Here is a 57,357-nt window from a genome sequence, read left to right on the forward strand (position 1 = left end):
TGTCGTGCAGCAGCAGGATGCCGCCGGGGTGGACTGCGGCGGCGGCCCGGGTGGCGATGGTCGGGGCGGGGTCGTCCTGCCAGTCCGCGGCCCAGCCGGACCAGAGGATCACGTCCAGGCCGAGCCGTCGCCAGCCGCCCAGCAGGGCGGGGGTGTGCGCACCGTAGGGCGGCCGGAAGAGTCGCAGCGGCGCGCCGGACAGCTGCTCGACGGTGCGCTGCGCGGCGGCGGTCTGCGCGAGGGCCTGTCGAGTGGGGACCCGAGTGAGTCGGCGGTGGTCCTGGCCGTGCAGACCGAGTTCGTGCCCCTCGTTGATGATCCGGTGCAGCAGATCCGGGTGGGCCGCGGCGGCATCGGCGAGCACGAAGAAGGTAGCGTGGACCCCGCGGTCGGCCAGCAGGTCCAGTAGGGCGGGGGTGTGCGCGGGGTCGGGGCCGTCGTCGTAGGTGAGCGCGAACTCCCGGGCGGGGGTGTCGACGCAGACGGTGGCCGCGAGCGGGGCGAGGACGCCCAGTCCGCGGCGCTGCGGGAGCGGTCGGGGCGCGGGCCGGTCGAAGCCACCGAGGTCGCGCCGCAGTACAACGCGGAGCCGGGTGCGCGCGCGAGGGCGCACGATCGGATCGGGTGCAGTCAGGGGTCGACGCTCACTCATCCCCCACCTCCTGTGACCTCGGCTGCGCGGTCAGTCTGGTCCGCGACACCCGGAGCCTTGTCCGTTTTGCGAGGTTTTCACCCGAACGGCAGCCGACGACGCACCCCAGGACAACCCGCCGCCGCACCGCGACTCAGCCCGCCTGACCTGCGCGGGGACCACTGGCAACCCTGCCCGATCTGCCCTCATTGTCCGTTTTCACCCGTTAGAACCTGTTTGCGATGAAATGCCCGGGCTAGCCTCCTGGCTGACCGCCTCGCCGTCGCCACCGAGGAGCAGCCATGACCACCCTCACTCCCACCGACATCCCGGTGGTGATCCTGTGCGGCGGCATGGGGACCCGGCTGCGCGAGGCCTCGGAGAAGCTGCCCAAGCCGCTGGTGGACATCGGCGGACGCCCGATCCTCTGGCACATCATGAAGACCTACGGGCAACACGGGTTCCGGCGCTTCGTGCTGGCGTTGGGGTACAAAAGCGACCTGATCAAGCAGTACTTCTTGGACTACCGGCACCTGACCAGCGACTTCACCCTGCACCTGGGTGGTGATGAGCAGCCGGTCTTCCACCAGACCTCCGGCACCGAGGACTGGGAGATCACCTTTGTCGAGACCGGACTGACCACCGCCACCGCCGCACGCGTCCGGCGGGTGGCCGAGCACCTGGACGCCGATCGCTTCGCGCTGACCTATGGCGACGGGATCGGCGATGTGGACATCACCGCGGCACTCGCGCACCACCAGCGGCACGGGCTGCTGGGCACGCTGACTGGCGTGCACCCGTCCAGCCGCTACGGCGAGATGCGGGTGGACGGCGACACGGTGGTCGAGTTCAACGAGAAGCCGACCCTGGCGGACGGCTGGGTGAACGGCGGGTTCTTCGTCTTCGAGCGGGAGTTCGTGGACAAGTACCTGGACGATGACCCGGCGGTGATGTTGGAGAGCGTGCCGCTGCAGCAGCTCGCCCGGGACCGCCAGCTGTCGGTCTTCGAGCACGAGGGCTTCTGGATGGGGATGGACACCTTCCGGGATTGGACCGAGCTGAACGGCCTGTGGGACGCCGGCCGGGCACCGTGGAAGATCTGGGAGGACTGAGATGCGGATCTTGGTCACCGGCACCGGGGGCTACCTCGGCAGCTTGCTCGCCCCGACTCTGATGGCCGACGGCCACGATGTCACCGGGTTGGACACCGGCTACTACGCGGAGGGCTGGCTGTACCACGGGGTGAATGCGCTGCCCCGGACGATCGTGCAGGACATCCGCGAGGTCACCGCCGCCGACCTGCTCGGCTACGACGCGGTGGTGCACATGGCGGAGCTGAGCAATGACCCGATCGGCGATCTGCTGGGCGAGGTGACCTACCGGATCAACCACGAGGGGTCGGTCGCCCTGGCCGCCGCAGCGAAGGCCGCCGGGGTGCAGCGGTTCGTGTACATGTCCTCATGCTCGGTCTACGGGGTCGCCGACGGGACGGTGGACGAGTCGAGCCCAGTGGACCCGCAGACCGCCTACGCCCGATGCAAGGCACTGGTGGAGCGGGATGTGACCGCGCTGGCCGATGACGAGTTCTCCCCCACCTTCCTGCGGAACGCCACCGCCTTCGGTGCCTCGCCCCGGCAGCGCTTCGACATCGTGCTGAACAATCTGGCCGGTCTGGCCTGGACCACACACCGGATCGCGATGACCTCCGACGGCACCCCGTGGCGTCCGCTGGTGCACGGGTTGGACATCGCCACGGCCATCCGGGCGGTGCTGGCCGCGCCCCGGGAGTCGGTGCACACCCAGGTGTTGAACGTCGGCTCGGATGCGAATAACTACACGGTGCGGCAGATCGCCGAGACGGTGGGCGCGGAGTTCCCGGCCTGCGAGGTCAGCTTCGGGGAGCCCAGCGCGGACAACCGGTCCTACCGGGTGTCCTTCGCCAAGATCCGCCGGGTCCTGCCCGGCTTCGACACCGACTGGGACGCCGCCGCTGGCGCGAGGCAGTTGCACAGCGTTTTCCAGCAGATCCAGTTGGACGACGCCACCTTCACCGGCCGCGGGCACACCCGGTTGGCGCAGATCGAGCACTTGCTCAAGACCGGGCAGCTCGACCCCGACCTGTTCTGGACGGTGACCCCATGAGATTCACCCCGACCGCCGTGTCCGGCGTGCAGATCGTCGACCTGGAGCTGCGCGAGGACGAGCGCGGGTTCTTCGCCCGGACCTTCGATGTCACCGAGTTCGCCGCACACGGACTGGACACCGCCGTGGCGCAGGGCAATCTGTCCTTCAACCACCGGGCCGGCACCCTGCGCGGGCTGCACCGTCAGATCCCGCCCTACGCGGAGGGCAAGCTGGTCCACTGCACCCGCGGTGCCATCGTGGATGTGGCGGTGGATGTCCGGCCGGAGTCGCCGACCTATGGCGCGCATGTGCTGGTGGAGCTGACCGCGGAGAACCACCGGGCGCTGTTCATCCCGCCCTATGTCGCACACGGCTACCAGACCCTGGTGGACGACACCGAGGTGGCGTACCAGGTCAGTGGGCCCTACGCCCCGGAGGGTGAGCAGTCGTTCCGCTGGGACGACCCGGCGTTCGGGATCGCCTGGCCACTGCCGGTGTCGGTGATCTCCGCCAAAGACGCCTCGGCGGTGCTGCGGTGATCGTCGTCGACTCCCTGCTGGCCGAGCGGCAGCGCTCCGGACGACCGATCCGGGTGGCGCTGATCGGTGCCGGGTTCATGGGCCGCGGGCTGGTCAACCAGCTCGTGCACTCCACGCCCGGGATGGAGGTGACGGTGATCGTCGCCCGTCGTCCGGAACAGGGGGTGCGGGCCTTCGCCGAGGCCGGGATCGAGCGGGTCGTGCAGGTCGACTCCGCGGCTGCGCTGAACCGGGCCACCGAACCCGCCGTCACCGAGGACCACCGCGTCGCTGTGGGGTCGGATCGGGTGGATGTGGTGGTCGACGTGACCGGCGCGGTGGAGTACGGCGCGCGGGTGGCGCTGGACTGCTTTGAGTACGGCAAGCACCTGGTGCTGATGAATGCCGAGGTGGACGCCACCGTCGGTCCGGAGCTGGCCCGGCTGGCCGACAAGGCGGGGGTGATCTACACCGGCTGCGACGGTGACCAGCCCGGGGTGCAGATGAACCTGCACCGGTTCGTCACCGGCCTGGGACTGACCCCGCTGGTGGCCGGGAACATCAAGGGGCTCCAGGACGAGCATCGGACACCGACCACGCAGCGCGCCTTCGCCGAGCGCTGGGGTCAGGACCCGCACATGGTGACCTCCTTCGCGGACGGCACCAAGGTGTCGGTGGAGCAGGCACTGGTGGCGAATGCGACCGGGATGTCCGTGCACCGGCGCGGGATGCTCGGCCGGGACCACGACGGGCACGTCGACGAGCTGACCGGTCGCTACGACCTGGACGAACTGCGCGCACTGGGCGGCGCGGTGGACTACGTGGTGGGGGCCAAGCCCGGCCCCGGGGTCTACCTCCTGGCCAGCCACGACGACCCGAAGCAGCGGCACTACCTGGAGCTGTACAAGCTCGGCACCGGGCCGCTCTACTCCTTCTACCAGCCGTACCACCTGTGCCACTTCGAGGTGCCGACCACCATCGCCCGGGCCGCTCTGCTCGACGACGCCACCATCCGGCCGTTGGGCGCACCGAGCGTGGAGGTGGTCACCACCGCCAAGACCGACCTGACCGCGGGGACCGTGCTGGACGCGCTGGGCGGCTACCACTACTACGGCCAGGCCGAGCGCGCCGATGTCACCCGGACCGAACGACTGCTGCCGGTGGGGGTGGCCGAGGGCTGCCGACTGCGCCACGACGTGCCGAGGGACACCACCCTGACCTACGACGACATCGAGCTACCCACCGGACGGCTGGTGGACCGGCTGCGCGAGGACCAGGCGGCGATCGCATGACCCGGGCGCTCGCGTTCTACCTGCCGCAGTTCCACCCGGTGCCGGAGAACGACCTGTGGTGGGGACCCGGCTTCACGGAGTGGACCAACACCGCCAAGGCCCGGCCGCTGTTCCGCGGTCACGTCCAGCCCCATCTGCCCGCCGACCTGGGGTTCTACGACCTGCGCGTGCCGGAGACCCGCCAGGCGCAGGGCGAGTTAGCCCGCGAATACGGGATCGAGGCCTTCGTCTACTGGCACTACTGGTTCGGGCACGGCCGTCGGATCCTGGAGCGACCGTTCACCGAGGTGCTGGCGACCCGGGAACCGGCGATGGGCTTCGCGCTGGCCTGGGCGAACCAGACCTGGTCCGGCATCTGGCACGGGGCGGCGGACCGGGTGCTGCTGGAACAGACCTACCCGGGGCCCGAGGACGACCGGGCGCACTTCGCCACCGTGCTGCCCGCCTTCGCCGACGACCGGTACCTGCGGGTGGACGACCGACCGGTGTTCTACGTGTTCCGGCCCGAGGATCTGCCCAACCCCGCCGCATTCGTGGACCGTTGGCAGGCGATGGCCCGTGCCGCCGGGCTGCCCGGGCTGTACCTGGTGGCGGAGGTCTCGGACCTGCTCGGCACCGGACCGCGATTCGTGGACGTGGACGCGGCGGGGTTCGACGCCGGGGCATACATGCGGTTGCCCGCCCGGCGGTCCCGGCTGGACGTGCTGCGGATGCGGGCCGGTCGCAAGCTGCTGCACCGCCCGGAGGTGTACCCGCATGCCGCCGACTTCCCCGGCCTGCCCACCGGGGTCAGCGAGCGCCTGCAACCGGTGGTCTACCCCAACTGGGACAACACCCCCCGGTCCGGACGGGGCGGTCTGGCGCTGACCGGGTCGTCGCCGGAGGTCTTCGCCCGGCAGGTGGAGCAGGCGGCCGACACCCTGGTCGACAGGCCAGCATCCGAGCGGCTGCTGTGGGTGAAGTCGTGGAACGAGTGGGCCGAGGGCAACTATCTGGAGCCGGATCAGGAGCACGGGCTGCGGTGGCTGTCGGCGCTGCGCGACGGGCTGCGGGTGGCCCGCCCGGATCTGGCGGTGACCGGATGAAGATCGCCATGATCAGCTACTACCTGCCGTCCGGTTCCAAAATCGGCGTCGGGTTCCAGGTGCACGAGCTGGCCGGTGAGCTGGTGCGGCGCGGGCACACCGTGGATGTGTTCTCCGACTGCCCACCGGTGCCCGGGGCGCTCTACGGGCACCGGCACCTGCGGATGACCGGCAGCCTGCGCACCTTCCGGTTCGCCACCGCCCTGCGCCGGGAGGACTTCAGCGGCTACGACGTGCTGCACGCCCACGGCGACGACTACTGGCTGTGGCGTCGGCGCACCCGGGCGCACCTGCGCACCGTGCACGGCAGTTGCTTTGAGGAGGCCCGGCGCATCCACGGGGCGAAAGAGAAGCTGCGGATGGGGTTGCTCGGCGTCTCCGAGGTGCTGGCCGCACTGGTGGCCGACCGGGTGGTCGTCGTCTCACCGCAGACCCGGCGGTGGGTGCCGCGCGCGCATGCGGTGGTGCCGAATGGGGTGGACACCCGACGGTTCGAGCCGGGTGACGACCGGGCGGACCACCCGGTGATCCTCTTTGTCGGGACCTGGCACGGGCGCAAGCGCGGGGCCGATCTGGCCGAGCAGTTCCGGACCGTGATCCGCCCCGCCCTCCCGGATGCCGAGCTGTGGATGGTCAGCCGTGACGTGCCTGCCGGGGTCGAGGGTGACGGCATCCGGGTGCTCGGCCGGCTCTCCGACACCGAGCTGGCCGACGCCTACCGCCGCGCCTGGGTGTTCTGCCTGCCGTCGTCCTATGAGGGTTTCGGCATCCCCTACGCCGAGGCGATGGCCAGCGGGCTGCCGGTGGTCGCCACCCCCAATGTCGGCGCGCGGTATGTCTCCGACGACGGGCGGGCCGCTGTGCTGGCCGAGCTGCCCGATCTGGGTGCGGCACTGACCGCTGTGCTCACCGACCCGGCGCGACGCGCTCAGCTGACCGCTGCCGGGTTGGACCGGTCCCGCGCCTTCGCCCTGAGCGCGGTGGCCGACGCCTACGAGCGGCTCTACGCCGACACCCTGGAGGCCCACCGATGACCGCCATCCGCGCCGCCGGGGTGAGCAAGCACTACAAGATCGCCACCACCGACGACCGTCCGTCCACCGCCGCCGAGGCACTGCTGCACCGGGTGCGACACCCCCTGACCCGCACCCACTACGAGGAGTTCCGGGCGCTGGACGGCCTGGACTTCGAGATCCCGTGGGGCTCCGCGGTGGGCATCCTGGGGCGCAACGGGGCGGGCAAGTCGACGCTGCTCAAACTGCTCACCCGGGTGGCCGCGCCGACCACGGGCCGGATCGAGCTCGGTGGCCGGGTCGGCTCCCTGTTGGAGGTCGGCACCGGATTCCATCCCGAGCTGACCGGTCGGGAGAACGTCTACCTCAACGGCACCCTGCTCGGCATGCGCAAGGCGGAGATCCAGCGCCGATTCGATGAGATCGTGGCGTTCTCCGGGGTGGAGAAGTTCCTGGACACCCCGGTCAAGCGCTACTCCTCCGGGATGTATGTCCGGTTGGCCTTTGCGGTGGCGGCGCATCTGGACACCGAGATCCTGGCCATCGATGAGGTGCTGGCGGTCGGCGATGCGGAGTTCCAAGCCAAATGCCTGGAGCGGATGCGGGCAGTCGCCGCCGAGGGCCGGACGGTGCTCTACGTCTCGCACCAGATCCAGACCGTGAAGGCACTGTGCGACTCGGCGCTGTACCTGGAGCACGGTCGGCTCATGCTGCACGGGGCGGTGGACGACGCCATCGAGCTGTACCAGACCAGCCGGGATCGGTCCGCGCTGAGCCCCACCGACATCGACCGTCGCCCCGGCACCGGTGAGCTGCGGATCACCTCGGTGGAGGTCTCCTCCCCGCTCTACCGGACCGTGGAGCCCAAGACCATCGAGTTCACCGTCTCCGCCAATCCGGACTACATCGGCTCGTACTTTGTCTCGGCCCACGTCAACGACCGGAACGGGTCGACCCTCCTACAGTGCGACTCCCGGGTGGCCGGATTGTGGTTGGACCCGAGCACCGAGCAGAAGATCGCCCTGACGATCAAAGAGCCCTGGCTCAAACCCGGCGAGTACTCGGTGGACCTGTTCGTGTGCAGCTCCGGGGTGCTGGACTCCTTCGAGGGGGCGGGCCGGTTCGAGATCCACCCGGTGCTGCCCTACCCGGCCGCGGTCTCCGATGAGGGACTGGACGCCGGACTGGTGCTCGCCGACTTCGACTACGAGAGGCGGTGACCGCACGTGTCATCCCGCACCCTCGTCATCACGCCCCCGGGTCGCCTCCCGCTGCCCCGATGGCGCGAACTGTGGGAGGCCCGCGAGGTCTTCACCCGGTTCGGCGTCCGCGACCTCAAGCTGCGCTACCGGCAGACCGCCCTCGGCGTGATCTGGGTGGTGCTGCAACCGCTGCTGAGCGCCGGGATCTTCTCCATCGTGTTCGGGCAGATCGCGGACCTGTCCAGCGACGGGGTGCCGTACTTCGTGTTCTCCTTTGCCGGGATGCTGGCCTGGACACTGTTCAACGGGATCGTGACCCGGGCCGCACCGTCGCTGGTGAACAACCAGGCGTTGGTCTCCAAGGTGTTCTTCCCGCGGATGCTGGTGCCGCTGTCCGCAGTGCTGAGTGTGCTGGTGGACTTTCTGGTGGCGGCGGTGCTGATGGTGGTGCTGCTGGTCGCCTACGGGATCAACCCCGGCTGGGCGGTGCTGGCGCTACCGGGCTGGATTGTGCTGGTGATCCTGCTGGGATCGGGGATCGGGCTGCTCTGCTCGGCGCTGATGGTGCAGTTCCGCGATGTGGCCTATGTGGTGCCCTTCGCGATGCAGACGCTGCTGTACGCGAGCCCGCTGGCGTACTCGCTCAGCGCGGTGGGTGACAACATCCGCTGGCTCTTCGACCTGAACCCGCTGACCTGGATCCTGGAGGGCTTCCGCTGGTCGCTGCTGGGTCTGGCACAGCCGGCAGCCTGGCAGATGATCGCGGCGGTGGTGGTCTCACTCGGAGTGTTCACGACCGGGACGCTGGTGTTCTCGACGATGGAACGCGGCTTCGCGGATGTGATCTGAGATGGGGGCCACGGGGGCGACGCCACCGAGCGGTGACCCGGGGCGGGCACAGGACGCGGCCGAGCCCGGTCGACGGTGGGGCGCGGTCACCGGAGCGGTGCTGTTGACGGCGGTGCTCCTGATCGGCACCGGAGCCGTGCGATGGAGCGGCTCCGACCCCGGGGACGGGGCCACCGTCGTCGAGCCACCACCCGCCGGGGAATTCACCGCCCCGGTGTGCGGGGTGGCCGACCCGGATCGCTACGCCGCGCTGGCCACCGACTCCCCCGTGGCGCGGGTCGAGGCGCTGGTGCCGGATCTGGCCCGGGACACCGGCTGGGGCGATGACGTGCCGCTGGCGCTCGCGGCGGTCGGTGGTCGGGTGGCGACGCTCGGTGGTGAGGAGGGTGCCCGCATGGTCGCCCGTTGGACCGCTGCTGGGGCACCGTTGACCACGGCGCAAGTCGGGGCGGCGGGCAGCTTCGCGCTCACCGAGGACGGCACGGTGCTCGCCCCGGTCGGATCGGACACCGTGGGGGCCTGGCCGGTGGACGAGGCCGACCCCACCGCCACCTGGCAGCTGCCCGGGGAGGTCACCGCCGTCGTCGGCTGGTCCGCCGGAACCGACGCGCTGGCCGCAGTGGTCCTGGCCGACACCGACCGCGTGGTCCTGCTGCGCGCCGACGGCACGGTCGACACCGGCGGCCCGGAGTTGGACCTCGGCTGGTATCCCCGGTTCTTCCCGCTGGACGACGGCGGACTGGCGGTGCTCAGCGACGCCGACGAGCGGTCGACCTCCATCACGCTGACCCGCTACGCCCCGGACGGCACCCCGGGCCTGACCATCACCGGGCCACTGAGTACCGAGTCCACCAACGGCAGGGCCGCTGCGCTGGACCACCCCACCGGCGTCGTCACCGCGCCGGACGGTGGTCTGCTGTTGTCCGGGCCGACCTGGCGACTGCTCGAGGTCGACGAGGACGGGGTATGGTGGCGGATCGCACTGTCCGGGCAAGGGCAGGGGTCGACCTTCACGCTGGCCGATCTGAGCCCGATGGTCCGCGACGACGCGGGGCTGCTCTTCGTCTCCCCCACCGACGACGGGTGGCAGCTCAGCCAGGTCGCCGACGATCAGGTGGACCTTCTGCTGGACGCGCCCCTGGTCTGGGATCTGAACCACTCCGCGAGCACCGACCGGCTCGGCTTCGGCCTCGGGCTGAGCACCCCGGCGGTGGACGACTACTTTCCCGACGGGATGCCGCCGGTGGTGACGGTCGATGTGGACCCGGAGTGGGGACGATTGGCCGGGGAGTACCGACTGCGCTACCGGGTAAGCGGGGACCCGACGCTGGCAGCCGCTGCGACACCGGCGGCCGGGGCTGGGGCTGGGTACGAGGCCGGAGCTGGGACCACTCTCATCGAGCCCGCGACCGCCCCCACGGAACCCGGGTCCGGGCCCGCACCCGCGACCGCAGACCCCGGGACCACGCCTGCACCCGCCGCGGAACTCGGGACCGAGGATGTCACCGGCACCGTGGACCTTCCCGCCGGTGGCGGCTCCGTCCCACTGGATCTGCCCACCGCCCGCCCCGGTGGCTATGAGGTGCACGCCGAGCTGATCGACGCCGACGGCACCGTCCGCACCGCCACCTGCCTGCGCTACGCCGTAGGTGCCCCCGGAGCCGCCCTCGACCCCGCCGGACTGGCCGACGGTGCGGACTGGGGCGGCCCCGGTCCGCTGCGCGGTGTGCAGCTGGCCGATCAGCTCGGCATCGGCAGTCACCGGGTGCAACTGGACTTCGGTGCCCTCGTGTCCGATCCCTCCGGCCCCGCGAGCGCCGAGCACCTCGACCTGAGCGCTCTGCCCGGTGCCACCGAGGACGATCCGCTCTCCGGGCTGGTCGCCGCCGCGAGCGCCGCCACCGCCTCGGGGGTGCAGCTGATCATCCAGGTGGGGCAGGGCGGCGAGGCGGAACACGCGGCGGTGGTGGCCGGGACCTGGGGCGATTGGGTGGCGGTGATTGTGCGTGCCCTGCGTGCCGCCGCTCCGGAGCTGGGCCTGTGGGCACCGTGGAACGAGCCGAACAACACCGGCTTCGGGGACGGGGGTGACTACGCGCGCCAGGTGCTCGCCCCGTTCGCCGCGGGGGTACGCACCGCCGATCCGGCGAGCCGGGTGGTCGGTGGCAATGCGTTGAACGTCGTCGTCGACTGGTACCGCCAGCTGATCGAGGCCGGAGGCTGCGCGGATCTGGACGTGATCGGCATCCACCCCTACACCGGCTTCAACCGGTCCTGGCAGGAGGAGGGGACGCAGGGGCCACTGGGGCAGATCGCCGAGCTGCGCACCGCACTGGCCGCCGAGCCGGAGTGCGCGGGGCTGTCGATCTGGGGCACCGAGTCCGGGTGGTGGTCGGACGGCCCGGCCAACACCTGGCAGCAGGCGGCGGATGTGGCGCGCACCCGTCTGCTGATGACCACCCTGGGTGTGGACGAGTGGACGTACTTCTTCAGCGAGGGCGGCTGGGGCGAAGGCGGGTTCAGTTGGTCGCTGATCCAGGTGGGCGCGTTCGTGAAACCCGCGGCGCTGGCGATGTCCACTGTGGACCGGATGCTGGCCGGTCGTGGCGCCCCCGAGGCCGTGGACACCGGCGACGGGGCCGTCACGGCGCTGGCCTACCCCGGATTGCTTGCGCTGTGGACCGCCGACGCGCACACCACCGTCACGGTCACCACGGATCGACCGACCAGTGCCACCCTCATCGACGTCTACGGCGGTAGCCGGGCCCTTGACCTCGGTCCGGCGGGCACCGATCTGCCGGTGAGCGGATCGCCGACATACCTCAGCACCGAGGCCACCGTGACGGTCTCCACCGCGCAACCGTTGTTGGCGCCGGTGAACCTGCTGACCGGGGGCACCGTCACCGCCTCCTCCGGTGACGACCCGACCGTTCTGGTTTCCGCCGACGGCGCGCAGGCCGAGCCCTGGCAGGCCGGGGCGCGCACCGCACAGGGCCCGGATGTCACCCCATGGGTGCAGGTGGAGCTGGCCGCCCCCACCGAGCTGCGCCGGGTCACCGTCGTCTCCGCCGGCATCCGGTGCTGCACCGCGGGCGTACGCAGCTACCGGGTGGAGGTGCGCACACCCGAGGGCGATTGGCAGGAGGTCGGCGGAGTCTCCGGCGCGTTCTGGGACCGGATCACCGCCGTGGACTTCGCACCGGTCACCGCCACCGCGATCCGGGTCCGGGTGCCCAGCACCGTGCTGCGCGGCGTCACCGTCCCCGACCTCGTCTACTCCGGTCAGTACGGCGGGCTACTCCCCGCCTGGGAGCCGGTCTCCCCCACGCCCACCTGGCCCCTGGCCCTGCTTCAGCTGTCCGCGACATAACGCCCCGAGGGAAGGACGACCGATGACACCCCGTGCCACCGTGGGCATCCCGGTCTACAACGGCGAGCGCTACCTGGCTGCTGCCCTGGACTCAGTGCGCGCTCAAGACGAGCCGGACATCGAGATCCTGATCTCCGACAACGGTTCCACCGACCGCACCGGCGATATCTGCCGGGCCGCCGCCGCACAGGATTCGCGCATTCGTTATCACCGTCAGGAGGCGAACCGTGGTGGGGCGTGGAACTTCAACCACCTGGTCGACCTGGCGAGCGCCCCGTTCTTCACCTGGGCGGCGGCGGATGACATCCGCCGACCGGAGTTCATCCGGCGCTGCCTGGAGGTCTTCGCCGAGGCGGACCCGAGCACGGTGCTGGTCACCCCGCGCACCCGGATCATCGATGCCACCGGCCGGATCATCGAGGATCTGCATGACACCGACCTGGCGTGTGATGAGCCGACCCCGCACGAGCGGATGCGGCACTTTCTGTCCGCCCAGGCCGCGCACCTGTTTTATGGACTGCACCGCACCGAGGTCCTGCGCAGCACCCGTGGCATCCGACCCGTCGTCGGCAATGATCTGGTGCTGTTGGCCGAGCTGGCCTGCCGTGGTCCGTTCGCTCTGGTGCCGGAGCAGCTGTTCTGGCAGCGCCGCCATGCCGAGCAGTTCTCCGCGCAGGGGCAGGCACAGGTGGCGTGGCACGCGCCCCGGGCCTCGGTCCGCTTCGCCTTCCCGCACACCAGAGTCAGCGTGGAGCTGCTGCGTGCGGTGACCTCCTCCGGAATGCCGCTCGGTGAGCGCCTCCGGGCCCTGGCGACCGTGCCGATGGCGTGGACGGTGCCCCGGTGGCGCGGCCCGGCCGCGGATGTCTGGGCAGCGCTCGGCCTGCACCCGCGACACCTCCGGGCGGGTCGGGGTGCACCCCGTGCCGACAGCGCCGATCATGCCGACAGTGCCGATGCTGCCGCCGGTGCCAGTGCTGCCCGTGCCACCGGGGCTGCCGGGGCTGCCGGGGCTGCCGATCGTGCCGACGACGGCGGGGCGGTCCGGACATGACCGCGGCACCGCGCCCCCCGGAGCTGCATGTCCTCACTCCGGGCGATCACTTCTCCCCGCGGACCGGCTCGGCGATCCCCACCGTGGTGGACGGACTGTGCGGGGCCGTCGACCCCGCTGACGGTCGTCCGTTGGTCGCCGTCGCCCGTGGCACCTACCCCGACCGCTACCCCAGCGCCGTCGCGGTGGAGTACGACCTGCCGGGCACAAGCCCCGTCGACCGCTATCTGGACGCCGCGGCCGGACGACTGGGCCTACCCCGCCCCGGAGCCCGACGCGCCCTGCGGGCAGCACTGACCGCGCAAGACGCCATGGCGGACGGGGTGGTGCTGGTGCACAACGCGCCGCAGGCGGTGCCGCTGGTCGCCCGCCGCCACACCCCGGTGCTCTACGCCCACAACCTGCTGCTGCGCAGCTACTCGCGCAGCGAGGCCGGTCGGGTGCTGGACCGGGCTGCCGCCATCGTCTGCGTCAGCGCCGCTCTGGCCGAGCAGACCGCCGACCGGCTGCCCGCCCCGCTGCACAGCCGACTGCGGGTGGTGCCGAACGGGGTAGACACCGACCGCTTCGCTCCGCGTCCCGACCCCACCCGGGCCGAGCGGCTGCGGGTGCTGTTCGTCGGCCGGATGATCCCGGACAAGGGCGCGGATGTGCTGGTCGAGGCGGTGCGGCGACTGGACCGCGCCGACATCACACTGACTCTGGTCGGCAGCCGGAACTTCGACGCCGGGGCCGCTCCCCGTGGCTTCGAGCAGGATCTGAGGCAGCGGGCCGCCGCGCTCGGTGACCGGGTTCAGTTCCGGTCTTTCACCCCCCGGACCGAGGTGGCGACGGTGATCCGGTCCGCCGATGTGCTGGTGGTGCCCTCACGCTGGGCCGAGCCCTTCGCCCTGACCGTGTTGGAGGGGATGGCCAGCGGGGTGCCGGTGGTGGCCTGCGCAGTCGGCGGTATCCCGGAGGCGATGGACGGCGCGGGGGTCTCGGTGCCACCGGACGACCCTGGCGCACTGGCCGAAGTGCTGGCCACGCTGGCCGATGACGAGGGTTTCCGGCAGCGGATCGGTCGCGAGGGCCGGGTGCGGGCCCTCGCCGGGGACTGGCATGCGGCCCGGCACCGACTCGACCGCGCGGTTTCACCCACACCAGTCGGGTGAACGATTGTCCGAATTGTCCCGGATGAGGGGTTTGCCCGGCACGATGGCTGGCATGCGGGTCCTGCGGATTTCCCACAGCGCGGTCGTCACGGCCTGGCGTCGACGGGAGCACGCCCTGCGCGCGAGCGGCACCGAGGTCCGTTTGCTCACCGCCCGGCGCTGGCCCGAAGGCGGGCGACCGGTCCGACTGGAGCCCGACCCCGGGGAAGACGTGCTCGGTCTGCGCACCCTCGGCCGTCACCCTCAGCTGTTCCTCTATGACCCTCGTCCGCTCTGGCGCGCGCTGGGCGAACACTGGGACGTGATCGATCTGCACGAGGAACCCTCCGCCCTGGCCACCGCGGAGATCTTGGCGCTGCGTGCCCTGCGCCGGGTCCGCACCCCCTACGTGCTGTACTCCGCGCAGAACCTGACCAAGCGGTACCCGCCGCCCTTCCGCTGGTGGGAGCGCCGGGCGCTGCGGTGCGCGGCGGCGGTCAGTGTGTGCAACACCGAGGCCGGACGGGTGCTGCGCGCCAAGGGACTCACCGCCCCGGTCCGGGTGATCGGACTCGGCGTCGACCTTCCTTCCATGCCCGATCCCGCACTCGCGTCCGACGACGCCGCCCGAGTCGACCCCCGGGCACCCCGCTCACACCCGGACCGACCCCCCGTGGACGGTTCCCGGTTCCGAGTCGGCTACGCCGGACGGTTCCTCGCCCCGCACAAGGGCATCGCCGTCCTGATGTCCGCGGTCGCCGCCGACCCTCGGATGGACCTGATCCTGGCCGGGGACGGACCACAGGCCGCACAGCTGCACGCACGGGCGAGGCAGCCCGATCTGGCCGGGCGGGTGGAGTTCCGCGGGCCGCTCTCCGGCGACGATCTGGCCGCGTTCTACCGCTCCCTGGACGTGCTGGCGGTGCCCTCGGTGCCGACACCCGGCTGGCTGGAACAGTTCGGTCGGGTGGCGGTGGAGGCGATGGCGGCCGGTGTCCCGGTGGTGGTCTCGGACAGCGGGGCCCTGCCCGAGGTGGTCGCCGATGCCGGGCTGATCGTGCCACCGGGCGACCCCGAGGCGCTCACTGCCGCACTCGCCCGGGTCCGGGACGAACCCGGGCTGGCAGGGTGGCTATCCAATGCGGGCCGGGTCCGAGCGGAGCGGTACACCTGGCACGCCATCGCGGAGCAGTACCAGGAGCTGTACGCAGCGACCCGGGGCGAGCGGCCCACCCCAGCACCGCACCGTGACGACAGCCCGCACAGGCCTGCCACGGCGCACACCGGTCCACACCATTCACCCAGCCCCATCCGGACCCCGGAGGTCGTCGTCGTGGCCTACGGTGCCGCCGATGCCCTCGCCGCCGCGCTTGCGCCCCTGACCGGTCGGCTGCCGATCACGGTGGTGGACAACTCCGGTGACCCCGCCGTGCGCGCGGTCGCTGCGGCCGCCGGTGCGCGCTACCTAGACCCCGGCGCGAACCTCGGCTTCGGTGCAGCGGTCAACCGGGCATGGGCCGACCCGCTGCACCCCGGTGCCGACCTGCTGCTGCTGAACCCGGATGCCCGGATCGACCTGGCCGGGGTCCATGCACTGTCCGCGCGCCTGCATGCCGACGCCCAGACCGCCGCGGTCGGTGCGCGGCAGGTGGACGACCACGGGCACCCGTCCCGCGTCCGGTGGCCGTTCCCGTCACCGTCCGGGGTCTGGCGTCAGGCGGTCGGACTCGGTCTGCCCGCCACCGACGACGGATTCGTCATCGGATCGGTGCTGCTGCTGCGCGCCGCGGCACTGGCGGAAGTGGGCGGGTTCGACGAGGCCTTCTTCCTCTACGCCGAGGAGACCGACTGGCAACGCCGGGCCCGGTCCGCCGGGTGGGCGCTCGCGGTCGCGGACGACGCACGGGCCCAGCACACCGGCGGCGGCACCAGCACCGACCCTCGACGCCGGGAGACGCACTTCCACGCGGGGCAGGAACGGTACCTGCGCACCCACCACGGGGCGCTCGGATGGCAGCTGGCCCGCCTGGGGGTGATCGCCGGAGCACTGGTCCGTGCGCCGCTGCCCGGACCGACCGGGGCCTCCGCGCGCCGTCGACTGCTCCTGCATCTGCGCGGTCCGGTGCGCGCCGAGGCGACACTCGGCGATCTGCGCCGTCCCCGACCGAGCACGCTGGCCCCACTACCGGCCACCGCACGCGCGCCCGCGATGCCCGTGGCAGAGCCGACGTCCACGCACCAGGGGGCAGCATGACCACGCGCGGCTTTCCCGCCCGGATCGCGGTCACCGCCGCCGTCGCCCTGCTCGCGGTCACCCTGGTGCTGACCACCTCGCTGAACCCCTGGTACACCCTGGGCATCGGCGCCCTACTGCTGGTGGTCGCGCTGACCTTCCGCGAGCCGATCGCCCTGCCGGTGCTGGCCATGCCCGCGCTGCTGCTGGTGAACCGGGTCGGTGGGGCCCTGTCGGTGTCCGACTTTGTGCTGTTCGCGGCGTTCTGGCCCGCGCTGCTGTTCTGCCGTCGTCCGCTGAGCCGGTCGATGCGGCACCTGTTGTGGGCGAATGCCGCCTATCAGGCCAGCGTGCTGTTCACCGTGATCGCCAATCCGTACCTGGCCAATGCGGTGGAGTGGCTGCACTCCTGGCTGCTGGTCGGCGGTGCGCTGCTGGTGGGATGGGCCATCGGGGCGGCGGGACTGGCTCGGGTCGGGGTCGGGCTGTACCTGGCGGGCAGCGCGGTGGTGACCGTGGCGGCGCTGGCGCAGTTCGCGATCAACCTGGCCGCAGGAACCGTCGGCCCGGTGTACCTGAACGAGCCGTTCTTGATGCACAAGAACTTCATCGGGTGCGTGCTCGCATTCGCCGCGGTGGTGGTCTACGCCCGACCGCGGTGGCTGCGGATGAACGACCTGCTCTGCCTCGGTCTGTTCGGCTTCTTCCTGGCCGGAGTGCTGGTGTCGCAGTCCCGGCAGGCGCTGATCGGGCTAGCGGTGGCCATCGCGGTGATCGCGCTACGCCCGGACCCGACCCGGCGTCGTTCCAAGCTGGTGCTGCTGGCGGTGGCGGTGGCTGCCGTGGTGGTGGGCGTCCTGGTGCAGGATCAGTTGGAGTCCGGTGACCAGGCGAACTCGGCGTATCAGCGGCTGATCTGGTTCGGTGAGTCCCTGCGGATCTGGGAGCAGTACCCGGTGTTCGGGGCGGGGCTGCGCTGGTGGTACACCGACCGGTTCAGCCAGCAGTTCCAACCGCCCAATGCCGAGTTCGAGATGCTGTCCTCCGGGGGGCTAGTCGGGCTGGTCGGCTTCCTCGGGATGTTCCTGGTGATGCTGGTGGTGCTGTGGCGGGTGGACCGCCGGTTCGGGACGCTGGCCTTCGTCCTGGTGCTGATGCGATTCGTCCAGGGACAGTTCGACCTGTTCTGGGTGGCGGCGCAGGTGTCCATCCCGTTCGTGCTCGCCGGGATCTGCCTGGGCGCGCAGGAGCACGTCCGGCAGCGGCACGAGGACGACGAGTCGGCCCACCGCGGCTTCGCCCTGACCGCCCGGGCGGCATCATGAACACCCCCGATGTGGTGCATGTGGTCTGCACCGACTCCTTCGCCGGGGTAGAGCGGTACGTGAGCACCCTCGCGCGTTGGCAGGACCGAATGGGCTCGCAGGTGCTGGTGGTGGGCGGGGCCGCTGATCGCATGCCCACTGAACTGGCCGGGACCAATGTCAGCTGGCAGCCCGGTCCAGGCTGGCGGGAGGCCGCCCGGGCGCTGCGAGGTCTCACCCCCGGGGTGGTGCACGCGCATATGACCGCCGCTGAGCTCGCCGCGGTGCTGACTGCCCGCGCCCCCGTGGTCGCCACCCGTCACTTTGCCCAGCGCCGCGGGAACTCTCCGGTGGCGCGGGCTGTCGGTCGGGTGCTCACCGCGCGGATCGCGGCCCAGGTGGCCATCAGCGGGTTTGTCGCGGATCGGGTCGAGGGCCGCAGTGTGATTGCGCACCCGGGTGTCCCCCCTGCCCCAGAACCGCCGACCGACGACCGCCGCCCCGTGGTGCTGATCGCGCAACGACTGGAGCCGGAGAAGCGCACCGACCTGGGCCTGCGGATCTGGGCGGAGTCCGGCCTGGCGGGGCGGGGGTGGCAGCTATGGATCGCTGGGGACGGCGCCCTCCGCACCGAGCTGCCGTCACTGGCTCGACGGCTGGGGGTGGCCGAATCGGTGCGGTTCCTCGGCCCACGGGGCGACATCGATCATCTGCTATCGACGGTGGGCATCCTGCTCGCCCCGCGGCCCGATGAGCCCTACGGCCTGTCCGTGGTCGAGGCGATGGCCCACGGCCTCCCGGTGGCGGCTGGCGCGGGCGGCGGTCATGACGAGACAGTCGGCACCGTGCCGGGCGCAGTGCTGCTGCCCACCAGGGACACCCGTGCCGCCGGGCGACTGCTGGCCGGGCTGGCCGCTGACCCGGCGCGCCGAGTGCGGTACGGAGCCGCCCTGCGGGACGCCCAGCACCACCGGTTCGATCTGGCGTCTCATGCAGCCGCGGTGGCCGCCGTCTACGCGGAGGTCCGACGATGAGCCTGCTGACCACCCCGGTGCGCCAGGACCTGGTGGTGCTCTCGCTGGAGCCGTGGGACGACGTGTGGCGCCGCAACCAACACCTCATCGCCGGGCTGCTGGCCGACGACCCCGGTCTGCACGTGCTGTTCGTCGAACCACCGGTGGACCACCTGCACGACCTACGCCGGGGCGCCCCGCTCACCCTGGGCCGGCGTCTGCGCCGACTGACCGCCGACGACGGGGTGCCCGAGGGCCGGGCTTGGGCGCTGCGACCGACCAAATGGCTCCCCCGCCGACTGGCACCCGGGGCCGACCGGCGACGTGCGGGGCGGATCGCCCGGGTGGCGCGGCGGCTCGGCATGCCGGACCCGGTGCTCTGGGTGAACGACCCGGATGGTGCCGCCGTATTGCGCGCCACCGGTTGGCGCGCCCTGTACGACGTGACCGACGACTGGCTGCGCGCCGACCGACCCGCCGCCGAGCTGGACCGGATCCGCAGCAACGAGGATCTGCTGCTGGCCGACTGTGCGGAGGTGGTGGTCTGCTCCCCGGCGCTGGCGCGAAGCAAGGGCGAAGCATCCGGCCGCCCGGTGACGGTGGTGACCAACGGCGTCGACCTGGCCGCCTACCGTCGGCCCGTCCCACGCCCACACGACCTGCCCGATGGTGCCTACGCGCTCTACGTCGGCACCCTGCACCCGGACCGATTGGACACGACTGCCTGCCTCCGCCTGGCCACCACGCTGCGCGCAGCGGGCACTCCGCTGGTGCTGGTGGGCCCAGCACTGATGGACCCGCTGGATCTGACCCGGTTGGAGGCCGCCGGGGCGCTGTTGCTCGGCCCCCGTCCCGCCGCGGAGGTGCCGGGGTACTTGCAGCACGCCGCCGCCCTGGTGGTGCCGCACCGGGTGGACGACTTCACCGACTCATTGGACCCGATCAAGCTCTACGAGTACCTGGCGGTCGGCCGCCCCATCGTCAGCACCCCGGTGGCCGGATTCCGGGACCAGCCCGCCGACCGGGTGGCGATCGCCTCACCCCAGCGACTGCCCGAGGCGGTACTCCGCGCGATCAGTGCACCGGCGGCTCCCCCGTCGGCACTGTCGGGCTCGTCGGCACCGACCGAGGTGCCGAGGTGGTCCGACCAGGTGCGCCGGATGGACCGGGTACTGACCCGCGTGCGCGCTGCCAGACCGCGGTGAGCACCGCCGCGGTCCGCTCGATCGGGTAGTCCCGGCGCACCTGCGACCAGGCTGTCCGGGCGCGATCCGCCGCCGCGACCGGGTCGGACAACAGACGTTCCACCGCCGCTGCCAAACCCGCCACGTCCCCGGCCGGCACCAGCTCCCCGCGTACGGGTCCGCCCCCCGGCCGCACGATCTCGTCCATCCCCCCGCCCGCGGTGGCGACCACCGGCACGCCTCGCGCCATCGCCTCCGCCACCACCTGGCCGAAGGGCTCGGGGGTCGGCGAGGCATGCACCAGCACCGTCAGCCGATCCAATTCCGCCCCGGTGTCCGCCACCCAGCCGGTGAACTCCACCCGACCGGACAGCGCCCCCTCCTTGGCCCGTCGTCGCACAGTGTCGGCATAGTCCTGTTCGGAGAACAGCGCATCCCCCACCACCCGGAACCGGAGCTCCGGATGCTGCCGAGCCAGCAGCTGCGCCGCCGCGATGAACTCCCGCTGCCCCTTGGTCGGGCTGATCCGCCCCACAATCCCGACCACCGGCGGCTGTGGCACCGCTCGGGCGAGGGGGTCCGGTCCGATCTGGTCGGCGGCCAGCCCCGGGTAAGCCACCGTCGACCGCACTCGGGGCAGGGTCCGCCCGGTCGCCCGGGAGTTCACCACCACCGCGGTCACCGCCCTGCGGGCCAGCACCCGGAACAGGCGGACCACCGGTGCGGGCAGGTAGTCCGCCGCGATCCGGTCGTGCACATGCCAGACCACGGGGCGCCGGATCGACCGCCCCGCCACCAACCCGATCAGATCGGCCTTGAGCGAGGTCGTGTGCACCACGTCAGGGTCGAGCAGACGCAGCTCCCGCCGCAGCCGGAGCACGAACGGCAGCGCGCGGCCCAGCGAGCGCACCGCTGCCCACCCCGTCGCGGCTTGCCGGTCGCTGGTGCCGACCCGGGGATCGAGTCGTCGCACCCGAACCCGCACCCCCCGGTCGGTGAGCATGCCGACCAGCGGCCCGTCGTCGAACAGCAGCACCGTGAGGTCGACCTCCACCGGGTTCAGCGCCGTGGCGAGCCGGAGGAGGGCGAGTTCGGCACCACCGGTCTGGGCGGTGTGGTCCAGCACCACCACCCGGATCGGTGTCATGTCCTCGGGGCGAAGAACAGCGCGGGACGGCCCCGACCTCGACGCGCCCCGGCCGGTTCCGGCACCGCACCACTAGCCTGCTCGACCCTGGCCCCGGCGGGATCGTCCGACTCCGACGGCGCGACATCCTCCAGGTCGTCGGACCCATCGGCCACCGAATCGCCCGGCCCATCAGAACCCGTCGCCGTCGCCCCGTCACCCACCGGTGTCCCCGCGAAGGCGTAGCTGGCCTCGTATCCGACCTCGCGCCCGGCCCCTCCGTCCAGGCTCAGCCCGAGCAGCCGCGCATGGGCCGCGCGTAGCCGATCCGCGGACTCCTCGACCGATCCGATCCGGGTGTGCCCGATGGTCGCGGCCAACAGCACCCCGTCGGCCAGCCCACCCAGGATCGTCGCGTCGGCGGCGACCAGCATCGGCGGGGCATCGATGATCACCACATCCGCCGCTGCCCGCAGGGCGACGATCAGATCTCGCACCCGGTCGCTGGCCAAGAAGTCCGCCGGGTCCAGCTCGGTGCGCAGCTCCGGGTGTACCGCCAGGTGCGGGATGGAGGTGGGCTGGGCACCGGCATCGGCCACCGCAGACGCCACCGTTCCCTGTTCGGCTACCGGCAACAGAGCGTTCAACCGGGGCTGGCGCAGATCACCGGAGAGCACCACCACGCTGCGCCCGGACAGTGCCCACGACGCTGCGAGGTTCGCCGCGACAAAGGACCGTGGTGTCTCCAGATCCGCCGATGTCACCACGATCACCGCGCTGCCCGACTCGTTGTCCGCCGCCGCTTGTAAGGCGGTGCGCAGCTCACGCACCGAGCGGGTGTAGGCGGTCGCCTCCCGGGTGGCCACCGGCAGCACCGATTCCGCCTCCCAGGTCTTCACCGCAGCGGCGGTGCCGGACAGGCGGGCCAGCACCGGTGCGGAGGCCGCCCGGCGGGCCGCCCCGGTGGTGCGCACCCGGGTGTCCAATCCGCGCCGCAGCACCGCCAGCGCGACGCCGACCAGCAGACCGGCCAATGCCGCGATCGCGTACACCAGCGACGTCGGCATACTCACCAGCTGCGCGGAAACCGCGTTCTGTAACACCACCGCCGGGTTGGCCAGCACCTGGGCCTGGGCCTGCTGCGCGGCAAGGGTCTGGTACTGGTCCATGCTCGCCGAATACTGCGCCTCCAGCAGGCCACCAACCGGGTCGACGCCCGTGCCCGCGGTCGCCGCCGAGGCCGCACGGGCCGCGGTGATCGCCTTCTGTTGCTGGTCGATGGCGTCGGCCAGGGCATCCAGGCGCTGCCGCATCCCGGTCAGGTCCTCGTCGAACTGTCCCTGCAACGCCCCGACATACGCCGCCGCCATCGCATTGGCCGCGCGGACGGTGTCGTCCGGGTCGGTGCCGGTGGCGTCCACCAGCACGTCGTTCGGACTATCCACCTCGTACTGCGCGGTGGTCGATGCGGCCAGGGCATCGGCGTCGACCCCACCGCCCAGCACGGTCGCGGCCGCTGCGGCCACCGCATCGGAGGTCACCAGGCTCGGGTCGGCCTCCACCCGCACACCCGCCGTCGCCAGCGTCTCCGCGTCGACGATCTGCACCGTCGCCTCCGCGGCGTACTGCGGTTCCTGGCCGGACAGGTAGGACCAGGCACCACCCAACGCGGCGACCAGCGAGACCAGGACCAGCCATTTGCCGAACCAGATCGTCCGGAACATCTCCTGCAGGGTCATCGGGTCTCCTCGGGGGACGTGGGTGCCGCTGCGGCGACGACCGGAGCCGACGCGTGGCCGAGCTCCCGGTCGACTACCGCGCGCAAGCGGTCGATGAAGCGGTCAAGCCCGAAGGACTCCGCGTGTGCGCGCAGCAGGCCGCGATCCCAGGTCCGGGCCAGCCCCCGGTCAATGGCGGCGGCGATGGACTCGGCCTCGGGTCGGTCGAAGAACTCGCCGGTCACCCCGTCCCGCACCGTGTCCAGGTACCCGCCGTCCCGCAGCACCACCGAGGGACGTCCGAAGGCGGCTGCCTCCAGCGGGGACAGTCCGTAGTCCTCGTACGAGGCCGCGACCAGCGCCGCGCAGTGCCGGTACAGCCAACGCAGCCGCGCGTCGTCCACCCGCCCGGCCAGCACCACCCGGGGCAGGTCGGCCACCCGCTGACGCAGGACTGCTCGCTGCGGACCGTCGCCGACCACCACCAGCCGCACCCCGGGGCTCCGGCGCACCGCCTCAATCACCCGGTCGACGTTCTTGTAGGGCAGCAGCCGCGCCACGCAGAGCAGGAACCCCGGTTCGACGCCGGGCAGTGGCGTCTGCGGTCCCTCCGGCAGCAGCGCGGGCGGCGGGGCCAGCACCTCCGCCTCGATCCCGTAGACCTCCCGCACCGCGCGGGCGGTCACCGTGGAGTTGGCCAGGTACCGGTCCGCTCCGGCAGCCGCGCGTTGATCCCACGACCGCAGCCCGGGGGCCAGCACGTCCAGCGCCCCCGCTCGGACCCAGTGCCCGACCCCGCCGCCGTCCCGCCCCAGATAGCGCTGCCCCTGGTAGAGCCAACGCGCGGGGGCGTGGCAGTACACGATCTTGCGTCCGGTCACCGGGAAGCCGTGCGCCCATCCGGTGGAGGACGCCAGCAGCAGGTCAGCGTCGATCGGCATCCGGTCGACCGCGCGGGCCAGCAGCGGCAGCGCCAGCCGGTGCGAACGACGCAGCAGCCCGACCCGGTTCACGGTGCTGGTGCGCAGATCCAATGCGCCGAACTCCGGGAAGGTGCCCGCCGCGTGGTGCAGCGTGGTGTACATCGGTGCACCGGGAAAGGCCTGAGCCAGCATCAGCGCGACCCGCTCGGCACCACCGCGCTGGGTGGCGTAGTCATGCGCCAGCGCGACCTCAACGCCCGCCATGTCCACTCACCACCACACCGAGCGTCCGCCACAGGATCATCAGGTCGAAGGCGATGGACCAGTTCTCCACGTAGCGCAGGTCCAACTTCACCGCCTCGTCCCAGGGCAGATCCGCCCGGCCACTGATCTGCCACAGTCCGGTGATTCCCGGCTTGACCAGCAGCCGTCGGCGGGCGGACTCGCGGTACTGCACCACCTCATTGGGCAGCGGTGGGCGGGGCCCGACCAGCGCCATCTCCCCGCGGACCACGTTGATCAACTGGGGCAGCTCGTCCAGCGAGTGTCGCCGCAGGAAGTGCCCGATCCGGGTGATCCGCGGGTCGCGGTCCAGTTTGAACAGCGGACCGTCCGCCTGATTCCCCGCCCGCAGCTGCGCCAGCTGTGCCTCGGCGTCGACCACCATGCTGCGGAACTTCAGCATGGAGAACTCGTCACCCTCCTTGCCCACCCGGGTCTGCCGGAAGAGGACCGGTCCAGCGCTGGTCAGCTTCACCGCCGCGGCGATCACCAGCAGCAGCGGTGCCAGCGCCAGCAGCCCGCTGAGCGCCACCGCCGAATCGAAGACCCGCTTGGCCACGATCCTCGACCGCCGGGACTCGGCGGCGTTCACGTGGATCAACGACAGCCCCGCCGTCGGTTCCAGGCTGACCCGCGGCCCGAATACCTCGACGATCCCCGGCGCCACCACCAGCTCGACCCGCGTGCGCTGCAATGCCCAGGACAACCGACGCAGCGCCTGCCCGGACAGTTCCGAGCCGGTCACGATCACCACGTCGAATCGCCCGTCCACCGCCACCTGCACCACATCGGAGACCGTGCCCAGCACCGGCACCCTGAGCCCGGGCAGCGGCCCGACGAACGACGGCACGCACACCCCGGCGATCTGGTAGCCGTACTGGGGCAGCCCACGCAGGTCCTGCACCACCCCGGTGATCGAGGCAGCATCGCCGACCACCAGTGTCCGCCGCATTGATTTGCCCGCCGCGCGGCGCTTGTGCAGCGAGCGTCGGGCGGCGTGCCTGGCCATGATCAGCACCAGCACCACCAGGGGCAGCGCGGCGAAGACGATGGTCCGGGGCACGTCGACATCCGCACCCACCGCCAGCAGCGCGAGTCCGGCGGCGGTGAGCACCCCGCCGCGGATCACCGCCTCGAACTCCAGGTGCCCGTCGCCGATCACCTGCCGGTCGTAGCCGCGCTCCACGGTGGTCATGGTGATGAACAGCAGCCCGATCAGCAGCCCCCAGCCGAGCTGGAGCAGGCTCACCCCGTGCATCACGAACAGCAGGAGGGTCGGGATTCCAGTGGCCAGCACCACGTCTCGGGCCAGCGTGGCGACCTGGTAGTGCGCGTGATCGCCGCGCCAGTCGGAGGGTGCCGATGCAGTCAACGGCGCGTGGAAGGGCGTGTCCGAGGCCCAGGACAGTCGGGGCCCGGTGGTGGCGCGGCGCCGGTCCCCGACAGCGCGCTCGGTGTGCGGTGTGTCCTGATCGTCGATCAGACTCATGGGATCCCCTGGCCTCGGTGTGCCGCGAGGCTATATCAGTAGGTTTGTCCCGGTCCGCCCTATCTGTCCGTTTTCACCCTGTTCGCACCCGTTTGGATCAGCCCTTGGTGTGGAACCGCAGCTGCGCCTTCTCCAGCCCCTCGGTGACGAGCAGTTCGACCGCGTCAGCGGCATCGTCCAGCAGGAACGGCAGCTCCTTGCGCTCGCCCGCACCGAAGTCCCTCAGCACGAAGTCCGCCGGGTCCTGCCGCCCGGGTGGCCGCCCCACACCAACCCGCACCCGCAGGTAGTCCTTGGTCCCGAGCGCCTTGCTGGTGTCGCGCAACCCGTTGTGCCCGCCCTCACCACCGCCGCGCTTGAGCCGCACCTGCCCGAAGGGGATGTCCATCTCATCGTGGACCATCACCACACGCTCAGCCGGAATGTCGTAGTAGCGGGCCAGCGCCGACACCGGGCCGCCCGAGGTGTTCATGAACGTGCCTGGCTTGGCCAGCACCGCCCGCGGCCCCGGCATCCCTCCGGGAAGGGTGCCGATCCGTAGCTCCGCAGTGGCCGCTTGCGGACGACGGGACAACAGGCCACCACCCCGGGTGGAGAACGTCGTCGACCCCCGCCGGGCCAACTCGTCCAGCACCATCTGCCCGACGTTGTGCCGGTTCCCGGCGTACTGCGGCCCGGGGTTGCCCAGGCCCACCACCAGCCAGCGGCCCTCGCTCATCATGCTCCTGTCGTGTTGGTCCGGACACGCCGGACGCCCGGCACCTGAACGGTACCGGGCGTCCCAGCGTCGTCGGCGTGCTCAGCGCACACCAGGGCGGATCACTCCGCGGCGGCCTCAGCGGCGGCGTCAGCCTCGTCGTCAGCAGCGGAGGAGCGCGGCACGGCGATGGCGACCATCACGATCTCGGCGTCGGTGACCAGCGAGGCACCGGTGGGCAGCTTCAGGTCGGCGGCGGTCACCTGGGCACCGGCCTCCAGACCGGCGATGTCCACCTCCAGCGACTGCGGCAGGTGTGCGGCGTCAGCCTCGAGCTCCACATTCTGGGTCTCGACGATGTGGATGGTGCCGGGGGCGGACTCACCAACGATGGTCACCGGGACCTCGACCGAGACCTTCTCGCCCTTGGCGACGATCAGCAGGTCGACGTGCTCGATGATCTGGCGCACCGGGTCGCGCTGCACATCCTTGGCGATGGCCAGGGTGTCCTTGCCGTCCAGCTCGATGGTGAACAGCGCGTTGGCCTTCTTCAGCGACATCATGGTCGCGTGGCCCGGCAGCGAGACGTGCACCGGATCGGTGCCGTGGCCGTAGAGCACGGCGGGGATCTGGTTGGCCCGACGCAGACGGCGGGCAGCGCCCTTGCCGAACTCGGTACGGGTGGTGGCGACGAGCTTGACCTCAGACACGATGACTCCTGTGCAGAACGCTGGTGGCGGGGCGACGACGGTGGCCTCGACGCGGCGCGACACAGCGCACGCGGAGGCGGGCGCCCTGTCGATCACGGAGCGGAGTGTCCGGGCCCGAAGACCGTTTCCCACCGCATCCCTCGCCGAGGCAACTTGCCGAGCTTACCCGGTCCGACCCCGTGCAGGGAAACTCAGCGGGACATGACGACGCCCCGCCCCGGAACTCTCCGGTGGCGGGGCGTCAGATACGAACTCAGGCCCGGCCGTCGAACAGCGAGGTCACCGACCCGTCGTCGAAGACCTCGCGGATCGCACGAGCCAGCAGCGGAGCGATGGACAGCACGGTCAGCCCCGGGAAGCGGTGCTCCTCCGGGATCGGCAGCGTGTCGGTGACGATCACCTCGCGGGCACCGCACTGCTGCAGCCGGTCCGCCGCCGGGTCGGAGAGCACGCCGTGGGTCGCCGCGACGATGACGTCCTTGGCCCCGGCCTCCATCAGCACCCGGACCGCACCGGTGATCGTGCCCGCGGTGTCGATCAGGTCGTCGACCAGCACGCAGGTGCGGCCCTCGACGTCACCAACCACCCGATTGGCCACCGTCTTGTTGGGCTGGTTGATGTCCCGGGACTTGTGCACGAAGGCCAACGGGCCGCCACCAAGCTTCTGAGCCCACAGCTCGGCCACCCGGATCCGCCCGGCGTCCGGGGACACCACAGTGACGTTCTGGACGTCCACCCGGGTCCGCACGTACTCGGTGAGGATCGGCATCGCCCACAGGTGGTCCACCGGCCCGTCGAAGAAGCCCTGGATCTGCGCGGCATGCAGGTCGACGCTCATCAGCCGGTCGGCACCGGCGGTCTTGAACAGGTCCGCCATCAGTCGGGCCGAGATCGGCTCCCGTCCGCGGTGCTTCTTGTCCTGCCGCGCGTAGCCGTAGAACGGTGCGATCACGGTGATGGTCTTGGCTGAGGCCCGCTTGAGTGCGTCCACCATCAGCAGGTGTTCCATCACCCACTGGTTGATGCCAGCCGCGTGGCTCTGCAGCACGAAGACATCCGCACCGCGCACCGACTCCGCGAACCGCACGTAGATCTCGCCATTGGCGAAGTCGTAGGCGGTGGTGGGCAGCAGCTCGGTGTCCAGGCTCTCGGCCACGGCGGTGGCCAGCTCCATGTGCGCCCGTCCGGAGACCAGGACGAGGCGCTTCTCCTCGTTCTGCTCGATCGACCCAGTCATCGTGCGGTGTCCTCCGTGGCGGTGTTCGTGGGGCTAGTGGGGCGCTGCGGCAGGTCAGGGGGCGGCGTCGGCGCCTGGGTGCTGGCGGCCTGTCCGGCCCGCTCCCGCTCGGCGCGTGCTTGGGGGGACAGCCCGGCATCCGGACCGTCGACGGCGGAGGCGGCCTCGGCGGCGGGGGTGCCGGCCCGGTTGCGGACCACCCACCCCTCGATGTTCCGCTGCGCACCGGCGCTGACCGCCAGCGCGCCGGAGGGCACGTCGTGGCGGATGACCGACCCGGCACCGGTGTACGCACCGTCGCCGACGGTCACCGGCGCGACGAACATGTTGTCCGAGCCGGTCCGGGCGTAGGAGCCGATGGTGGTGCGGTGCTTGCGGACGCCGTCGTAGTTCACGAACACGCTGGCCGCGCCGATATTCGTCTCCACGCCGATGGTGGCATCGCCCACGTAGGACAGGTGCGGCACCTTGGAGCCCGCACCGATCTCCGCGTTCTTGGTCTCCACGAAGGTGCCGATCTTCCCCCGCTCACCGAGCACAGTGCCCGGGCGCAGGTAAGCGAAGGGGCCGACCAGTGCGTCCTCACCGATCACGGCCAGTGACCCGTGGGTGCGGATGACGGTGGCGCGGGCCTGCACCTCGACGTCGGTCAGGGTGGTGTCCGGGCCGATGGTGGCGCCCTCGCCGATGCTGGTGGCGCCGTGCAACTGGGTGCCGGGCAGCAGGGTGACATCCCGCGCCAGCTCCACATCCACGTCGACCCAGGTGGTCGCCGGGTCGATGACGGTGACGCCCTCGCGCATCCAGTCGTCCAGGATGCGGCGGTTCAGCTCGGCACGCAGCACCGCCAGCTGAGCGCGGTCGTTCACTCCCTCGACCAGCACCGGGTCGTCCGTGCGCAGCGCCCGGACCCGGCCGCCGTCGCCCCGGGCGATCCCGATCACGTCGGTCAGGTACACCTCGCCCTGCGCGTTGTCCCGGCTCAGCCGTCCGAACGCCCCGCGCAGCACGCCTGCGTCAAAGACGTACACCGAGGAGTTGATCTCGGCGATGGTGCGCTGCTGCGGGCTGGCGTCCTTCTCCTCCACGATGGACTCGACGTCGCCGTCGGGACCGCGGACGATCCGGCCGTACCCGGTGGGCTCCGGCACCTCGGTGGTCAGCACCGTGACCGCGTTGCCGTCGGCGGCATGCGCGGCCAGCAGCTCGGCCAGGGTCTCGCCGTCCAGCAGCGGGATGTCCCCGGCCAGCACCACGACCGGGCCCTCGACCAGCACCCCGGCGGCGGAGCCGGGCTCACCCGGGCCCTCGCTCCGGGCGACGGCCTCGGCTTGCGCGGCGGCATCCAGCACCGAGAGCGCGCACTGCACGGCGCGCCCGGTGCCGGGAATGTTGTCCTGGTCGGCGATCAGCACCGCCGAGTCCAGCGACATCGCGTGCGCTGCCACCCGGTCGCGCTCGTGCCGCACGACGACGGCGGTGCGCACCGGGTCCAGCGACGAAGCCGCGGCCAATGCATGGCCGAGCATGCTCCGGCCCGCAAGCGTGTGCAGGACCTTGGGGGTGGACGACTTCATCCGGGTGCCCTCGCCTGCGGCGAGGACCACGACCGCGGCGGGGCGGGGGGTGGTCACCTGTGGGTGCTCCCGTCGGTTCTGCCCGCGAACCGGCAAGGTCAACGGGAGTGGGATGGCGTGCGTTCACGCACTCTACCGCCGCGATCGGTGCGTTCGGCGCGGACCGGTCCTACTCCCCCGCGCCGCGACGGTGCATCTGGGCGACCATGACGATCTCGACCCCGTCCACCGTCGCGCGGGGCCCGACGACGGAGGCACAGGTCATGACCGGTTCGGCATACCCCCGGGTGGTGCAGACCGTCCTGGACACCACCGATCCGCGCGCCCTGGCCGAGTTCTATCGGCACCTGCTCGGCCTGCACTACCGACCTGGCGACGAGCCGCCCGCCGCCGGGGAACCCGACCCGAAGGGTGAGGACTGGCTGGTGCTCACCGGAGACGCACACCTGGCCTTCCAGTACGTCCCGGAGCTGCCCGCCTCCACCTGGCCCGCCGCCGAGGTTCCGCAGCAGCTGCATCTGGACATCACGGTCACCTCCGCCGAGGAACTGGATCGGCATGGGCAGCGGGCCGTCGACCTCGGCGCGCGGCTGCTCCTCGACCGTTCGCACGACCCGCTGGAACCGTTGCGGGTGTACGCAGACCCGACGGGACATCCGTTTTGCCTCTTCGTGGGGTGAGATGTCTGACACATCACGCACCGTGTCCGATCAGGACGTTTTGCCCGTTTAGGGGGTGACGCATACCTGCAACAGGCATACGGTCGAGGCAGACGGAGGGCCTTACCACATTGTGAATCCCCGCACATGGGACCTTCCGCCACTCGAAGAGGAGTGATCGAACATGCGTGCCCTGCAATACCGACAGATCGGCGCTGCTCCGGAGGTCGTCGAGGTCGATACCCCTGAGCCCGGGCCGGGTCAGGTGCTGTTGAAGGTGACCGCGGCTGGAGCCTGCCACTCGGACGAGTTCGTGATGAGCCTGCCCGCCGAGCAGTACGTCTACGGCCTGCCGCTCACGCTCGGACATGAGGGTGTGGGCACCGTCGCCGCGCTCGGTGACGGAGTGGACGGACTCTCGGTCGGTGAGTCGGTGGCGGTCTACGGCCCGTGGGGCTGCGGGACCTGCGCCGCCTGCGCCCGCGGTGCCGAGAACTACTGCACCAGGGCCGCCGAGTTGGGCATCCGCCCGCCGGGACTGGGTGCGCCCGGCTCGATGGCCGAGTACATGCTCGTCGACGACGCCCGTCACCTGGTGCCGCTGGGCGACCTGGACCCGGTGGCGAGCGTGTCACTGACCGACGCCGGCCTGACGCCGTACCACGCGATCAAGACTTCCCTGCCGAAGCTCGGCGCGGGCAGCACCGCCGTGGTGATCGGCACGGGCGGGCTCGGCCACGTCGGCATCCAGGTACTCAAGGCCATCACCGGTGCCACCGTCGTCGCACTGGACGTCAACGAGGAGAAGCTGGCGCTCGCCCGCGAGGTGGGCGCGGACCATGCGTTCTTGTCGAATGACGACGCCGTCGCCTCGGTCAAGGAGCTCACCGGCGGACTGGGCGCGAACGCGGTCTTCGACTTCGTCGATGCCCAGCCCACCGTCGACCTGGGCGCGAAGATGCTGGCCACCGAGGCGGACTGGAGCATCGTCGGCATTGGCCGCGGCGTGGCCTCCTACCCGGCGATGGGCCTGCCCTTCGACGTGGCGGTCCGCCGCCCGTACTGGGGCACCCGGGCCGAGCTGATCGAGGTGCTCGACCTGGCTCGGGCCGGGAAGGTGTCCGTGGAGTATGAGACCTTCTCGCTGGACGAGGGTCCGTTGGTGTACGAGCGGATGCACGCCGGGACGATCCGCGGGCGCGGGGTCGTGGTACCGAACGCCTGAGTGCGCGACTGGTGGCCGGCGGGAACGTCGGCCACCAGCTCCGCCCCCAGGATTCGAACCCGGACCTCAAGGCACCAAAGGCCTGTGTGCTGCCATTACACCAGGGCGGACCGCACGACCCACCAGCGTGGACGTGCAGTGCCTAGTGTGCCAGGCCCGCGCACCGTCGAAGCCTGACAAGATGTCCCGATGGCCACCCAGACCCGCCGCAGCGCCCGTGCAACCAAAGCGCGGATGACCGCGGCCGAGCGTCGGCAGCAGTTGCTGGACGTCAGCCGCAAGCTGTTCGCGGAGAAGGGCTTCGACGGGACCTCCGTGGAGGAGATCGCCGCCCGGGCCGAGGTGTCCAAGCCGGTGGTGTACGAGCACTTCAAGGGCAAGGAGGGCATCTACGCGGTCGTCGTCGACCGGGAGATCCGTGCCCTGACGGACGCGCTGAACAGGGCGTTGGAGAAGGGCCACCACCCGCGGGTGCTGGTCGAGCGCTCCGCGCTGGCGCTGCTGGGGTACATCGAGGACAACGAGGACGGCTTCCGGATTCTGGTTCGCGATTCACCGGTCGCCCAGGCCACCGGGACGTTCTCCAGCCTGATCGGCGATGTGGCCACACAGGTGGAGCATCTGCTGGCCGACCAGTTCACCAAATCGCACCTGGACCCCCGCACCGCTCCGATCTACGCGCAGATGCTGGTCGGCATGGTGGCATTGACCGGGCAGCACTGGTTGGACTCGCGCTCGCTGGAGAAGACCGATGTGGCAGCGAACCTGGTGAACCTGGCGTGGAACGGATTGTCCGGGCTGGAGCGTCGCCCCCAGCTCTCCGACCAGCACGGGTAACCTCCACCGCATGCCCGAGCAGCAGCCGGTGGACGAGGTCGATCGGATCGTCGACGCCTGGGCTCGTGAGCGCCCGGATCTGGATGTCACCCCGCTGACTGTGCTGTCCCGGGTGACCCGACTGTCCCGGCACCTGGATCTGGCCCGGCGGCGCGCCTTCGCGCTGCACCGGCTGGAGCCGTGGGAGTTCGACGTGCTGTCCGCGCTGCGCCGCGCGGGGGCGCCCTATCGGCTGTCCCCGGGTGCGCTGCTCACCCAGACTCTGGTGACCAGCGGCACGATGACCAATCGGATCGACCGGCTGGCGGCCCGCTCCCTGGTGGAACGTCTGCCGTCACCGGAGGACCGTCGCGGTGTGCTGGTCAGTCTCACCGAGGACGGCCTGGCCCGGGTGGATGCGGCGATGACCAGTCTGCTCGACATCGAGCGCGACCTGCTGGCGGATCTGCCGGATGCCGACCGTGAGCGACTCGCGGATCTGCTGCGCACCCTGGTCCTGCCCTTCGACGCCTGAGCACGGACAGCGGCCGGCCGCCCCCACCCTCCTGGGGACGACCGGCCGCGGTTCGCAGCAGCTGACGGTGTTCAGCCCTTGAGCGCCTCGCTCAACTTCACCCGGCGACCGGTGCGCAGCACGGACCGCTCGTAGATCCGGGCACCGATCGCGGTTACGCCCCAGGCGGACAGGCCCAGGATCACCAGCGACAGCAGCGGCTCCCACCAGGCCGCAGTGCCGAGGAACAACCGGACCGGCATGCCCACCGGGGCGCTGAACGGCACGTAGCTCATGATCGCCAGCACCAGCTCGTTGGAGTTGAAGAAGATCACCAGGAAGTACGGGATCATCACCAGGTACATCACGGGCATCAGCACTGCTCCGGTGTCCTCTGTGCGGGAGACCAGCGACGCAGCGGCGGCGAACATCGCAGCCAGCAACACGAACCCGACGACGAAGAACAGCACGAACCAGGCCACGGGTGCGCCGATCAGACTGAGCACGTCGTCCTGCCCGGTGACGACCAGGCCGATCACCGCCGTCGCGGCGATGGCCGCGGTCTGACCGAAGGCCAGGATGCTGTTGCCGATCACCTTTCCGGCTAGCAGCGCACGGGGCGGCACCGCGGACAGCAGGATCTCCACGATCCGGGACTGCTTCTCCTGCACGGTGTTCTGCGCGATGGTGCTGCCGAAGGTCAGCGAGGCGAACATGAACACGATGCCGAAGGCCAGGGAGATCAGGTAACGCAGGCCCTCACTGGTGGTCGGCTCGTCCAGCAGCTCGACCTCCGGGGTGACCATCAGCGCGTTGATCACCGAGTCCGGCACCGACTCCTTGCCGACCACCAGGATTCCGAGCGGGTTGTCCGCGGCGTCATCGGCCAGGATCGCGGCGGACACCTCCTCGTCCTCGACCAGCTGACGGGCGGCCGCCTCGTCGGCGGCGGACATCGACTCGATCCCGTCGACACCCTCGACCAGCTCCGCAGTGGCGGGGACGACAGCGACCTTGGTATCCGAGGAGAAGGTGTCACCCAGCACGCTGGACAGCACGATCCCGGCCAGGATCACGATCAGCATCACCGCGGTGGAGATGATGAACGACTTGCTGCGGACCTGGGTGGTGACCTCACGCTCGGCCACCAGCATCGTGCTCTGCAGCATTGACGGGCTGGCCGGACGCTGCGGGGTGGGGGTGCTCATCGGGCGGCCTCCTCGTCGTGGCGCACCTCGTCGGTGACGATGTCGCGGAAGATCTCGGCCAGGCGCGGACGCACCGGGCTGAAGGACTGCACGGGGGCGGCATCCATCGCGGTCCGCAGCACCTGCTGGGCCGTCAGCTCGTCGGCGTCGAACAGCGCGTACCCGCTGTCAAACTCGAGCACCTGCACCCCGGGCTGGCTGCGCAGCCAGCCCATGTCGCCCCCGGAATGGATCTCGAACCGGGACTCGGCGTACTGCTCGCGCAGTTCCTCACGACCACCGGCGGCGCGGATCTTGCCCCCGGCGATCACGACCACGTCATCGCACAGACGCTCGACCACATCCAGCTGGTGCGAGCTGAACAGCACGGGCACCCCCTGCGCGGCGTACTCACTCAGCACCCCCAGCACCGTGTCCACTGCCATCGGGTCCAGCCCGGAGAACGGCTCGTCCAGGATCAGCACCGCAGGGTCGTGCACCAGCGCCGCGGCGATCTGCGCGCGCTGCTGGTTGCCCAGCGACAGGTCGTCCACCGGGTCGTGCAGCCGCTCCCCCAACCCCAACCGAGTCAGCAGATCAGTGGCCTTGGCGGTGGCGGTCCGCTTGTCGAAACCGTGCAACCGCGCGAGGTAGGCGATCTGGTCGACGATCTTCATCTTCGGGTAGAGCCCGCGCTCCTCCGGCATGTAGCCGAACCCGCGGCGCTGCTCGTCACCGAGCGGCTTGCCATCCAGTGTGACGGTGCCCGAGTCGGCCGACAGCACCCCCAGGATGATCCGCATGGTGGTGGTCTTGCCGGCGCCGTTGCCGCCGACGAATCCGGTGAGCTTGCCGCGCTGCACGGTGAAGCCCACGTCGTCGAGGACCAGTCGGTCGCCGAAGGACCGATGGATCCCGCTCAGCTGAAGCACGCTGAACTCCTGTCGTCGTGGTGGAGTGGTGATGACACGACGCTAGGCGGACGAGGGTGGCGGGCACCTCCGGCGCGGGGCGGATTTGTGTGACTCCGTCCCGGGGCGGAGGTCCGTCGCGAGGTGGAGGGCGGTCAGCGCGCGGTCGAAGGCACCTGGCACCTGATCCGCGCACTCGTCACCCCGCTCCACCAGCGCCTCCGGGGCGGCCGCTCCGGTGTCACCCTCAGACGACATCGCCGCGATGTCGTCGTACCGCGACACCGGTCAGCTCCCCAACCCGTTCCGGTACGCGAACACCACCGCCTGCACCCGGTCCCGTAGCCCCAGTTTGGTCAGCAGGTTCGACACGTGCGTCTTCACCGTCGCCCTGCCCAGCACCAGCTCCGCGGCGATCTCGTCGTTGCTCAGCCCCTGGGCGACCAGCCGGAGCACCTCGGTCTCCCGGTCGGTGAGCTGGCCGACCTGCGCGGTCCCCGGGCACGGCTCGGGGCCGGTCGGCTCGGCGCTGGCCGATCCCATCGCGCGGGCGATCACGGCGCGGGTCACCTCCGGGGACAGCAGCGCGTCCCCCGCAGCCACCGCGCGTACCGCATCCGCAAGTTGCTCGGGTCGGGAGTTCTTCAGCAGGAACCCGGCCGCACCGGCGTTGAGCGCCTCGACCAGGTAGTCCTCCCGGTTGAAGGTGGTCAGCACCAGCACCGCACAGTCCAACTCGGAGCGGATCTGCCGGGTGGCCTCGATGCCGTCGAGTTCCGGCATCTGAACGTCCATGCAGATCACGTCGGGGCGCAGCTCACGGGCGAGGGCGACCGCCTCGCGCCCGGTGCCGGCTTGCCCGACCACCGTGAGGTCGGGGGCAGCGTCGAGGATGGTGGCCAGTGCGGACCGGAGCAGCGCCTGATCGTCGGCGAGCAGCACTCGTGTCTCGGTGGTCATCGGTGGGTGGCCTCCCGCATCGTGGCGAGCGGAACCCGCGCCCGCACCAGGTAGCCCCCGCGGCCGCGCGGTCCGGCCTCCAGCGAGCCACCGTCGGCGGCGACCCGTTCCTGCATCCCGATCTGACCCAGCCCACTGCCAGAGGGTCGGTGCCGCCGAGTGACCCCGCCGCCGTCGTCGGTGATCTCCAGCTCGACGGCGTCGTCGCCGTACCGCAGTCGGACGTCGGCATGTGCACCCTCGCCCGCGTGCTTGCGGGTATTGGTCAAAGCCTCCTGCGCGATCCGGTACAGGTTCAGCGACAGCAGCGGTGGCAGCGTGCGTGGCTGCCCAACGACCTGGTAGGTGGTGTCGACCCCGGCCTCAGTGGACTGGGCGGCCAGAGCGGGCAACTGCTCGACAGACATGGAGGTGACGGCCTGCCCGGGATGCACCGGCTGCCCGGCCTCGCGCAGTGTCCCGAGCACCCCCTGCAGCTCCCGGATGGCCTCCCGCGCGGACTCCTCGACCTGTTCCAACGACGCAGCGGCCTTCTCGGGGTCAGCCGCCAGCACAACCCGCGCCGCCCCCGCCTGCACGCCCATCATCGACACATGGTGAGCGACAGCGTCGTGCAACTCCCGGGCCAGACGGAGGCGTTCAAGGGAGACCGCCTGCTCCTCGACCGTCCGACGCTCGGCAACCAGCAGCGCCCCCCGCCACTCGGTGCGGGCCCGCTCCCGGGCGGAGTTCCAGGCGTGATCCCCGAAGTACCAGGCCCCGGCGAAGTACAGGATGTTGGTCAGCACCTGGCTCATCAGGTAGGCCGCCATCGGGGAGAAAGCCCCGGCCCGGGACAGGCCCGGGATCGCCTCGGGGTCGGTGACCGACTGGAAGATCGACGTCAACAACCACCCGAACATCGCGACGATGATCACCGTGCGCACCCAGAACGCTCGCGTGCGGGACGACTCCCAGGCACCCACTGTGTACAGCGACATGAACAGGGCGATGTTGACGAACAACGTCTCGCTGACCTGAAAACTCACCGTGACGATGAACATCGCCGCGCAGATCCCCGCAACCACCGAGGGATAGCGTCGACGCAGGCGCAGGGGCGCGATCATCGCGATCAGGCAGGCCACCGCAACCGGACCTGAGGCGGGGTCGTCATACAGCCCGACCACCTGCCACAGCGCCAGGTCGAGCACCGCACCGATCAGCAACACCACGGCGACCCAGGCGTCAGCGCGCTGCTGGGCGGGAGTCGCAGGGGCGCGGCACCAGCGCGGATCGTCGGGGTCGGTAGTGGGCAGCGGGTCCAGCTCGGCGGGGGCTCGCACGAGGGCCAGGCTAGTCGGCACCACCGACGCGAAGTCGGGATCCACCACGCCAAACGCTGCGCCGGGTGACGCGGGCCACCGCCAGCACCCGCACCGTGCCCCCAGCAACACATCGCCTCAACGCAGCGGGGTGGTCGGGGGGCACAGTCCGCATCGTCCCATCCCCAGTCCGTACCCTTGGCGGAATGGCCCACCTGCTCGGCGGCGAGAACCTCCGTCTGTCCTTCCCGACCAAGACCGTCTTCGACCAGATCACCGTCGGGCTGAACGAGGGCGACCGGGTGGGCATCGTCGGCCGCAACGGCGATGGCAAGTCCTCCCTGCTGGCCATGCTCTCCGGACGGTTGGAACCGCACGGCGGTCGGGTCACGATCCGTGGCGGCACCCGGATCGGTGTGCTCGACCAGCAGGACACCCTCGACCCGGAGCAGACCGTCGGGCAGGCCATCGCCGACGGCCGCGCGGAACACGAGTGGGCGGGCGACCCGAAGATCCGCGATGTGGTGGCCGGGCTGGCCGCCGATCTGCCCTGGGACAAGAAGATCGGCGAGCTGTCCGGTGGTCAGCGTCGACGCACCGCGCTGGCCGCGCTGCTCGCCGGGGACGACGACGTGCTCATGCTGGACGAGCCGACCAACCACCTGGATGTGCAGGCGGTCACCTGGCTGGCCGGGCATCTGAACCGCCGTTGGTCCGCGAATGCCGGCGGTCTGCTGGTGGTCACCCACGACCGCTGGTTCCTGGACGAGGTCTGCACCGCCACCTGGGAGGTGCACGACGGCATCGTCGAGCCCTTCGAGGGTGGCTACGCGGCCTATGTGCTCCAGCGCGTCGAGCGGGACCGGATGGCCGCAGCCTCGGAGGCGAAGCGGCAGAACCTGATGCGCAAGGAACTGGCGTGGCTGCGCCGCGGCGCACCGGCCCGCACCTCCAAGCCCAAATTCCGGATCGACGCCGCCAACGCCCTGATCGCCAACGAGCCGCCGCCGCGCAACACGGTCGAGCTGTCCCAGATGGCCACCGCCCGGCTGGGCAAGGACGTGGTCGACATCGAGGACGTCAGCGTCAGCTACGGCGACCATCAGGTGCTGCGCGACGTCACCTGGTTGATCGCCCCCGGTGAGCGCACCGGCGTGCTCGGCGTGAACGGCGCGGGCAAGTCGACCCTGCTCGGGCTGGTCACCGGCGCTGTGCTGCCCACCACCGGCCGGGTCAAGCGCGGCAAGACCGTCAAGGTCGCCACCCTCACCCAGGAGCTCGCCGAGCTGGCCGATGTCGCCGACCAGCGGGTCACCGACGTGATCGCCCGCTACCGCACCACCTATGTCGCCGGCGGCAAGGAGATGTCTCCCGGGCAGTTGCTCGAACGGCTCGGTTTCACCAGCGTCCAGCTCCAGACCCCGGTGAAGGACCTCTCTGGTGGCCAGCGTCGACGCCTGCAACTTCTGCTCATCCTGCTCGACGAGCCGAACGTCCTGGTGCTGGACGAGCCCTCCAACGACCTCGACACCGACATGCTCGCCGCGATGGAGGATCTGCTCGACACCTGGCCCGGCACCCTGCTAGTCGTCTCCCACGACCGTTACCTGCTCGAACGGGTCACCGACCAGCAGTACGCCGTGCTTGACGGGCAGTTCCGGCATGTCCCCGGTGGTGTCGACGAGTACCTGCGCCTGCTCACCGCCGCGGAGTCCCGCCCCACCAGCGCCACCCCCAGCAAGGCACCCTCCGACGCCGCCGCGCTGCGCACCGCCAAGAAGGAGCTGTCCGCGGTCGACCGCCGGATGTCCAAGCTCAACGACCAGATCGCCGACCTGGACCGTCGGATGAACGAGCACGACCCCGCGGACTACGGCGGCCTGGCGAAGCTCACCGAGGACCGGGCTGCGCGGCAGGACGAGCTGGCGGAGCTGGAGCTGCGGTGGTTGGAGCTGGCGGAGGCGGTCGAAACCTGATCGGCCCCGACCCCAGCCCTGCCCCGAATCGCCCCGCGCCGCTGAGACTACGAAAATCGACGCTGGTGACGGCCTGATGCGTGGTTTTCCGTAGTCTCGGCGGTGGTCCGGCGCGGACAGAGTCGTGGTCCGGACGGTTGGTGGCCGGTCCTGCTGCTTACGGCGGATCTGCTGATGGCAGCATTCGCAACGCGTCGGCTTGCCGTGGGTCCACGGTGGAGCCATGACCAATTCCCCCGGCCCGCCCCAGTTCAGCCCCGAGGCCCGCCGCGCCCTCTATGACAGCCGGGTCCTGGTCCTGGACGGCCCGCTCGACGACGACAACGGCACGCTGCTGGCCAGTCAGATCGTCGCGCTGGCCGCCACCGATCCCAGCACCGACATCGCGCTGTGGATCCACTCCCCCGGCGGCTCGGTGCCCTCGATGCTGGCCATCCGCGATCTGATGCACCTGGTGCCCTGCGATGTGTCCACCCTCGCGCTGGGCATCGCCTACTCGGCCGGGCAGTTCCTGCTCTCCGCCGGGACACCGGGCAAACGCCGCGCCCTGGCGCACGCCCGGGTCCTGATGCACCAGGGCTCAGCCGGGATCGGCGGCACCGCGGTCGATGTCGAGCTCCAGGCCGACGACCTGCGGCACACCCGGGACACCGTGCTGGGGTTGATTGCGCAGGACACGGGACAGCCCCTGGACCGGATCTTCGAGGACAGCCTGCACGACCGTTGGTACACCGCCACCGAGGCGCGCGACTACGGCTTCATCGACCAGATCGTCGACGACTTCGCCACCATCCGCCCCCACCGAGGGCGCGGCCAGGCTGGATTCGGCGGTGTGGCATGAGCAGCTACACGATCCCGAACGTGGTCGCTCAGCATCCTCGGGGCGAGCGGATCATGGACGTCTACTCCCACCTGCTGACCGAGCGGATCGTCTACCTCGGCACCGCCCTGGACGCCGGGGTGGCCAACACCCTGATCGCCCAACTCCTGCACCTGGAGGCGGACGCCCCCGACCGGGACATCCAGCTGTACATCAATTGCGAGGGCGGCGACCCGTCGGCGATGCTCGCGGTCTACGACACCATGCGCTACATCAAGCCCGAAGTGGCCACCGCCTGCGTCGGCCAGGCCGTGGCGGTCGGCGCGGTGCTGCTCGCCGCCGGTGCACCCGGCAAACGCGCCGCGCTGCCGCACGCCCGCGTGGTGCTGCACCAGCCCGTCGCCCAGGGTCGTGGCGCGATCCCCGATCTGATCCTGGCCGCCGATGAAGTGGTGCGGATCCGGGCGGAAATGGAGGGCATCCTGGCCGAGCACACCGGCCAGACCGTCGAGCGGCTGCGCGCGGACACCGACCACGACCGGGTGTTCACCGCGCAGGCGGCACAGGACTACGGGCTGGTCGACCAGGTGATCGACCAGCGGTGAGTGTCGCTAGGGTCACCGCATGATCTGGCCCTTCCGTCGCGCGCCCCGTCCGGAGCCGGAGCCACCCCGAGAGCCCGGACATTGATCCCGAGCTGAACGCGGTGCTGCTGTCCCATCTGGATCGGTGTCCCCGCACCACCGACGTCGACCAGGTCCGTGAGCACCTTGGCCCCATGGCGACCAGGGAGAGGTTCGACCGTGTCCAGGAGCTGCGAGACGAGATGGGCGGCATTCCGGTCGACTGGTCCGCGCGCTCGCTTCTGGAGGGCACCCAGGACGCGATGCGGGTGATGGCCGCTCGCCACCCGGAGCTGAGCCGCGCATCGATCCGGAAGCTCGGCAACTACTTCAGCTACGGCTGGCGCTGAGCTCAAGCCGCCCGCGCGGACGGCCAGGCGTAGACCACCGCTCCACGCGGCAGCGGCGACAGCTCCGCGAGCGCCGACACCATCGCCTGCGACTCTTGTACCGACCCGCCACCGCCCAGCTCCTCCGCCACCCCCACCGTCAGGTCGAGCAGCGTCACCCCCAGCGCCCCGGCCACCGCCGCGATCATCTCGCTGGACGGGTCTTTGACCCCGCGCTCCATCTCGGAGAGGTACTGCGGGGACACGCCCGCCCGCTCGGCGGTCTCCCCCAGGGTCTCGCCGCTTTCGTGTCGGAGCTGGCGCAGTCGGATGCCAAGCAGTTCCCGCCACAGGGGCTCGCGTCGGCGACGGATCAGGGACGCGGGGCGTGTGGTCGTGACGGTCATGCTTCACGGTAGGACCGAGCCACCCGAGGGCGGGAGGACTTCTGCCCAGAGCAGAGCGCGGACGTCATTAGGATCGACCCCATGTCCCGCATCCTCAGCGCTGTCGCCTGGCCCTACGCCAACGGCCCGCGCCACATCGGTCATGTCGCCGGCTTCGGCGTTCCCTCCGACGTGTTCAGCCGTTACATGCGCATGGCGGGGCACGACGTCCTGATGGTCTCCGGCACCGACGAGCACGGCACGCCGATCCTGGTCCAGGCGGAGCAGGAGGGTGTCTCACCACAGGAGCTGGCCGACCGCTACAACCGCGTGATCGTCGAGGATCTGACCCAACTCGGCCTGTCCTACGACCTGTTCACCCGGACCACCACCCGCAACCACTACGCCGTGGTGCAGGAGATGTTCCGCACCGTGCACAAGAACGGGTACATGGTCGAGCAGACCACGATGGGCGCGATCAGCCCGTCCACCGGTCGCACGTTGCCAGACCGGTACATCGAGGGCACCTGCCCGATCTGCGGCTACGACGGTGCCCGCGGCGACCAGTGCGACAACTGCGGCAACCAGCTGGATGCCATCGATCTGATCAACCCGAAGAGCCGGATCAACGGCGAGACGCCCAAGTTCGTCGAGTCCGAGCACTTCTTCCTCGACCTGCCCGCCTTCGTGGACGCCCTGGGCGACTGGCTGCGCTCGCGGACCAACTGGCGGCCGAATGTGCTGAAGTTCTCGCTGAACCTGCTGGACGACGTCCGCCCGCGCGCGATGACCCGGGACATCGACTGGGGTATCCCGGTACCGCTGCCCGGCTGGGAGGAAAACTCCCATAAGCGGCTGTACGTCTGGTTCGACGCGGTGATCGGCTACCTGTCCGCCTCCATCGAGTGGGCCCGTCGCAGTGGCGACCCGGACGCCTGGCGGCAGTTCTGGACCGACCCGGAGACGATGTCCTACTACTTCATGGGTAAGGACAACATCACCTTCCACTCCCAGATCTGGCCGGCCGAGCTGCTCGGCTACACCGGCGGCGGGTCGAAGGGTGGCCAGCCCGGCCCGTACGGGAACCTGAACCTGCCCACCGAGGTGGTCTCCAGCGAGTTCCTCACGATGGAGGGCAAGCAGTTCAGCTCCAGCCGTGGCGTGGTGATCTACGTCCGCGACATGCTGTCCCGCTACCAGCCGGATGCGCTGCGCTACTACATCTCCACCGCCGGTCCGGAGAACCAGGACGCCGACTTCACCTGGGCGGACTTCAAGCGTCGGACTAATGACGAGCTCGTCGCCGGTTGGGGCAACCTGGTCAACCGAACCGCGAGCATGGTGCACAAGAACTTCGGTGCCATCCCCGAGCCCGGTCAGCGTCAGCCGGTGGACGAGGCGCTGCTCGCCCAGACCACCACCGCTTTCGGTCGGGTCGGCGAGCTGATCGGTACCCACCGGCACCGCGCGGCGATCGGCGAGGCGATGCGGATGGTCCAGGAGGCGAACCGCTACGTCTCCGAGACCGAGCCGTGGAAGCTGAAGACCGACCCGGACCGACTGGCCACCGTGCTGCACACCACCACCCAGGCGGTCAGCGACCTGAACACCCTGCTGTCGCCGTTCCTGCCGCACTCCGCGCAGCAGGTGCACGAGGCGCTGGGCGGCACCGGCACGGTCTCCCCCCTACCCCGCATCGATGAGGTCACCGACCTGGACGACCCGAGCCGCCAGTACCCGGTGATCACCGGCGACTACTCGACGGTCCCCGCCTGGGAGCCCCGTGCGGTCGTGCCGCGCACCCCGGTGGCCAAGCCGACCCCGGTGTTCACCAAGCTGGACGACGACATGGTCGAGGCGGAGCTCGACCGCCTGCGCCAGGCCTGATGTCCCGCAAGCGCCGCGCTCCGGGGTGGCCCGCCGCCCCGGAGCCGTTGCCGAGCCCCGTTCCGGACAACCACACCCACCTGGAATCGGTGCTCCATGTCCGGGAGGAACCGGGCCCGGACACGCTGGATTCGCATCTGGACCTGGCTGCGTCCGTCGGGGTGCCCCGGATGGTCCAGGTGGGCTGCGACCTGGATGCGGTGGCGTGGACGGATGCCGCACTGCGCGCCGACGCGGGTGAGCCCGACGCGACCGGCCCGGTGCCGATGTCCACCGGCCGTGGTGCCCTGCTCGGGGCCATCGCCATCCACCCCAATGAGGCTGTGCTGCACGCCGGCATCCACGAGGTCGCCCCGGACGGACTGGACCCGGACCCGCTGCCCCGGCACGACCTCGGCCTGGACGACGCCCTGGCCGAGGTCGAGCGCGTCGCCCGGGCCAATCCGCGCGTGCGGGCCATCGGTGAGACCGGTTTGGACTTCTTCCGCGCCGGGCCGCGCGGGCGAGCGGTCCAACGGGAGGCCTTCCGCGCGCAGATCGCCCTGGCCAAGGAGCTCGGTCTGGCGATGCAGATCCACGACCGGGACGCCCACGACGAGGTGGTGGACATCCTGCGCCGGGACGGTGCCCCGGAGCGCACGGTCTTCCACTGCTTCTCCGGTGGACCGGCTCTGGCCGAGGTGTGCGCCGCGCACGGCTGGTTCGCCTCCTTCGCCGGGCCGGTAACCTTCGGGGCCAACGACGACCTGCGGGCCGCGCTGCGGGTGCTCCCGGTGGAACTGGTCATGGTGGAGACCGACGCGCCCTACCTCACCCCGCACCCCGCGCGCGGCAAGCCGAATGCGCCGTACTTGATCCCGCTGACCGTGCGCCGGATCGCCGAGGAACTCGGTCAGGACCTGGACGTGCTCTGTCGGACGCTCGCCGGTACCACCGAGCGGGTCTACGGCACCTGGTCCAACTGACACGCACAGACATGCACTGACACGCCGCGGACACTCCGAGCGGGGTTCCACGTCGGTCACGAATCGGTTACGGTCGTGGCAGACCAGCCCCCCACCCCATGGAGATCTCCGCGTGGCCACCCCCGCCGAGTCCGCCGAGCACGCCCGGCTCCGTTCCAGGACGTCCCGCCGGCAACAGCAGCGCCCCTCCCGTGCGGTACGACTGGGTGCGCAGGCGGCGGTGTTGCTGCTCGCAGCGGGTGGGACCACCGCCTTCGTCGGGCTCCACAAGACGGTGACGGTGGAGGTCGACGGCCAGCAGGTCGAGGTGAACGCCTTCGGTCGCACGGTGGGCCAGGTGCTCGCCAGCGGCGACATCACCGTCGGTGAACACGACCTGGTCGCCCCCGGGTTGGGTGAGCAGATCCGGGACGGCGCGGAGATCGTCGTGCGGCACGGTCGGCAGATCGACGTCGAGGTCGATGGCCGCCAGCAGACGGTGTGGACCACTGCCCTGACCGTCGGTGAGGCGGTGGATGATCTGGGCCTGCGCGAGGGCAACACCTTGACCTCGGCCTCCCGCTCCGCTGCGGTGACCCGGGACGACGTGCTGCGGGTCTCCACCCAGAAGACCATCCACCTGGCGGTCGACGGTCAGGTGATCGACGGCGTGACCAGCTCTGGCACGGTCCGGGACGCGTTGCGGGACATCGGCCTGGTGCTGAACGAGGGCGACCACGTCTCCGTGCCACTGGACGCCACCGCCACCGACGGCCTGGTCGTCATGGTGACCCGGGCCGCCACCACCGGCGAGACCGTCACCGAGGCGATCCCGTTCGAGGAGCAAGAGGTCGAGGACCCCACGCTGGTCAAGGGCACCCGCCAGGTCGACACCCCGGGGCGCGCCGGTGTCCGCACTACCACGTACAGCACCGCCGTCGTCGGCGGAGCCGTGGTGGAACGCCAGATCATCGCCTCCGCTGTCACCACCGAGCCGGTCACCCAGATCGTCAAGGTCGGCACCCTGGAGATCAGCGCGGATGTCTCGGTCACCCCGGGCAGCGCGCAGGAGCTCGGCAAGCAGATGGCCGCCGCACGCGGGTGGGGCGACGACCAGTTCTCCTGCCTGCTCCAGCTCTGGAACAAGGAGAGCGGCTGGCGGGTGAACGCGGAGAACCGGTCCTCCGGTGCCTACGGCATCCCGCAGGCACTGCCCGGCTCCAAGATGGCCAGTGTCGCCGCCGACTGGCGCACCAACCCCGCCACCCAGATCACCTGGGGTTTGAACTACATCGCGGGCCGCTACTCCACCCCCTGCGGCGCGTGGTCGGCCTCTCAGGCCAAGGGCTGGTACTGACCGCAGAGCGACGGTGCCCTAGCTCACGATCCTGAGCCTCGGGGTTGGCATCAGGTCACGAATGGGTTACGTTCTCACGTCGTTCGTCGCCACCGCGGCGGACATCGGCTCTCGCTGAGAGTCGGACCGCCGGATCGGGGATCCGGGACCCGCGTGATCGGCAGCACCCTCCAGCTGTCGGCACCGCCAGACCTTCAGGTCGGGCAACGCGGGGTGTCAGTCGCCTGCCGCGCCCACTCCCCGTGCCCGGGACCAACGTCGTCTGGACCCCAGTGACCTCTGCCAGCCGCATCGGTGCTCGCCTGAGCGCCGCCACCACGTCCCTGCGTGACCGCATCGTCCGGAACACCTCCGAGACTGACCCCGAGAATCCTGAGCAGACTCGCCCGCGTCGGCACCGTGGCCGCGTGATCGCCGCCGCCACCGCCGTGGTGGTCCTGGCCTCCGGCGGTGTCGCCGTCGCCGACGCACACAAGACCGTCACCCTGGACGTCGACGGGGTGCTCACCACCGTGTCGACCTTCTCCGGCAGCGTCGACGGCCTGCTGGCCGAGCAGGGCCTTGACCTCGGCACCCGCGACACGGTGACCCCCACCGGTGCCCTGCGGGACGGTGTGGCCATCGAGGTCCGTCACGCGCACCAGATCGTGATCAACGCTGACGGCACCGAGCAGCAGGTGTGGACCACCGCCCTGACCGCCGACGAGGCTCTGACCATGCTGGCCAGCCGTGGTGGTGACGTCCGCCTGGTCGCCAACCGGTCGAACTCCGGCCGTCCGGATCTGTCCCTGGACCTCACCCTGGACGGCCCGGCTCAGGTGCAGGTCGACGGTCAGACCCACGCTGTCGATGACGGCAGCACCACTGTGGCCGAGGCGCTCGATCACCTGGGCGTCGAGTTGCAGCCGCTGGACCGGGTGGGTGTCACCCGCGCAGCCGACGGCACCGTGACCGTGATCGTGAACCGCGTGGTCGTGCAGGACGTGACCACCACCAGCGAGGTGCCCTTCGCGGCCACCGAGCAGCAGGACCCGTCGCTGTACACCGGCACCACCAAGGTCACCACCGCCGGGGTTCCCGGTGTGCGGACCCTGGTGGAGCGGGTCACCACGGTCGACGGCGCGGAGACCGGTCGCGAGACACTCTCCGACGAGGTCACCCAAGCTCCGGTCGACCAGGTCACCAATGTCGGCACCAAGACCCGTCCGGCCCCCGCCCCCAGCACCGGTGGCGGCAGCCCGGCGGTCGGCGGTGGCGACGCCGCGAGCCTGAACTGGGGCGCGCTGGCCGCCTGCGAGTCCGGTGGCAACCCGACCATCGTGTCCGCCAACGGCAAGTACCACGGGCTGTACCAGTTCTCCGTTGGCACCTGGCAGTCCGTGGGTGGCACCGGTCTGCCCTCGCAGGCTTCGGCCGCCGAGCAGACCGCCCGAGCCCAGATGCTGTACAACCGCTCCGGTGCCGGTCAGTGGCCGCACTGTGGTCCGCGACTGTTCAGCTGAGCCGAGCCAGTAGGCTCGTCCCCATGACCGACAGCAACGGCCCCGTCGCACCCGCGGCGGGGCCGTTGCTCGGTCCGGCGGAGATCCGCGAGCTGGCCGAGCGCGCCGGTATCCGACCGACTAAGACTCTCGGGCAGAACTTTGTCCTCGATGGCGGCACGGTCCGCAAGATCGTGCGCGGTGCGGACATCGTGCCCGGTGAGCGCGTGGTGGAGGTCGGTCCCGGGCTCGGCTCGCTCACCCTCGGTCTGCTCGAGGCGGGCGCTGACCTGGTCGCGGTGGAGATCGACCCGGTGCTCGCCGGTCTGCTGCCGGACACCGTGCGCCGACACGTCCCCGATGCCACCGTGACCACCGTCGACCTGCCCGCCACCGAGGCCGATCCCGCCACCCTCACCCTGGTCCGCGGCGACGCCCTGGACGTACGCGAACTGCCCGGTCGCCCGCCGACCGCGCTGGTGGCGAATCTGCCCTACAACGTCTCCGTGCCGGTGCTGCTCACCTTCCTGGAGCACTTCCCCACCCTGGAGCGGGTGCTGGTCATGGTGCAGGCCGAGGTTGCCGACCGCCTGGCCGCGCCTCCGGGCAGCCGCACCTACGGTGTTCCGTCGGCCAAGGCAGCCTGGTACGCCGACGCCCGCCGCACGATCACCGTCGGCCGCAGTGTCTTCTGGCCGGTCCCGAATGTCGACTCCGCCCTGGTCCGGATGGATCGCCGCACCCCACCGACCACCTCCGCGACCCGCGAGCAGGTCTTCGCCGTGGTGGACACGGCGTTCGCCCAACGCCGCAAGATGCTCCGGGCCGCCCTCGCCCCCCTGGCCGGCGACTCCGCATCGGCCGCCGCCGCGATCGAGGCCGCCGGGGTCGACCCGCAGGCCCGCGGTGAAGCGCTCGACATCGACGCCTTCGCCCGGATCGCCGAGCACCTGCCCGCGGAGGCTCTGGTCCATCGCGGGCCCGCCCCGGCCCGTCGGCGGCGCTGAGCCTGTCCCACCCCGCCCATCGCTGGGCTGAGCGTGCCCACCCCGCCCGTCGGCGGCACCGAACCTGTCCCAGCCCGCCCGCCGGTGGGGCTGAGTGTTCCCCACCCCGCCCGGCCGCCGTCCCGCGATCACGCCGACCGCGCGACCGGGCCGGTCGGACCTGGCACAGTGGGGCGGGTGACCGACCTGCGCCTGGCCCGCCGTGAGGTGCGGGTGCGCGCCCCGGGCAAAGTGAACCTGTCGCTGCGGGTCGGCCCCCGCGACATCGACGGCTATCACCGGCTCGGCACCGTGTTCCAGGCGGTCTCGGTCTACGAGGAGGTCACCGCCCGCCCCGCGGAGGCGATCCGACTCACGGTCAGCGGCCCGGCGGCGGATCACGTGCCGCTCGGGGAGGACAACCTCGCCCTGCGCGCCGCCCGGTTGCTGGCCGCGCACACCGGCACCGACGAGGGCGTGCACCTGCGGGTGACCAAGGCCGTTCCGGTCGCCGGTGGCATGGCCGGAGGTTCCGCCGACGCCGCCGCCGCCCTCCTGGCCTGCGATGCCTTCTGGGGCACCGGTCTGCCCCGCGAGGAGCTGGCCGAGCTCGCCGGCTCACTCGGCGCGGATGTCCCGTTCCTGCTGAGTGGCCAGACGGCGGTCGGAACCGGACGCGGTGATGTGCTCACCCCCGCGCTCAGCCGCGGCGAGTACCACTGGGCGTTCGGCATCCGGGCGGACGGGTTGTCCACCCCGCGCGTGTTCGAGGAGTTCGACCGTGCCACCCCCGACCCGCCGGTCCCCGATCTGGGCTCCGAGGTCCCTCTGCTCCAGGCCCTGCGTGCCGGAGACCCGGGCGCGGTGGGGGCGCTCCTGCACAACGACCTTCATGACGCCGCCGTCGAGCTCTGCCCTGATCTGGTGGAGACCCTGGCGGTGGCGGAGGATGCTGGCGCTCTGGGCGTGGTGATCTCCGGTTCCGGGCCGACCGTGGCCGCACTCGGCCGCAGCCGACAGCACGCCTTGGCCCTGGCCGCGGCGATGACCGCGGCCGGGGTGGTCGACTCCGTGCTGACCGCGTCGGGGCCGGTGCACGGCGCGCGGGTACTCGCGGGGTCCGACGGACTCTGAGCCCAGGTTCGGTTACCCCTTGCTCCGTGCCGCCAGCGCCGCCGCGTACAGCTCGCGCTTGGGCACGCCCGCGGCCTGAGCCACCTCCGCCACCGCGTCCTTGAGCCGGTCACCACCGTCGACCCGGGACAGCACCTCGGCCACCAGATCCGCCTCGGAGACCTCGACGCCCTCGGGCGCGCCACCGACCACGACGGCGATCTCGCCGCGCACCTCTCCGGTCGCCCACTGTGCCAGCCCGCCGAGTGTGCCCCGGCGGACCTCCTCATAGGTTTTGGTCAGCTCACGCGCCACCGCCGCCGGACGGTCAGCTCCGAGTGCCGCGCTCAGATCGGCCAGCATCGCCGCCAGCCGGTGCGGTGCCTCAAAGAACACCATCGTGCGGGGCTCCCGGGCCAGGGCCGCGAAGCTCCGGGCGCGCTCCCCCGGCTTACGCGGTGCGAATCCCTCGAAGCAGAACCGGTCAGTGGGCAGACCTGACAGCGCCAACGCGGTGAGCACCGCACTCGGCCCCGGCGCGGCCGTCACCGGCAACCCGGCCTCGACCACGGCGGCCACGGCACGGAACCCCGGGTCGGATACCGCGGGCATCCCGGCATCGGAGACCACCAGCACCGTCGACCCTGCCGCCACCGCCGCCACCAGTTCACCCACGGTGGCCTGCTCGTTGTGCTCATGGTGGCTGAGCACCCGCCCGGTGATCTCGACCCCGAGTCGCCCGGCGAGCGCCCGCAACCGTCGCGTGTCCTCCGCGGCGACCACGTCAGCCTCGGCCAGCAATCGACGCAGTCGCGGCGAGGCGTCCTCCGCATTGCCGATCGGGGTCGCGGCGATGATCAGCTGTCCGGGGGTCGAGGCGTCCACCGGCTCAGCCTGCCACGCCTGCCCTGGCTGGCTGTCCGCTGCCCCTACCATGACGAGCGTGTCGCCGACCGAGGACCCGCACCGCCCCGACCAGCCGGACTCCCCCGAGCCCAGCGGGTCGACCGAACCATCGGCCGCCGACGCCGCCGACGCCGCCGACCCGACGCTGGCAGCCTCCGTCCCCGCCCGAGACGCCGCCACCGATGCCGTGCCCACCTCGGACCCCATCCCCACCGCGGGCACCGACCCAGCCGCGCCGACCACCGTCACCGCAGCCGGTTCCGCCGAGCCCACGAAGCCCGCTAAGCCCACGAAGCCCGCAGACCGCACGGATCCCACCGAAGCCCGTTGGCCCGCCACCACGGTCCTGGCCCCCGCCGCCGACGACCCCGACCCCCTGCCCACCGCCGACCGCCTCCGGTTGGCGCTGATCGGTGCCCGGGGCCTGGCCCTGGACGCCACCCGCCGCTCACGGATCACCGGGTGGCTATGGCCGCTGGCAGTGACGCTGCTGGCCGGGATGCTCCGATTCTGGCGGCTCGGCACCCCGCACGAGCTGGTCTTCGATGAGACGTACTACGTCAAGCAGGGGTGGTCGCTGCTCCAACTCGGCTACGAGGGGCAGTGGGCGGACGGTGCCGACGCGATGTTCGCCGCCGGGGACGGCTCCGGGCTGGGAAGCGTCGCGGAGTATGTGGTGCACCCGCCGGTCGGCAAGTGGCTGATCGGGCTGGGCATGCAGCTCGGCGGTGGCATGGATTCGTCGGCGGCCTGGCGGCTGTCCACCGCGGTGCTCGGCACCCTCGCGGTGCTGCTGGTGGCCCGGATCGGCCGCCGGTTGTTCGGGTCGACCCTGCTGGGCACGCTCGCCGGTCTGCTGATGGCGGTGGACGGTGAGGCCATCGTGCACTCGCGCACCGGGTTGCTGGACAACACGGTGATGTTCTTCGCGTTGGCGGCCTTCGGGGCGCTGCTGCTGGATCGTGATCAGGCCCGACGACGACTGGCCGACCGCACGGCCGCACTCCTGGACTCCGGCACCGAGCTGCGCTGGGGACCGTCCCTGGGCTTCCGCTGGTGGCGACTGGCCGCGGCGGTGCTGCTGGGGCTGTGCATCGGCACCAAGTGGTCCGGGCTGTACTTCCTGGCGGTGTTCGGGCTGCTCAGCGTGTGCTGGGACGCCACCGCGCGGCGGACGGTCGGGATACAGTCCTGGGCCGTTGCGGCGCTGGTGAAGGACGCCATCCCCGCCGGGTTCCTGATGGTGTTCACGGCGGCGGGCACGTACATCGGGACCTGGGCCTCCTGGTTCGCACACCCGGACGCCTACCTGCGGCAGTGGGCGGCGGACAACCCGGGACAGGGCGTCACCTGGCTGCCCGAGGCGCTGCGGTCCTGGTGGAAGTTCCACACCGACATGTGGCACTTCCACACCACGCTGACCAGCGAGCACACCTATGCCGCCCATCCGCTGGGTTGGATCGTGCAGTGGCGACCGACCTCGTTCTACTACCCGAAGTCGATCTCCACCCTGACCGGCGCGGATGCCCAGGCCGCCTGCGGCGCGGAGAAGTGCTCGCAGGCGATCACCTCACTGGGCAACCCGGTGATCTGGTGGCTGGGTGCCATCGCGGTGGTCGTCGCTGTGATCTGGTTGATCCGGCGTCGTGACTGGCGGGCCGGGGCGGTGCTCTCCGGCATCGTCGCGGGGTGGCTGCCCTGGTTCTCCTACGCCGGTCGGACGATCTTCACCTTCTACTCGATCGCCTTCACCCCGTGGGTAGTGCTGACCCTGGTCTTCATGCTCGGGTTGCTGCTCCAGTCACCGGACCCGGTGCAACGCCGACGCGGCACCGTGGTCACCGTCGCGGTGGTGACCACGGTGCTGGCGGTCAGCGCGTTCTTCTACCCGATCTGGACCGCCTGGGTCGTGCCCTACGACTTCTGGCACATCCACATGTGGCTGCGGTCCTGGATCTGACTCAGCCCTCGGGCCAGGCCACCGGCTCCGCGGGGTGGAAGGCCAGCCCGCGGGCCCGCCAGTCCGGGGCGAGGGCGGCGATCCGCTGCGCGAAGTCGTCCCAGTCCCGCCGATCCGCCGGCGTCCAGGCGACCTCGGCGACGGCGGCCAGTCGGGGCAGCAGCATCGTGGTCAGGTCGTCCAAGGTGCGCAGCGTCTCGGTCCAGACCGCGGCCTCGACCCCGAGCACCGCCTCAGCGGGAACCCCGTCGATCAGTGCGGTCGGCTCCCATTCGTAGGACACCTGAAGCGGGACGAATCCCGCCCACTGCAATCCGAGCGGGAAGCCCTCGTGGTACTTCATGTCCAGGTAGGCCTTCGACCCAGGCGACATGATGAACCGCGCACCTGCCCGCGCCGCCTCCGCGAAGAACGACAGGTCCTCCTTGGGCTCCCAGTATTGGACGACCGTGCCCGGCTCCAACGGCACGGTGGCGATCTCCTGCCAGCCGATCACCTGCTTGCCCGCGTCCCGAACAGCGCGTGCCGCCATGTCCACCAGGCGCGCGTACTCCGACTTCTCCATCGTCAGCACCTCGTCGCCACCGATGTGCAGGTAGTCGCCCGGGGTCAGGTCAGCGAGGTCGCCGAACACGTCCCGCAGGAACGGCTCGGTGGCGGGCAGGTCCGCGGTCAGCTTGCTGAAGCCGACCTCGATGCCGGTGTACACATCGGGTGCCTCCCCGGTCGGGGTCAGCTCCGGCATCGCATGCAGCGCGGCGTTCACGTGGCCCGGCACATCGATCTCCGGCACCACGGTGATCCCTCGGGCCGCAGCGAAGGCCACCAGCTCGCGGTACTCCGCCGCGGTGAGGTACCCACCCGGGTCACCGTCCACCGCGCTCTTCCCGGAGCGGTCGACCAGCTCTGGGTGCGAGGGCAGGTCGATCCGCCAGCCCTGGTCATCGGACAGGTGCAGGTGCAGCACGTTGTACTTGTGATCAGCCAGCAGCTCGATCACCGTGTGCAGCTCATCCGGCCCGAAGAAGTGCCGGGCGATGTCCAGGCTCAGGCCCCGCCAGCCCAGTGCGGGCGCATCCTCGATCCGCACCGGAGGAACCGAGGTGGTGCCCGTGCCCGGCTGGAACAGCTGCCGCACCGTGGCCAGACCGTGGCGCAGGCCGGCGATGTCGCCCGCCTCGACCAGAATCCCGTGCTCCCCGGCTGTGACGGTGTACGAGCCGGGCTCCCCCGCGTCGGTGAGTCGGAACACTAGCGCACCGGCGGTGGCCTGTGGGTCCGCCTCGGACCTCGGCGTGAGCGGCAGCACGCTGCGCAGCCGCTCGGTGGCCAGCTTACCCAGTGCGACCTCGGCGGCGGAGTCACCGACGATCAGGTGCTCGACCCGGACCGGTTCCCCAGGGAGCCACTGCACACGGCGGGGCAGCGGGACGAGTGCGATCGGATCGGGCACGGCGGACCTCCTGGGTGCGGCAACGGTGAACGAACCCCCGTTGACCAGTCTGCCGGTCCGTCAGTCACGGACGTCCGCACTTGGGCAACGGTCCTGCATACCGCGACCGATCCACCCGTTGAGCCCGGGGCAGCGGGTGACGAATCGGGCAGCGTCGTCCTGCATAGCACGACAGTCCGCGGGACGGGTCCGGCATCGGGCGGTTGCGCTCCCCGGGCAGGTCCAGCGGCGACCACCCGCGTGCAGCCACCCAGCCACCCAGCCACCGAGCCACCGAGCCACCGAGCCACCGAGCCACCGAGCCACCGAGCCACCGAGCCACCGAGCCACCGAGCCAGGGTCAACCCGTGGCCAGCGCCGACGTCGACTCAGCCGCCCACCACCCGCGCGGGCTCGGGTTCCGCGGACGCCAGCCGTCGGGCGAGCACCGCGCAGGTCGCCAACTGCAACTGGTGGAAGACGATCACCGGCAGCGCCACCCCCGCCGCCGCCACCGGCCCGAACAGCACGCTCGCCATCGGTAACCCGGTGGCCAGACTCTTCTTGGACCCGCACATCAACAGTGCGATCCGGTCCGGGCGCTCCAGCCCCAACCAGCGTCCCCCGTTCCAGGTCAGGAGCAGCATCGCCGCCAACAGCAGCGCGCAGACCGCGAGCAGCGCGACCAGCACCACCACCGTCAGCCCGTCCCACACCCCGGAGACCTGCGCCTCGGACACCGAGGAGTAGGCCACCAGCAGGATCGTTCCGCGGTCGGTCAGCAGGGTGACCATCTTGTGCGACCGAACCCAGTTCCCGATCTTCGGCTGCACCAGCTGCCCGATCACGAACGGCAGCAACAGCTGCAACAGCGTCGACCCCGCCGAGCCACCCATCGGCCCGCCGGCACGGGACATGATCAGCCCGACCAGCAGCGGGGTCAGCACGATGCCGAGCACGTTGGAGACCGTCGCCCCGCAGATCGCCCCGGCCACATTGCCCCGGGCGATGGAGGTGAACACCACCGAGGACTGGATCGTCGAGGGCAGCAGGGACAGGTACAGCAGACCGGTCTGGAGGTCGCCGGGCAGCACCGACTCGGGCAGCAGCTGCACCGCCAGGCCCAGCGCCGGGAAGATCAGGTAGGTGGCTGCGAGCATCCCGCCCTGCAACCGCCAGTTCCGTAGGCCGGCCCACACCTCAGTGGTCGACATCCGCGCGCCGTACAGGAAGAACAGGACAACCACCGCGACGGTGCTGGCCCGGTCAACGCCAGTGGCCAGCGACCCGGAGGCCGGTGCCAGCAGCCCGAGCGCAAACACCGCGATGATCATCATCACCAACGGGTCGACCCACTTCTTCACGGCGGACCAGACCCGGTGCCACCGACCGGGGGTTGACGGAGCGGGAGGGACAGGCACCGCGCCATCCTGCCACCGCCGCGCCGATCCGCCCGAACCGTCTCCGTGCTCCCGCTCGGGCCCGCTGCGGTCAACGCTCGACGGCGTAGCTCAGATGCGCGAACTGCCCGAACCGCTGGACGTTCCGCAGCGCCAGTCGCTCGGGCCCGATCCGGCGTGGCAGCAACGGCATCCCGGCGGGCAGCGTCGCCGGTGCGTAGGTGAACTCCAACCGGTCCAGCGCCCCCGCGTCATCGAACTGTCCGGCCAGGTCGCCTCCGCCGATCACCCAGATGTCCCGCGCTCCCGCCGCGGCCCGGATCTCTGGGAGCGCGTCGGCCACCGCACCCCGGACGAATCGCACATCCGCGCCCTCCGGCACCGGCAGGTCCCGAGTGGTGAACACGAACATCGGCCGCTCGCCGTAGTACGCGGGCCACTTCTCCGGATGGGCGACCAGATCCTCTTCACGCAGCACCCACTCGTAGGTGCTGGACCCGCTGACCAGCGCACCGATCCCGGTCAAGAACGCCTCATGATCCGGTGCCTCGGACTCGACGGCGAACAGCCAGGCCAGCGAGTGGTGCTCATCGGCCAGCTGACCGGTCAACGTGGTGGCGGTGTAGTAGACGACGCTGCTCATGGCACCGGACGCTACGGTCGACCACCCACACTCAGCGCAGGTCGAGGAACGGTGCCATCCCGCTGATCTCCAACACCGACCGCACCGTCGGTCGCGCCCCGATCACGACCACCGGCTCCGCGCCGGAACGCTGCCGGGCCAGCACCAATGCGCCGATCACGCCCAGCGCCGAGGAGTCCGCAAAGGTCACCTCGGTCATGTCGATCTCCGTCACCTCGTCCAGCGCTTCGGCCAGCTGGGTCGGGTCATCATCGACGCCGAGCATCGTGCGCAACCGCGCCACCACCGCGAGGTCGACCTCCCCGATCATCACCAGCCGGTGCGGCTGAGCGTCAACGATCCGGATGGTTCCGGCCTCGTCACCGGCTGAGTGTGAGGTCATGGGGTCCAGTATCACCGATGGGTCGGACAGAGACGACGAAGGCCCGGATTACTCATCCGGGCCTTCGACTACGGGGTGGAGCTAGGGGGATTCGAACCCCCGACCTTCTCATTGCGAACGAGACGCGCTACCAACTGCGCCATAGCCCCGCGAAGCGGTGACCAGCTTAGCACCCGAGCAGGGTGCTCCACGACATGGTCTCGCTCACGCCCCGGCGGCCCGACGACGGCGCAGCACCGCGTCCAGGTCGATCGATCCGGTGGGTTCCTCGACCACGAAGGCGGCGGCAGGGGTCACTGGGTCGGCAGCACCGTCCACCCGGCGGGCCGCGGGCAACTCAGCAGGTTCGGTGCGCGTACTCGGGGCGGAGACTGCCGTCGCCGGCGCATCGGTGCCGTGGCGCTCCACCGACGTGGCCGCAGCGACCGCCACCTTCTCGGCCACCTCCGCGACACGCTCGGTCGTCCGCTCCGGAGCAGCCTCGGGACGGGTGGCCTCGCGACGGGCCGGGCGCACCGCGGTGGAGGCCTCGACCTCACCGAGCGGGGCGGGCTCACGGCGCGGGGCGCGGGGCTTGGTGGTGTAGGTGGGACGGGGCACGTCGACCGGCGACCAGGTGGATGTCGACGCCTCGCGCGCACCGGTGTCCGCGGACTTGGCACCGACCCGCGGCATGGCCTGGGTGGCATCGACGGTGGGACGGATCGCGCGGCCAGAGGCACCGACCCGACCCGGGCGCGGGGCACGCACCACCGGGGTGGCGGCCTCGGCGATCCGGCGCTCCCACTCGACTTCGGCGGCCTCGCCCTGCACGACGGCACGACGGCCGAGCACCAGCACCGAACCGAGCAGGACGGTGGGGATCAGCGCGGTCAGCAGGGGCAGCGCCGTCACCGCGCCGACGATCCAGCCGATCACGGTCAGGACACCCAGCGAGGCGGCGAGCACACCGCGACGGCGGGCGGCGGCACCGCGACGGGCCGTGGCAGCGGCATGCGCGGCCTTGAGCTGTGCGACCTTGCGGACGGCGTCAGCCCCCATGCCCTCCGCTGTGGTGTGCGGTCGGTCCATGTCGCGTCCCTCGTTCCCGATCGGGGCTCCGATGCCCCGGTTCAGCAGGGCGATTCTCTTCTGTTCGGTTCCGCAGTCCGGGCGGATCGTTCCCCCGACGTCGGCGCGGAGCCGGCGCTGCGACCCGACAGGGCCGCTGACCGCCAGCACCCGCAACGCCGCCGAGTACCGGTCCTCGGTCCGCGATTCGAGCAACTGTTGCCGGTGACGCAGTTTGTGCGGCACCAGGTAGGCGATCCACAGGGCGATCACCGCGAAGACGGCGGGCCCGGCGAATGCGTACACCCTCCGACGGTAGGGGGGTGATGCGTCGCCCGGGCGGAC

Annotated in this window: 49 protein-coding genes, 2 tRNA genes and 1 pseudogene (1 of these 52 running past the window's edge); 30 read left to right on the plus strand and 22 right to left on the minus strand. The window is 71.0% G+C overall.

Going from position 1 to position 57,357, the window contains the following annotated elements; genetic code table 11:
• Window positions 1-652, minus strand: partial view of a polysaccharide deacetylase family protein gene (locus AB0N78_RS09150; RefSeq protein WP_363388775.1) — the 5' portion only. 173 nt of this gene lie to the left of the window's left edge; the window shows 652 of its 825 coding nt (coding positions 1-652); its start codon is at window positions 650-652; its stop codon lies off the left edge, out of view.
• A gap of 281 nt (window positions 653-933) precedes the next feature.
• Here AB0N78_RS09150 and rfbF point away from each other — a divergent pair, with 281 nt between their 5' ends.
• The 15 genes from rfbF to AB0N78_RS09225 are packed head-to-tail and all read left to right on the plus strand — an operon-like array spanning window position 934 to window position 20,026.
• Window positions 934-1,743 (plus strand): glucose-1-phosphate cytidylyltransferase, encoded by an 810-nt coding sequence (gene rfbF / locus AB0N78_RS09155; RefSeq protein ID WP_363388778.1) that lies wholly within the window; start codon window positions 934-936, stop codon window positions 1,741-1,743.
• A gap of 1 nt (window position 1,744) precedes the next feature.
• Window positions 1,745-2,773: an SDR family oxidoreductase gene (locus tag AB0N78_RS09160; RefSeq protein WP_363388780.1), complete on the plus strand. Its 1,029-nt coding sequence runs from the start codon at window positions 1,745-1,747 to the stop codon at window positions 2,771-2,773.
• A complete protein-coding gene (rfbC, locus tag AB0N78_RS09165; RefSeq protein ID WP_363388783.1) occupies window positions 2,770-3,294 on the plus strand; it encodes a dTDP-4-dehydrorhamnose 3,5-epimerase in 525 nt (174 codons plus the stop codon). Before AB0N78_RS09160 ends, rfbC begins: the two co-directional genes overlap by 4 nt.
• Window positions 3,291-4,565 carry a Gfo/Idh/MocA family oxidoreductase gene (locus AB0N78_RS09170; RefSeq protein WP_363388785.1) on the plus strand — a complete coding sequence of 425 codons (1,275 nt, stop codon included), beginning with the start codon at window positions 3,291-3,293 and terminating at the stop codon, window positions 4,563-4,565. Before rfbC ends, AB0N78_RS09170 begins: the two co-directional genes overlap by 4 nt.
• Window positions 4,562-5,650, plus strand: a complete 1,089-nt coding sequence (locus AB0N78_RS09175; protein ID WP_363388788.1) for a glycoside hydrolase family 99-like domain-containing protein — start codon at window positions 4,562-4,564, stop codon at window positions 5,648-5,650. Before AB0N78_RS09170 ends, AB0N78_RS09175 begins: the two co-directional genes overlap by 4 nt.
• Window positions 5,647-6,684, plus strand: coding sequence for a glycosyltransferase family 4 protein (locus AB0N78_RS09180; protein ID WP_363388791.1), 1,038 nt, complete (start codon window positions 5,647-5,649; stop codon window positions 6,682-6,684). Before AB0N78_RS09175 ends, AB0N78_RS09180 begins: the two co-directional genes overlap by 4 nt.
• Window positions 6,681-7,883, plus strand: coding sequence for an ABC transporter ATP-binding protein (locus tag AB0N78_RS09185; RefSeq protein WP_363388794.1), 1,203 nt, complete (start codon window positions 6,681-6,683; stop codon window positions 7,881-7,883). The genes AB0N78_RS09180 and AB0N78_RS09185 overlap by 4 nt, the downstream gene beginning before the upstream one ends.
• A 6-nt stretch (window positions 7,884-7,889) precedes the next feature.
• Window positions 7,890-8,714, plus strand: a complete 825-nt coding sequence (locus AB0N78_RS09190; protein WP_363388797.1) for an ABC transporter permease — start codon at window positions 7,890-7,892, stop codon at window positions 8,712-8,714.
• Window position 8,715: 1 nt separating this feature from the next.
• Complete coding sequence (locus tag AB0N78_RS09195) at window positions 8,716-12,084, plus strand: discoidin domain-containing protein (protein ID WP_363388799.1); 3,369 nt, start codon at window positions 8,716-8,718, stop codon at window positions 12,082-12,084.
• Window positions 12,085-12,106: 22 nt separating this feature from the next.
• The gene (locus tag AB0N78_RS09200; RefSeq protein ID WP_363388802.1) at window positions 12,107-13,138 is read left to right on the plus strand and encodes a glycosyltransferase family 2 protein; all 1,032 of its coding nucleotides are present in this window, start codon (window positions 12,107-12,109) and stop codon (window positions 13,136-13,138) included.
• On the plus strand, window positions 13,135-14,292 hold the full coding sequence (locus AB0N78_RS09205; protein ID WP_363388805.1) for a glycosyltransferase family 4 protein: 1,158 nt from the start codon (window positions 13,135-13,137) through the stop codon (window positions 14,290-14,292). Before AB0N78_RS09200 ends, AB0N78_RS09205 begins: the two co-directional genes overlap by 4 nt.
• A gap of 52 nt (window positions 14,293-14,344) precedes the next feature.
• Entirely contained in the window at window positions 14,345-16,525 is a 2,181-nt protein-coding gene (locus tag AB0N78_RS09210) for a glycosyltransferase (RefSeq protein ID WP_363388808.1), read from the plus strand.
• Window positions 16,522-17,829: an O-antigen ligase family protein gene (locus AB0N78_RS09215; protein WP_363388811.1), complete on the plus strand. Its 1,308-nt coding sequence runs from the start codon at window positions 16,522-16,524 to the stop codon at window positions 17,827-17,829. The genes AB0N78_RS09210 and AB0N78_RS09215 overlap by 4 nt, the downstream gene beginning before the upstream one ends.
• Entirely contained in the window at window positions 17,826-18,842 is a 1,017-nt protein-coding gene (locus tag AB0N78_RS09220) for a glycosyltransferase family 4 protein (RefSeq protein ID WP_363388813.1), read from the plus strand. The genes AB0N78_RS09215 and AB0N78_RS09220 overlap by 4 nt, the downstream gene beginning before the upstream one ends.
• On the plus strand, window positions 18,839-20,026 hold the full coding sequence (locus AB0N78_RS09225) for a glycosyltransferase (protein ID WP_363388816.1): 1,188 nt from the start codon (window positions 18,839-18,841) through the stop codon (window positions 20,024-20,026). Before AB0N78_RS09220 ends, AB0N78_RS09225 begins: the two co-directional genes overlap by 4 nt.
• A 16-nt stretch (window positions 20,027-20,042) precedes the next feature.
• Here AB0N78_RS09225 and AB0N78_RS09230 read toward each other — a convergent pair.
• From AB0N78_RS09230 to glmU, 8 genes and pseudogenes are all read right to left on the minus strand, one after another.
• Window positions 20,043-21,152, minus strand: a pseudogene (locus tag AB0N78_RS09230) (glycosyltransferase family 4 protein); the annotation flags it as partial.
• Complete coding sequence (locus AB0N78_RS09235; protein ID WP_363388819.1) at window positions 21,149-22,870, minus strand: Wzz/FepE/Etk N-terminal domain-containing protein; 1,722 nt, start codon at window positions 22,868-22,870, stop codon at window positions 21,149-21,151. The pseudogene AB0N78_RS09230 and the gene AB0N78_RS09235, both read right to left, overlap by 4 nt.
• The gene (locus tag AB0N78_RS09240) at window positions 22,867-24,036 is read right to left on the minus strand and encodes a glycosyltransferase (RefSeq protein WP_363388821.1); all 1,170 of its coding nucleotides are present in this window, start codon (window positions 24,034-24,036) and stop codon (window positions 22,867-22,869) included. Before AB0N78_RS09240 ends, AB0N78_RS09235 begins: the two co-directional genes overlap by 4 nt.
• Window positions 24,023-25,543: a sugar transferase gene (locus AB0N78_RS09245; RefSeq protein ID WP_363388824.1), complete on the minus strand. Its 1,521-nt coding sequence runs from the start codon at window positions 25,541-25,543 to the stop codon at window positions 24,023-24,025. Before AB0N78_RS09245 ends, AB0N78_RS09240 begins: the two co-directional genes overlap by 14 nt.
• A gap of 97 nt (window positions 25,544-25,640) precedes the next feature.
• Entirely contained in the window at window positions 25,641-26,261 is a 621-nt protein-coding gene (gene pth / locus AB0N78_RS09250) for an aminoacyl-tRNA hydrolase (protein ID WP_363388826.1), read from the minus strand.
• Window positions 26,262-26,362: 101 nt separating this feature from the next.
• Window positions 26,363-26,950, minus strand: coding sequence for a 50S ribosomal protein L25/general stress protein Ctc (locus AB0N78_RS09255; RefSeq protein WP_363388829.1), 588 nt, complete (start codon window positions 26,948-26,950; stop codon window positions 26,363-26,365).
• 253 nt (window positions 26,951-27,203) lie between these two features.
• Window positions 27,204-28,187: a ribose-phosphate diphosphokinase gene (locus AB0N78_RS09260; RefSeq protein WP_363388832.1), complete on the minus strand. Its 984-nt coding sequence runs from the start codon at window positions 28,185-28,187 to the stop codon at window positions 27,204-27,206.
• Complete coding sequence (gene glmU, locus AB0N78_RS09265; RefSeq protein WP_363388835.1) at window positions 28,184-29,821, minus strand: bifunctional UDP-N-acetylglucosamine diphosphorylase/glucosamine-1-phosphate N-acetyltransferase GlmU; 1,638 nt, start codon at window positions 29,819-29,821, stop codon at window positions 28,184-28,186. The genes AB0N78_RS09260 and glmU overlap by 4 nt, the downstream gene beginning before the upstream one ends.
• 206 nt (window positions 29,822-30,027) lie before the next feature.
• Between glmU and AB0N78_RS09270 the strand changes: the two genes are divergently transcribed.
• Both AB0N78_RS09270 and AB0N78_RS09275 read left to right on the plus strand, forming a co-directional pair.
• Window positions 30,028-30,444 carry a VOC family protein gene (locus AB0N78_RS09270; protein ID WP_363388837.1) on the plus strand — a complete coding sequence of 139 codons (417 nt, stop codon included), beginning with the start codon at window positions 30,028-30,030 and terminating at the stop codon, window positions 30,442-30,444.
• 163 nt (window positions 30,445-30,607) lie between these two features.
• Window positions 30,608-31,648: an NAD(P)-dependent alcohol dehydrogenase gene (locus AB0N78_RS09275; protein WP_363388840.1), complete on the plus strand. Its 1,041-nt coding sequence runs from the start codon at window positions 30,608-30,610 to the stop codon at window positions 31,646-31,648.
• Window positions 31,649-31,686: 38 nt separating this feature from the next.
• Here the strand turns inward: AB0N78_RS09275 and AB0N78_RS09280 are convergent.
• A tRNA-Gln gene (locus tag AB0N78_RS09280) sits at window positions 31,687-31,758 on the minus strand.
• A 124-nt stretch (window positions 31,759-31,882) separates the two neighbouring features.
• Between AB0N78_RS09280 and AB0N78_RS09285 the strand changes: the two genes are divergently transcribed.
• Together AB0N78_RS09285 and AB0N78_RS09290 are read left to right on the plus strand one after the other, a co-directional pair.
• A complete protein-coding gene (locus tag AB0N78_RS09285) occupies window positions 31,883-32,485 on the plus strand; it encodes a TetR/AcrR family transcriptional regulator (protein ID WP_363389878.1) in 603 nt (200 codons plus the stop codon).
• Window positions 32,486-32,495: 10 nt separating this feature from the next.
• Complete coding sequence (locus tag AB0N78_RS09290) at window positions 32,496-32,999, plus strand: MarR family transcriptional regulator (protein WP_363388843.1); 504 nt, start codon at window positions 32,496-32,498, stop codon at window positions 32,997-32,999.
• Between the two features lie 71 nt (window positions 33,000-33,070).
• Here AB0N78_RS09290 and AB0N78_RS09295 read toward each other — a convergent pair whose 3' ends face one another.
• The 4 genes from AB0N78_RS09295 to AB0N78_RS09310 form a co-directional block, all read right to left on the minus strand.
• Window positions 33,071-34,186 (minus strand): ABC transporter permease, encoded by a 1,116-nt coding sequence (locus tag AB0N78_RS09295; RefSeq protein WP_363388846.1) that lies wholly within the window; start codon window positions 34,184-34,186, stop codon window positions 33,071-33,073.
• A complete protein-coding gene (locus AB0N78_RS09300) occupies window positions 34,183-35,097 on the minus strand; it encodes an ATP-binding cassette domain-containing protein (RefSeq protein ID WP_363388849.1) in 915 nt (304 codons plus the stop codon). The genes AB0N78_RS09295 and AB0N78_RS09300 overlap by 4 nt, the downstream gene beginning before the upstream one ends.
• A gap of 267 nt (window positions 35,098-35,364) precedes the next feature.
• Entirely contained in the window at window positions 35,365-36,036 is a 672-nt protein-coding gene (locus AB0N78_RS09305) for a response regulator transcription factor (protein ID WP_363388852.1), read from the minus strand.
• Window positions 36,033-37,358 (minus strand): sensor histidine kinase, encoded by a 1,326-nt coding sequence (locus tag AB0N78_RS09310; protein ID WP_363388855.1) that lies wholly within the window; start codon window positions 37,356-37,358, stop codon window positions 36,033-36,035. The genes AB0N78_RS09305 and AB0N78_RS09310 overlap by 4 nt, the downstream gene beginning before the upstream one ends.
• A gap of 185 nt (window positions 37,359-37,543) precedes the next feature.
• Between AB0N78_RS09310 and AB0N78_RS09315 the strand changes: the two genes are divergently transcribed.
• From AB0N78_RS09315 to AB0N78_RS09330, 4 genes are all read left to right on the plus strand, one after another.
• Window positions 37,544-39,313, plus strand: a complete 1,770-nt coding sequence (locus tag AB0N78_RS09315; protein ID WP_363388858.1) for an ABC-F family ATP-binding cassette domain-containing protein — start codon at window positions 37,544-37,546, stop codon at window positions 39,311-39,313.
• A gap of 223 nt (window positions 39,314-39,536) precedes the next feature.
• Window positions 39,537-40,154, plus strand: coding sequence for an ATP-dependent Clp protease proteolytic subunit (locus AB0N78_RS09320; protein ID WP_363388860.1), 618 nt, complete (start codon window positions 39,537-39,539; stop codon window positions 40,152-40,154).
• A complete protein-coding gene (locus tag AB0N78_RS09325; protein WP_363388862.1) occupies window positions 40,151-40,738 on the plus strand; it encodes an ATP-dependent Clp protease proteolytic subunit in 588 nt (195 codons plus the stop codon). Before AB0N78_RS09320 ends, AB0N78_RS09325 begins: the two co-directional genes overlap by 4 nt.
• Window positions 40,739-40,911: 173 nt before the next feature.
• Window positions 40,912-41,106, plus strand: a complete 195-nt coding sequence (locus AB0N78_RS09330) for a hypothetical protein (protein WP_363388865.1) — start codon at window positions 40,912-40,914, stop codon at window positions 41,104-41,106.
• A gap of 2 nt (window positions 41,107-41,108) precedes the next feature.
• On the opposite strand, the gene AB0N78_RS09335 is transcribed toward AB0N78_RS09330, so the two are convergent.
• Window positions 41,109-41,492 carry a helix-turn-helix transcriptional regulator gene (locus AB0N78_RS09335; protein WP_363388868.1) on the minus strand — a complete coding sequence of 128 codons (384 nt, stop codon included), beginning with the start codon at window positions 41,490-41,492 and terminating at the stop codon, window positions 41,109-41,111.
• A gap of 81 nt (window positions 41,493-41,573) precedes the next feature.
• Between AB0N78_RS09335 and metG the strand changes: the two genes are divergently transcribed.
• The 6 genes from metG (at window position 41,574) to AB0N78_RS09365 (ending at window position 49,260) form a co-directional block, all read left to right on the plus strand.
• Window positions 41,574-43,358 (plus strand): methionine--tRNA ligase, encoded by a 1,785-nt coding sequence (gene metG, locus AB0N78_RS09340; RefSeq protein WP_363388871.1) that lies wholly within the window; start codon window positions 41,574-41,576, stop codon window positions 43,356-43,358.
• Window positions 43,358-44,323 carry a TatD family hydrolase gene (locus AB0N78_RS09345; protein WP_363388874.1) on the plus strand — a complete coding sequence of 322 codons (966 nt, stop codon included), beginning with the start codon at window positions 43,358-43,360 and terminating at the stop codon, window positions 44,321-44,323. The genes metG and AB0N78_RS09345 overlap by 1 nt, the downstream gene beginning before the upstream one ends.
• 112 nt (window positions 44,324-44,435) lie before the next feature.
• Window positions 44,436-45,659, plus strand: a complete 1,224-nt coding sequence (locus AB0N78_RS09350; RefSeq protein WP_363388877.1) for a ubiquitin-like domain-containing protein — start codon at window positions 44,436-44,438, stop codon at window positions 45,657-45,659.
• Between the two features lie 407 nt (window positions 45,660-46,066).
• The gene (locus AB0N78_RS09355; protein ID WP_363388880.1) at window positions 46,067-47,161 is read left to right on the plus strand and encodes a G5 domain-containing protein; all 1,095 of its coding nucleotides are present in this window, start codon (window positions 46,067-46,069) and stop codon (window positions 47,159-47,161) included.
• Window positions 47,162-47,184: 23 nt separating this feature from the next.
• Window positions 47,185-48,147, plus strand: coding sequence for a 16S rRNA (adenine(1518)-N(6)/adenine(1519)-N(6))-dimethyltransferase RsmA (gene rsmA / locus AB0N78_RS09360; protein WP_363388883.1), 963 nt, complete (start codon window positions 47,185-47,187; stop codon window positions 48,145-48,147).
• Window positions 48,148-48,324: 177 nt separating this feature from the next.
• On the plus strand, window positions 48,325-49,260 hold the full coding sequence (locus AB0N78_RS09365; RefSeq protein ID WP_363388886.1) for a 4-(cytidine 5'-diphospho)-2-C-methyl-D-erythritol kinase: 936 nt from the start codon (window positions 48,325-48,327) through the stop codon (window positions 49,258-49,260).
• A 12-nt stretch (window positions 49,261-49,272) separates the two neighbouring features.
• On the opposite strand, the gene rsmI is transcribed toward AB0N78_RS09365, so the two are convergent.
• Window positions 49,273-50,124: a 16S rRNA (cytidine(1402)-2'-O)-methyltransferase gene (rsmI, locus tag AB0N78_RS09370; RefSeq protein WP_363388888.1), complete on the minus strand. Its 852-nt coding sequence runs from the start codon at window positions 50,122-50,124 to the stop codon at window positions 49,273-49,275.
• A gap of 58 nt (window positions 50,125-50,182) precedes the next feature.
• On the opposite strand from rsmI, the gene AB0N78_RS09375 reads away from it, so the two are divergent.
• Complete coding sequence (locus AB0N78_RS09375) at window positions 50,183-52,105, plus strand: phospholipid carrier-dependent glycosyltransferase (protein WP_363388891.1); 1,923 nt, start codon at window positions 50,183-50,185, stop codon at window positions 52,103-52,105.
• Window position 52,106: 1 nt separating this feature from the next.
• On the opposite strand, the gene AB0N78_RS09380 is transcribed toward AB0N78_RS09375, so the two are convergent.
• The 6 genes from AB0N78_RS09380 to AB0N78_RS09405 all read right to left on the minus strand — a co-directional run bounded on the left by AB0N78_RS09380 (window position 52,107) and on the right by AB0N78_RS09405 (window position 57,318).
• A complete protein-coding gene (locus AB0N78_RS09380; RefSeq protein ID WP_363388894.1) occupies window positions 52,107-53,558 on the minus strand; it encodes a family 20 glycosylhydrolase in 1,452 nt (483 codons plus the stop codon).
• Window positions 53,559-53,926: 368 nt separating this feature from the next.
• Entirely contained in the window at window positions 53,927-54,958 is a 1,032-nt protein-coding gene (locus AB0N78_RS09385; protein WP_363388897.1) for a bile acid:sodium symporter family protein, read from the minus strand.
• A 70-nt stretch (window positions 54,959-55,028) separates the two neighbouring features.
• On the minus strand, window positions 55,029-55,580 hold the full coding sequence (locus tag AB0N78_RS09390) for a dihydrofolate reductase family protein (protein ID WP_363388899.1): 552 nt from the start codon (window positions 55,578-55,580) through the stop codon (window positions 55,029-55,031).
• 31 nt (window positions 55,581-55,611) lie between these two features.
• Window positions 55,612-55,962 (minus strand): STAS domain-containing protein, encoded by a 351-nt coding sequence (locus tag AB0N78_RS09395; protein ID WP_363388902.1) that lies wholly within the window; start codon window positions 55,960-55,962, stop codon window positions 55,612-55,614.
• A 76-nt stretch (window positions 55,963-56,038) separates the two neighbouring features.
• Window positions 56,039-56,111, minus strand: a tRNA-Ala gene (locus AB0N78_RS09400).
• A 55-nt stretch (window positions 56,112-56,166) separates the two neighbouring features.
• A complete protein-coding gene (locus AB0N78_RS09405; RefSeq protein ID WP_363388905.1) occupies window positions 56,167-57,318 on the minus strand; it encodes a hypothetical protein in 1,152 nt (383 codons plus the stop codon).
• Window positions 57,319-57,357: the final 39 nt, after the last annotated feature.

The sequence above is a fragment of the Cellulomonas sp. NPDC089187 genome (assembly GCF_040685135.1).
In the GTDB taxonomy this organism is placed as follows: domain Bacteria; phylum Actinomycetota; class Actinomycetes; order Actinomycetales; family Cellulomonadaceae; genus Cellulomonas.

Excerpts from the sequence above, each read along its gene's own strand:
- AB0N78_RS09330 (WP_363388865.1), top strand. The coding sequence starts at position 40,912 with ATGGCGACCAGGGAGAGGTTCGACCGTGTCCAGGAGCTGCGAGACGAG.
- AB0N78_RS09275 (WP_363388840.1), top strand. The coding sequence starts at position 30,608 with ATGCGTGCCCTGCAATACCGACAGATCGGCGCTGCTCCGGAGGTCGTC.
- AB0N78_RS09235 (WP_363388819.1), bottom strand. The coding sequence starts at position 22,870 with ATGACCCTGCAGGAGATGTTCCGGACGATCTGGTTCGGCAAATGGCTG.
- rfbC (WP_363388783.1), top strand. The coding sequence starts at position 2,770 with ATGAGATTCACCCCGACCGCCGTGTCCGGCGTGCAGATCGTCGACCTG.
- AB0N78_RS09220 (WP_363388813.1), top strand. The coding sequence starts at position 17,826 with ATGAACACCCCCGATGTGGTGCATGTGGTCTGCACCGACTCCTTCGCC.
- AB0N78_RS09305 (WP_363388852.1), bottom strand. The coding sequence starts at position 36,036 with ATGACCACCGAGACACGAGTGCTGCTCGCCGACGATCAGGCGCTGCTC.
- AB0N78_RS09160 (WP_363388780.1), top strand. The coding sequence starts at position 1,745 with ATGCGGATCTTGGTCACCGGCACCGGGGGCTACCTCGGCAGCTTGCTC.
- AB0N78_RS09245 (WP_363388824.1), bottom strand. The coding sequence starts at position 25,543 with ATGAGTCTGATCGACGATCAGGACACACCGCACACCGAGCGCGCTGTC.
- AB0N78_RS09185 (WP_363388794.1), top strand. The coding sequence starts at position 6,681 with ATGACCGCCATCCGCGCCGCCGGGGTGAGCAAGCACTACAAGATCGCC.
- AB0N78_RS09200 (WP_363388802.1), top strand. The coding sequence starts at position 12,107 with ATGACACCCCGTGCCACCGTGGGCATCCCGGTCTACAACGGCGAGCGC.
- AB0N78_RS09335 (WP_363388868.1), bottom strand. The coding sequence starts at position 41,492 with ATGACCGTCACGACCACACGCCCCGCGTCCCTGATCCGTCGCCGACGC.
- AB0N78_RS09180 (WP_363388791.1), top strand. The coding sequence starts at position 5,647 with ATGAAGATCGCCATGATCAGCTACTACCTGCCGTCCGGTTCCAAAATC.
- AB0N78_RS09175 (WP_363388788.1), top strand. The coding sequence starts at position 4,562 with ATGACCCGGGCGCTCGCGTTCTACCTGCCGCAGTTCCACCCGGTGCCG.
- AB0N78_RS09285 (WP_363389878.1), top strand. The coding sequence starts at position 31,883 with ATGACCGCGGCCGAGCGTCGGCAGCAGTTGCTGGACGTCAGCCGCAAG.
- metG (WP_363388871.1), top strand. The coding sequence starts at position 41,574 with ATGTCCCGCATCCTCAGCGCTGTCGCCTGGCCCTACGCCAACGGCCCG.
- AB0N78_RS09260 (WP_363388832.1), bottom strand. The coding sequence starts at position 28,187 with ATGACTGGGTCGATCGAGCAGAACGAGGAGAAGCGCCTCGTCCTGGTC.
- AB0N78_RS09395 (WP_363388902.1), bottom strand. The coding sequence starts at position 55,962 with ATGACCTCACACTCAGCCGGTGACGAGGCCGGAACCATCCGGATCGTT.
- AB0N78_RS09240 (WP_363388821.1), bottom strand. The coding sequence starts at position 24,036 with ATGGCGGGCGTTGAGGTCGCGCTGGCGCATGACTACGCCACCCAGCGC.
- AB0N78_RS09215 (WP_363388811.1), top strand. The coding sequence starts at position 16,522 with ATGACCACGCGCGGCTTTCCCGCCCGGATCGCGGTCACCGCCGCCGTC.
- AB0N78_RS09270 (WP_363388837.1), top strand. The coding sequence starts at position 30,028 with ATGACCGGTTCGGCATACCCCCGGGTGGTGCAGACCGTCCTGGACACC.
- AB0N78_RS09195 (WP_363388799.1), top strand. The coding sequence starts at position 8,716 with ATGGGGGCCACGGGGGCGACGCCACCGAGCGGTGACCCGGGGCGGGCA.
- AB0N78_RS09225 (WP_363388816.1), top strand. The coding sequence starts at position 18,839 with ATGAGCCTGCTGACCACCCCGGTGCGCCAGGACCTGGTGGTGCTCTCG.
- AB0N78_RS09320 (WP_363388860.1), top strand. The coding sequence starts at position 39,537 with ATGACCAATTCCCCCGGCCCGCCCCAGTTCAGCCCCGAGGCCCGCCGC.
- pth (WP_363388826.1), bottom strand. The coding sequence starts at position 26,261 with ATGAGCGAGGGCCGCTGGCTGGTGGTGGGCCTGGGCAACCCCGGGCCG.
- AB0N78_RS09315 (WP_363388858.1), top strand. The coding sequence starts at position 37,544 with ATGGCCCACCTGCTCGGCGGCGAGAACCTCCGTCTGTCCTTCCCGACC.
- AB0N78_RS09290 (WP_363388843.1), top strand. The coding sequence starts at position 32,496 with ATGCCCGAGCAGCAGCCGGTGGACGAGGTCGATCGGATCGTCGACGCC.
- AB0N78_RS09345 (WP_363388874.1), top strand. The coding sequence starts at position 43,358 with ATGTCCCGCAAGCGCCGCGCTCCGGGGTGGCCCGCCGCCCCGGAGCCG.
- rsmA (WP_363388883.1), top strand. The coding sequence starts at position 47,185 with ATGACCGACAGCAACGGCCCCGTCGCACCCGCGGCGGGGCCGTTGCTC.
- AB0N78_RS09295 (WP_363388846.1), bottom strand. The coding sequence starts at position 34,186 with ATGAGCACCCCCACCCCGCAGCGTCCGGCCAGCCCGTCAATGCTGCAG.
- rfbF (WP_363388778.1), top strand. The coding sequence starts at position 934 with ATGACCACCCTCACTCCCACCGACATCCCGGTGGTGATCCTGTGCGGC.
- AB0N78_RS09390 (WP_363388899.1), bottom strand. The coding sequence starts at position 55,580 with ATGAGCAGCGTCGTCTACTACACCGCCACCACGTTGACCGGTCAGCTG.
- AB0N78_RS09325 (WP_363388862.1), top strand. The coding sequence starts at position 40,151 with ATGAGCAGCTACACGATCCCGAACGTGGTCGCTCAGCATCCTCGGGGC.
- AB0N78_RS09205 (WP_363388805.1), top strand. The coding sequence starts at position 13,135 with ATGACCGCGGCACCGCGCCCCCCGGAGCTGCATGTCCTCACTCCGGGC.
- AB0N78_RS09210 (WP_363388808.1), top strand. The coding sequence starts at position 14,345 with ATGCGGGTCCTGCGGATTTCCCACAGCGCGGTCGTCACGGCCTGGCGT.